38 protein-coding genes, 1 tRNA gene and 2 pseudogenes are annotated in these 43049 nt (G+C 45.8%); 11 read left to right on the plus strand and 30 right to left on the minus strand.

The genetic code is table 11. The annotated features are described in order from the left end of the window. Positions 1-199: 199 nt before the first annotated feature. Together BLP80_RS09100 and BLP80_RS09115 are read right to left on the minus strand one after the other, a co-directional pair. Positions 200-1605, minus strand: a pseudogene (locus BLP80_RS09100) (transposase). Positions 1606-1752: 147 nt separating this feature from the next. Beyond that, a pseudogene (locus BLP80_RS09115) lies at positions 1753-2843 on the minus strand (IS630 family transposase). Positions 2844-3052: 209 nt separating this feature from the next. Here BLP80_RS09115 and BLP80_RS09120 point away from each other — a divergent pair. From BLP80_RS09120 to BLP80_RS09135, 4 genes are read left to right on the plus strand one after another with little or no spacing between them, the layout of a single operon-like run. Beyond that, positions 3053-4189, plus strand: a complete 1137-nt coding sequence (locus tag BLP80_RS09120) for an ABC transporter permease (protein WP_090542504.1) — start codon at positions 3053-3055, stop codon at positions 4187-4189. Between the two features lie 35 nt (positions 4190-4224). Beyond that, a complete protein-coding gene (locus tag BLP80_RS09125) occupies positions 4225-4920 on the plus strand; it encodes an ABC transporter ATP-binding protein (protein ID WP_090542506.1) in 696 nt (231 codons plus the stop codon). Further along, positions 4917-6005: an HlyD family secretion protein gene (locus BLP80_RS09130; protein ID WP_090542509.1), complete on the plus strand. Its 1089-nt coding sequence runs from the start codon at positions 4917-4919 to the stop codon at positions 6003-6005. Before BLP80_RS09125 ends, BLP80_RS09130 begins: the two co-directional genes overlap by 4 nt. After that, positions 5980-7494 carry an efflux transporter outer membrane subunit gene (locus tag BLP80_RS09135; RefSeq protein ID WP_090542511.1) on the plus strand — a complete coding sequence of 505 codons (1515 nt, stop codon included), beginning with the start codon at positions 5980-5982 and terminating at the stop codon, positions 7492-7494. The genes BLP80_RS09130 and BLP80_RS09135 overlap by 26 nt, the downstream gene beginning before the upstream one ends. Positions 7495-7587: 93 nt before the next feature. Here BLP80_RS09135 and pyrC read toward each other — a convergent pair whose 3' ends face one another. Beyond that, positions 7588-8631: a dihydroorotase gene (gene pyrC, locus BLP80_RS09140; protein ID WP_090542513.1), complete on the minus strand. Its 1044-nt coding sequence runs from the start codon at positions 8629-8631 to the stop codon at positions 7588-7590. Positions 8632-8649: 18 nt separating this feature from the next. Continuing rightward, on the minus strand, positions 8650-9510 hold the full coding sequence (gene rsmI / locus BLP80_RS09145; protein ID WP_090542515.1) for a 16S rRNA (cytidine(1402)-2'-O)-methyltransferase: 861 nt from the start codon (positions 9508-9510) through the stop codon (positions 8650-8652). A gap of 84 nt (positions 9511-9594) precedes the next feature. Here rsmI and BLP80_RS09150 point away from each other — a divergent pair, with 84 nt between their 5' ends. Beyond that, entirely contained in the window at positions 9595-9933 is a 339-nt protein-coding gene (locus BLP80_RS09150; RefSeq protein ID WP_090542517.1) for a YraN family protein, read from the plus strand. A 1-nt stretch (position 9934) separates the two neighbouring features. Here BLP80_RS09150 and BLP80_RS09155 read toward each other — a convergent pair whose 3' ends face one another. After that, entirely contained in the window at positions 9935-10675 is a 741-nt protein-coding gene (locus BLP80_RS09155) for a pteridine reductase (RefSeq protein WP_090542577.1), read from the minus strand. Between the two features lie 84 nt (positions 10676-10759). Here BLP80_RS09155 and BLP80_RS09160 point away from each other — a divergent pair, with 84 nt between their 5' ends. Then, complete coding sequence (locus tag BLP80_RS09160; RefSeq protein ID WP_090542519.1) at positions 10760-11944, plus strand: class I SAM-dependent methyltransferase; 1185 nt, start codon at positions 10760-10762, stop codon at positions 11942-11944. Between the two features lie 4 nt (positions 11945-11948). Here BLP80_RS09160 and BLP80_RS09165 read toward each other — a convergent pair whose 3' ends face one another. The 5 genes from BLP80_RS09165 to BLP80_RS09185 all read right to left on the minus strand — a co-directional run bounded on the left by BLP80_RS09165 (position 11949) and on the right by BLP80_RS09185 (position 17457). Then, positions 11949-12668: a phosphorylase family protein gene (locus tag BLP80_RS09165; RefSeq protein WP_090542521.1), complete on the minus strand. Its 720-nt coding sequence runs from the start codon at positions 12666-12668 to the stop codon at positions 11949-11951. Next, positions 12668-14653: a squalene--hopene cyclase gene (gene shc, locus BLP80_RS09170; RefSeq protein ID WP_218120418.1), complete on the minus strand. Its 1986-nt coding sequence runs from the start codon at positions 14651-14653 to the stop codon at positions 12668-12670. Before shc ends, BLP80_RS09165 begins: the two co-directional genes overlap by 1 nt. 163 nt (positions 14654-14816) lie before the next feature. Then, the gene (locus tag BLP80_RS09175) at positions 14817-15494 is read right to left on the minus strand and encodes an MlaA family lipoprotein (RefSeq protein WP_256325029.1); all 678 of its coding nucleotides are present in this window, start codon (positions 15492-15494) and stop codon (positions 14817-14819) included. A gap of 196 nt (positions 15495-15690) precedes the next feature. Further along, a complete protein-coding gene (gene hpnA, locus BLP80_RS09180) occupies positions 15691-16707 on the minus strand; it encodes a hopanoid-associated sugar epimerase (RefSeq protein ID WP_090542527.1) in 1017 nt (338 codons plus the stop codon). Positions 16708-16848: 141 nt separating this feature from the next. Beyond that, positions 16849-17457 (minus strand): MotA/TolQ/ExbB proton channel family protein, encoded by a 609-nt coding sequence (locus BLP80_RS09185; RefSeq protein ID WP_090542529.1) that lies wholly within the window; start codon positions 17455-17457, stop codon positions 16849-16851. A gap of 416 nt (positions 17458-17873) precedes the next feature. Here BLP80_RS09185 and xseA point away from each other — a divergent pair, with 416 nt between their 5' ends. The 4 genes from xseA (at position 17874) to BLP80_RS09205 (ending at position 21478) form a co-directional block, all read left to right on the plus strand. Beyond that, complete coding sequence (gene xseA / locus BLP80_RS09190) at positions 17874-19217, plus strand: exodeoxyribonuclease VII large subunit (RefSeq protein WP_090542531.1); 1344 nt, start codon at positions 17874-17876, stop codon at positions 19215-19217. A 109-nt stretch (positions 19218-19326) separates the two neighbouring features. Continuing rightward, positions 19327-19701, plus strand: coding sequence for a DUF423 domain-containing protein (locus BLP80_RS09195; protein ID WP_090542533.1), 375 nt, complete (start codon positions 19327-19329; stop codon positions 19699-19701). A 32-nt stretch (positions 19702-19733) separates the two neighbouring features. Beyond that, entirely contained in the window at positions 19734-20927 is a 1194-nt protein-coding gene (locus BLP80_RS09200; RefSeq protein WP_090542535.1) for a THUMP domain-containing class I SAM-dependent RNA methyltransferase, read from the plus strand. A gap of 74 nt (positions 20928-21001) precedes the next feature. Beyond that, positions 21002-21478, plus strand: coding sequence for a disulfide bond formation protein B (locus BLP80_RS09205; protein ID WP_090542537.1), 477 nt, complete (start codon positions 21002-21004; stop codon positions 21476-21478). Positions 21479-21583: 105 nt separating this feature from the next. Here the strand turns inward: BLP80_RS09205 and xerD are convergent, their stop codons facing one another. The 3 genes from xerD to htpG all read right to left on the minus strand — a co-directional run bounded on the left by xerD (position 21584) and on the right by htpG (position 25021). Beyond that, positions 21584-22495, minus strand: a complete 912-nt coding sequence (gene xerD / locus BLP80_RS09210) for a site-specific tyrosine recombinase XerD (RefSeq protein ID WP_090542539.1) — start codon at positions 22493-22495, stop codon at positions 21584-21586. Beyond that, positions 22492-22998: a methylated-DNA--[protein]-cysteine S-methyltransferase gene (locus BLP80_RS09215; protein ID WP_090542541.1), complete on the minus strand. Its 507-nt coding sequence runs from the start codon at positions 22996-22998 to the stop codon at positions 22492-22494. Before BLP80_RS09215 ends, xerD begins: the two co-directional genes overlap by 4 nt. 100 nt (positions 22999-23098) lie before the next feature. Further along, positions 23099-25021 (minus strand): molecular chaperone HtpG, encoded by a 1923-nt coding sequence (gene htpG, locus BLP80_RS09220; protein ID WP_090542543.1) that lies wholly within the window; start codon positions 25019-25021, stop codon positions 23099-23101. Positions 25022-25178: 157 nt separating this feature from the next. On the opposite strand from htpG, the gene BLP80_RS09225 reads away from it, so the two are divergent. After that, on the plus strand, positions 25179-26282 hold the full coding sequence (locus BLP80_RS09225; protein WP_090542545.1) for a PQQ-dependent sugar dehydrogenase: 1104 nt from the start codon (positions 25179-25181) through the stop codon (positions 26280-26282). 205 nt (positions 26283-26487) lie between these two features. Here BLP80_RS09225 and nuoN read toward each other — a convergent pair whose 3' ends face one another. The 17 genes from nuoN to tpiA all read right to left on the minus strand — a co-directional run bounded on the left by nuoN (position 26488) and on the right by tpiA (position 42581). Continuing rightward, a complete protein-coding gene (gene nuoN / locus BLP80_RS09230) occupies positions 26488-27933 on the minus strand; it encodes an NADH-quinone oxidoreductase subunit NuoN (RefSeq protein ID WP_090542547.1) in 1446 nt (481 codons plus the stop codon). A gap of 52 nt (positions 27934-27985) precedes the next feature. Further along, positions 27986-29470, minus strand: coding sequence for an NADH-quinone oxidoreductase subunit M (locus BLP80_RS09235; RefSeq protein WP_090542549.1), 1485 nt, complete (start codon positions 29468-29470; stop codon positions 27986-27988). A 102-nt stretch (positions 29471-29572) separates the two neighbouring features. After that, positions 29573-31519, minus strand: coding sequence for an NADH-quinone oxidoreductase subunit L (nuoL, locus tag BLP80_RS09240; RefSeq protein ID WP_090542551.1), 1947 nt, complete (start codon positions 31517-31519; stop codon positions 29573-29575). A 72-nt stretch (positions 31520-31591) separates the two neighbouring features. Next, positions 31592-31897: an NADH-quinone oxidoreductase subunit NuoK gene (gene nuoK, locus BLP80_RS09245; protein ID WP_090542553.1), complete on the minus strand. Its 306-nt coding sequence runs from the start codon at positions 31895-31897 to the stop codon at positions 31592-31594. A gap of 66 nt (positions 31898-31963) precedes the next feature. Then, positions 31964-32569, minus strand: a complete 606-nt coding sequence (locus BLP80_RS09250; RefSeq protein ID WP_090542555.1) for an NADH-quinone oxidoreductase subunit J — start codon at positions 32567-32569, stop codon at positions 31964-31966. Between the two features lie 19 nt (positions 32570-32588). Beyond that, on the minus strand, positions 32589-33077 hold the full coding sequence (gene nuoI / locus BLP80_RS09255) for an NADH-quinone oxidoreductase subunit NuoI (RefSeq protein ID WP_090542557.1): 489 nt from the start codon (positions 33075-33077) through the stop codon (positions 32589-32591). Between the two features lie 13 nt (positions 33078-33090). Continuing rightward, on the minus strand, positions 33091-34191 hold the full coding sequence (gene nuoH / locus BLP80_RS09260; RefSeq protein WP_090542559.1) for an NADH-quinone oxidoreductase subunit NuoH: 1101 nt from the start codon (positions 34189-34191) through the stop codon (positions 33091-33093). Between the two features lie 21 nt (positions 34192-34212). Then, positions 34213-36621, minus strand: a complete 2409-nt coding sequence (gene nuoG / locus BLP80_RS09265; protein WP_090542561.1) for an NADH-quinone oxidoreductase subunit NuoG — start codon at positions 36619-36621, stop codon at positions 34213-34215. 59 nt (positions 36622-36680) lie between these two features. Then, the gene (nuoF, locus tag BLP80_RS09270; RefSeq protein ID WP_090542563.1) at positions 36681-37958 is read right to left on the minus strand and encodes an NADH-quinone oxidoreductase subunit NuoF; all 1278 of its coding nucleotides are present in this window, start codon (positions 37956-37958) and stop codon (positions 36681-36683) included. Further along, on the minus strand, positions 37955-38431 hold the full coding sequence (nuoE, locus tag BLP80_RS09275) for an NADH-quinone oxidoreductase subunit NuoE (protein WP_090542565.1): 477 nt from the start codon (positions 38429-38431) through the stop codon (positions 37955-37957). Before nuoE ends, nuoF begins: the two co-directional genes overlap by 4 nt. 9 nt (positions 38432-38440) lie before the next feature. Next, a complete protein-coding gene (locus BLP80_RS09280) occupies positions 38441-39694 on the minus strand; it encodes an NADH-quinone oxidoreductase subunit D (protein WP_090542567.1) in 1254 nt (417 codons plus the stop codon). Positions 39695-39741: 47 nt separating this feature from the next. After that, positions 39742-40368 (minus strand): NADH-quinone oxidoreductase subunit C, encoded by a 627-nt coding sequence (locus tag BLP80_RS09285; RefSeq protein ID WP_090542569.1) that lies wholly within the window; start codon positions 40366-40368, stop codon positions 39742-39744. 8 nt (positions 40369-40376) lie between these two features. After that, on the minus strand, positions 40377-40847 hold the full coding sequence (locus BLP80_RS09290; protein WP_090542571.1) for a NuoB/complex I 20 kDa subunit family protein: 471 nt from the start codon (positions 40845-40847) through the stop codon (positions 40377-40379). 4 nt (positions 40848-40851) lie between these two features. Next, positions 40852-41208 (minus strand): NADH-quinone oxidoreductase subunit A, encoded by a 357-nt coding sequence (locus BLP80_RS09295; RefSeq protein WP_090542579.1) that lies wholly within the window; start codon positions 41206-41208, stop codon positions 40852-40854. Between the two features lie 68 nt (positions 41209-41276). Continuing rightward, a tRNA-Leu gene (locus BLP80_RS09300) sits at positions 41277-41361 on the minus strand. Between the two features lie 71 nt (positions 41362-41432). Then, the gene (secG, locus tag BLP80_RS09305; protein WP_090542573.1) at positions 41433-41807 is read right to left on the minus strand and encodes a preprotein translocase subunit SecG; all 375 of its coding nucleotides are present in this window, start codon (positions 41805-41807) and stop codon (positions 41433-41435) included. 18 nt (positions 41808-41825) lie between these two features. Beyond that, positions 41826-42581: a triose-phosphate isomerase gene (tpiA, locus tag BLP80_RS09310; protein WP_090542575.1), complete on the minus strand. Its 756-nt coding sequence runs from the start codon at positions 42579-42581 to the stop codon at positions 41826-41828. Positions 42582-43049 lie beyond the last annotated feature (468 nt).

Here is a 43049-nt window from a genome sequence, read left to right on the forward strand (position 1 = left end):
ACAGCCATGACGCCTTGCTCATCCAAATATCCCAAAATAATTCGTGCCCGAAACACCGCTTTGTAGGGCTCCGTTTGGCTATTCGCCCGCCGCTCTAATGTTTTCCGCGTCTGTTCATCGCAATTTAATAGCTGCATATCCTTCCTCCCTGGAAGATAGCATGCACCTTATCGCTTAATAATGCAATTAAGCACTAGTTTCAGTTCTGGCTGCAAACCCGCGCCAACGTTGAGTTTTCGTCCCGGACCGTTTTCGCCTTCGCCAGTGCAAACCGCAAACCTTGTTTCCGGATCAGAGGCTGTGAAAAGCACCACCTGGGCACTGGTTGCAACTGGTCGGTAGCGGATAAAATAAGCAGAACGAACGATTCATCTTTTTTATTCCTGCTATGACGACTCCATCCATCCCTGATTTGTTTCCTGAAGACCTCGACATGACTCGTAACCCGGGTTTTATCAGAATGTCCCATTTGGGCAAAAGCGGGTTGCGCTCCAAATCTGGCTTCGATCTCCCGCATGGCTTTCTTGGATAGAGAAACGCCTTTCTGGTAGAGCCTACGGCTCAATTTTACCATCGGGTGGATACCTTTCCAGGTCATGCTTTTCGCCCATTCCAGCATGGTTGCGGTATCCACCAGTTGGGCACCATTCCAATGCTGTTCCAAAATTCCCCAGCACCGTTCGATGGGATTATACTTGCTGTGGTATGGCGGGTAGTACAGCAGTTGGATGATTTTGCCGGTAGCATCGGCGAACTCCACCATGCGCTTGAGAAACTGGGTACGCACACCGCTGCTTTCCGGGCCATTGTCTACTTTGAGTTGGATGTGTGTTATCACGGCCTGCTTTTCCTTGGGGATGGCCTGTCACCAGTCCTCCAAGCCATCCACGATGAAGTCACTGGTCTTGAAGGAGCTTCCAAACGTCAGATGCAACTGCCCACTATCCTCTTCCACGATCCCAAACGGAACCTGCTTTTCCTCGCAGCCCATATCGTGATCGGCGGCTTGGGTGTCACCGCAGGTTTTCCCGCCCCGTGAGTATTCCCCGATCTTCACAGTGGCCTTGCAGTCGATGCTCAGGCGCATGACCTGCCCAACTTCCAAACACGCAGGGTCTGCTAGGGGGTTTCCGTCCTTGTCTGCGATATTGGCAAAGATGGCATCCGTTTTCGGGAGTTTCTTTGGAGTTTGGCCTTGACCACCTTGCGTAGGCGGTAACCATTCCGGTTCAGCACCTCCGCCATCGTGCTGGGCGATGGTAGGTCATCCTCCGGAAAACCTTGGGCGCGTAACCGATCCAACACCGCCGCCACGGTCAGCCGGGTATACGATAGCGCCGTACGGAAGGTCGGGTCTTGCTGACAGTGCGATTCCGCCAATGCCCATAGGGCCTGCGCCACGTCTGGGTGCTTCTCCTCCCAGAGGCGGTTTCCGCAGTATGCTGCTTGCGCCCCCAGGCAAATCACGCCCGTGCGCTGTTCATTCAGCCCGAGTTCGATCGTGTCGCGGTTCCAGCCAAACACCCGCTCCGCCTGGCGGGGATTGCCCCGGCAATATTTCAACGTCATCGCCGCCTGAAAGGACCGGCGTTCCGGTCCGAGCATTTTCGAACTTGCTAGTACTCAGTCATTCGATTTGGGAGGTGCTCAGGGGCGCAACAGTCGGGGTAGAGGCAGACAGCATGATCAGGCTCAGTGGTTAAACAAGTGGAAGCCCAATTCTACCTCAATGGGAATAACCTTTCTCGGAAATCACCTAATCTCGTCAATGCCCTTCAGAATTCGTGCCTTTAGTTCATCAATGGAGCTTACGCGGATGTGGCGCAGAAAGGTTCTGGCCACCTTCGAGAAGGCGCACTCGATCAGGTTGAGCCAAGAGCCATGCTTGGGGGTATGGACATACTTGAAGCGCCCTGGCCGAGTTGCAAGATAGGCCATGGTCTCTTTCGAGATGCGTGCCGAATGATTGTCCAGTACCACGCGGATGATCGCCGTGGGCGGGTAGTGTTCATCGAGTTGCTTGAGCAACGCGATGAACTCCGCGCTACGATGACGGTTTTCCACATTGGCAAAGATATGCCCCGAATGCAGATCAATTCCGGCCAGTATCGACACAGTGCCATGTCGAATATATTCATAGTCGCGCCCAACGGCTGAATGTTTTCCGGGAATGGGTGGCAGGTCGAATGTGGTTAGTCCGATGGCTTGAACACCAGGTTTTTCATCGACGCGGACGGTATAGATGGGTTCAGGCTGTCCGTCATGAACCGCGCCTTCGCGATAGATCGAAACGTCCTGGTAAACCAGCAGGACTTCCTGCATCTTGTGGTCAAAATCCGGATCCCGTTTTTCCAGGTAGTAGCGAATCTTGTGGGGCTTGATTTCGTTCTCATCGAGAATGCGCCAGACGGTGCTCTTGCCTGCGCGCTAGATGGGGAAAGACCGCCGCCTCAGTGCACTCAGATACAAAGCGCGCTAAGCCGGAGATTGTCCACAGTTCCGCCGCCAAGCCATAATCTTTTGGCTTAGTGGCAGGTGATGCTCGCTACCCAGGCGCGGGCTTCATCGCTAATCTCAGGTTTGTGCGGGCGGTGATAGGTATCCTTCAATCCCCTCTGCACACCTGCCGCCAGCGCCTTGTCGATACATCGGTAGATCGCCGGGCGACCGACCCCAATTTGCCGTTGCAGGCCAGTAATAGAGATACCATCAGCATAGTCGATCAGTATCTTGGCGCGTTCAATCTCGCGCGCCGGTGCTGTTCTTGATCTGGATAGCTCCTTCAGCATCTTCTTTTGATCCTCCATCAACACCAGCGCTGCACGTTTCGTTTTCCCCGCCATGGTCACCTCCGTCAAGAGTTGCATGATGTATAAGAACCATGGTTATTATAAGTCAATCCGTAATGCTAATGCTGAAACGAACTGCTAGTGAAAAAAGTGCGATAATCGCCTTAAGATAACCAAGGCTCATTGCACATGATGGATTCACTTCTCAGCGCATCCTTATCCATCGATAATTCTCAAAATGAGTGTGTTAAAGGGAGTGACAAATGAAAGGGATTTTGAAACTTGCCTTTAAGCTTCTCGTAAACGACAAAGGTAAATATGCCGCTTTATTGGTGGGAATTACCTTTGCTGTATTTCTCATGGTCCAGATGACATCCATTTTCTCGGGCATTCTTACCAAAGCTTCATCGACGGTCATTAACCTGGGGGCTCAAGTCTGGGTGATGGATCCGTCGGTGACTAACGTCGCTAGCAGCATTCCTTTGCCAAGCTACGTGCTGGATGCTGTTCGCAGCATCGATGGTGTCAAATACGCTGTCCCATTGTATTCCGGAGGTGCGTTAGTCAAGCTTGAAAGTGGAGTATTTCAATTCGTCACTGTGTTAGGACTGGATGATAACAGTCTGCTCGGCCGCCCCGAACTTATCGAGGGCAAGATCGAGGATATCTATGCTGAGAATGCCTTTATCGCCGTTCAGGATACAGAAATTTCTAAATTGGGAAATCCCCGTCTCGGCACAGAATTTGAGATTAACGATCATCGCGGCGTTATCGTGGGACTAGCCAGGGTGTCAGTGAGCGGATTGTTCGGAGTTCCCACTCTTTATACCACTTACAGTAAAGCGATTCAGTACATCCCATCAACACGATTCACGGTTGCTTATATTCTCGTTGAGCCGAAAAGTCATGACGCCATTGCCTATATTCAGGATCAAGTCAGACTGCTGGGTTATGAGGCGCTCACCAAACAGGAATTCATGCAAAAAATTGCCGATTACTATAAATATCAAACCGGACTGGGAACCAATATTCTGATCATGACAGCCGTAAGTTTCCTGGTTGGCCTATCCATCTCAGGACAAACGTTCTATACCTTCATACTGGAGAATCTGGAAAAATTTGGTGCCTTGAAAGCAATTGGCGCCAAGGGAAATGAACTCGTTTATATGATTCTTTTTCAGGCGACCTTTTCGGCGCTAATTGGCTATGGATTAGGAGTGGGTCTTTGCGCTTTTGTCATCACGCTCGCAAAGCTCAGAATTCCAGAATACTCTGCTAATATCACTTTTACTACCCTGACTTTTGCTTTAGTTATGGTGCTGATTATCGCGGGAATCTCGAGTTATATTGGCATACGAAAGGTGCTGAAGATTGAACCCTTCGACATCTTCCGTAGCTAATTCAAACTGACTGCGACCTCTTTTATATTTATGCTGTGAAACCTGCAATTTCAGTCAATGAACTAACCAAGTGGTTTGGTGAAGGCAATCTCAAAACCTTTGCGGTAAGAGAGGTTAGTTTTGAAGCTTATTTTGGTGAAATATTATTTATTGTTGGTCCATCAGGAAGTGGAAAAACGACATTATTGAGCATGATTTCGGGTGTTCTGCGTCCAAGCTCTGGAACTGTGGCAATAGATAATGTCAATATCTGGCAATTGGGATCTGATCAGATTGCTGAATTTCGGTTAAACAAAGTGGGTTTTGTTTTTCAGGATTATCATCTTTTCCCACGCCTGACGACGGTCGAGAATGTCGCTATCCCTCTGATTCTGAGGAAGCAAAGCTGGGATGAAGCTATCAGCGAAGCAGCACACTATCTGGAAATTGTTGGGCTCAAGAATAAGGCAGAGCTCCCACCGATGAAGTTAAGTGGTGGCGAGCAGCAGCGCGTTGCCCTGGCCAGAGCCTTGGTAAGCCAACCGGATTTAATGATCTTTGATGAACCCACCGCGTCGCTGGATGGCGAGACCGGACGGCGTATCATGGATTTTGTAAAAAATAACATCCTCAGCGACCAGCGCTGTATTTTGATTGTCACTCATGATAGCCGGATTCTCGATTATGCCGACAGAATCATGAAAATGGAGGATGGCAGGATTATTGGTTTTGAGAACGGGAGGAATAATTGAGAAACCAGATCATTATCGCCATTGCCATAGGCGGCATGATTGTTGGTTTAGTAAGCGCCTATTTGTTCAGTCAGCGAAAGGTGCCGCCGCCACCTGTTTTCAATCCTGCATCCAATCCCTATGCCAAAGGGATCTACTCGACGGGTATTATCGAAAGCTACCAGCCCACTGGAGAGAATATCAATCTTTATCCTGAAGTCGCTGGCGTCATCACTCAAATTCTGGTGACCGAAGGACAAACGGTCAAGCAGGGAGAACCTTTGCTTCAGATGGATGATTCCATTCAGCACGCAACGGTAGACCAGCAACGTGCGCAGTCCGAAGCAGCGCATGCGCTGCTGGAACAACTGAAGGCCCAACCGAGGAAAGAAGTTTTGGATATTTCTAAAGCACAACTGGATTTTGCGAGAGCAAATCTGAAAACTGCCGAAACCCAATTGGAAAAGCTGCAACACGCCTATGACATGGATACCAAATCGGTCAGCAAGGATAGTCTGGATAATGCAATCAATGCTGCCAAGGTCGCCCGGGCCAGCCTTGAGATTGCTCAGAGGAACTACAATCTGACCAAGGCAGGAGCCTGGAGTTACGATATCCAAAGCCAGGAACGACAATACATCGCTTTATCCAAAGCTTATCAAGCAGGCAACGCCTTGCTGGCAAAATATACTATCCGCACACCGGTCGATGGCGTCATACTGTCAATAAGAGCTGCAGTGGGTAGTTATATCTCGCCTCAGGGTATCTATAGCACGTACACAGAAAATTTCAAACCCGTCATGGTGATGGGAAATTCAGAAAACAACCTGGCTGTGAGGTGCTATGTCGATGAGATTCTAATTCACCGGCTGCCTGATGTTTCTAAAATGAATGCGCAAATGTCGATTCGCGGTACCAACATTCGCATCCCTCTGGAATTCATTCGTTTGCAGCCCTATGTTTCGCCCAAGATCCAATTATCGAATCAACGAACAGAGCGAGTGGATGTCAGGGTATTGCCGGTACTTTTTCAGTTTGAAAAACCAAAGAATATTCAGCTATACCCAGGCCAGCTAGTAGATGTTTATATCGAAGAGAACGAATAGCGAAGATCTGCAGCAGTTTTCTCATATTAAGGAAAGAATTCTGCTGGCCGGACTCTGGTTAGTCTGGTTACTGACATCAACCGGCTGTGCGGTTGGACCTGACTTTGTTCGCCCCTCCCCCCCCGAAACTGATCGCTACCTGCCTGGCAAGCAACTGCAGAAGACCGCTCCAGTTGATGGTCAGACACAATATTTTGAGCAAGGCGCTGAGATCGCAGCCGATTGGTGGCAGTTATTCCAATCCCCCCAGCTAGATGCGCTTGTGAAGGAAGCCATCGCCAACAACTCAACCCTGCAGGCGGCACAGGCCGGTCTGGAGCAAAGCCAGGAGAACTTGCGGGCAGGCTACGGCGTTTTCTATCCTCAGATTGACCTTGCAGGAGGGGCAAGTCGCCAGAAGTTCTCAGCTGCTCGCTTCGGGAGTCCTACCAGCAGCATTTTCAACCTTTTCACATTATCCGCCACAGTCAGTTATGCGCTGGACGTGTTTGGAATCCAGCGGCGTACGGTGGAGAGTCTCAGCGCCAGAAGAGATATTCAACGCTATACGGTGCTGGCCACCTATTTGACTTTGATTGGCAATATAGTGAATACCGTGATTGCCCGGGCAGCATACGAAGCTCAGATTCAAGCGACTCAACAAATGATTGATTCGCAGCAAGAGCAAATTAAGCTTAGCGAATTGCAGACGCAAGCAGGCATTGTTGCATACACCAGTCTAGTCAATCTGAGAGCTCAACTTGAAGCACTGGAAGCTTCGCTCCCATTGCTTGAGCAAAAGCGCAGCCAAGCCGAACACCTGCTTGTCACATTGATTGGTCACGCTCCTGGGGAGCATGCATTACCCAAGATTGATTTAGCTGATCTCTCGTTACCAACCAGTCTGCCCGTAACGCTGCCTTCCAGCCTGGTGCGCCAGCGCCCTGATATTTTGCTGGCAGAAGCACAGCTGCATGAAAACAGCGCTTATATCGGCGTTGCTACCGCCGCAATGTTTCCCAGTTTTACCCTGAGTGGCGTCTATGGTCAAAATAACCGCAATTTCCTGGATCTTTTTCTGAGTAACGGTAATTTCTGGAGTATCGGTACCAACTTCGTTGCGCCGTTATTTCATGGCGGGACATTGTGGTTACAGCGCAAGGCAGCAATCGATGCCTATCAACAATCCCTGGCATATTATCGTCAAACCACCCTCGACGCCTTGACACAGGTGGCTGATGTCTTGCTTGCACTGCAGCATGGCGCTGAGGCATTACAACATCAATCGCAAGAGCTCGATTTGGCGCAAGAAAGGATGCAGTTGGTGCAGACAAATTATCAGGCGGGTCTGGTTAATTACCAGCAAGTTTTGATTGCCGAGAATCAGTATTATCAGAGCAGGATAAATTATCTGCAAACATTGGCTCAGCGCTTTCAGGATACCGCCGCCTTATTTGTGGCACTGGGTGGCGGCTGGTGGAATAGGGAAGGAAAAGAACTGTCATCATGAGGCAGCGAAGGGTTATTCAATGTCGAGTTACCACCAGAAACCGATAAAGTAAAAACAGGGCACTGATTCATTTTTTCTCTGCGTCGAATCAATTCAGTTGGATATCTTCCAGGAAACGCGCTCACCTGCCCGTAGCGGAATCAGGGATTCTTCCCCAAACTTCAGTTGCTCTGGCATTGTCCAGCTTTCCTTTTTCAATGTAATACGATCGGTGTTACGCGGTAGTCGATAAAAATCCGCGCCATGGAAACTGGCGAATGCTTCCAGCTTATCCAGGGTGCCTGCTTGTTCAAAAACCTCTGCATACAATTCAATCGCCGCATGAGCAGTGTAAATTCCGGCACAGCCACAAGCGCTTTCTTTACCCGACACTGGGTGCGGCGCGCTATCGGTTCCGAGAAAAAATTTGGGATGGCCGCTGGTCGCGGCCCCAATCAGGGACAGGCGATGGGTTTCCCGCTTGAGAACGGGTAAACAGTAATGGTGGGGCCGGATACCGCCTGAAAACAGGGCATTGCGATTGAGCAGTAAATGATGAACGGTGATAGTGGCTGCGACGTTTTCTGAGGCTGCACGCACAAATTCGACGGCTTCGCACGTCGTGATATGCTCGAATACGATGCGTAACCCGGGGAAGCGCTGCGTCAGCGGCAGCAGCACGCGGCTGATAAAGATCTTTTCCCGATCGAATACATCGATATCAGGATCAGTTACCTCGCCATGCACCAGCAATGGCATGCCAATCTGTTCCATCATGCCTAACGTAGCAAAGCATCTGGCAATGTCCGTCACCCCGGCATCGGAGTTAGTCGTGGCACCAGCAGGATAGAGTTTAACTGCATGCACAACGCCACTCTCTTTGGCCCGCTTGATTTCAGCAGGCGACGTATTGTCAGTCAGGTAGAGCGTCATGAGCGGTTCGAAATATCCCTGTAGAGGAGCCGGCGCAGCCGCGAGAATACGGGCACGATAGGCTACTGCCATATCAACGGTGACAATCGGCGGCCTGAGATTAGGCATGATAATCGCTCGGGCAAACCGTCTAGCGGTATCAGGCAACACATCCTGCATCTGTTTGCCATCACGCAGATGCAGGTGCCAATCATCGGGGCGAGTAAGTGTTAGGGTTGTTTGCATGTTAATTGTCTTAAATCTTCAATGGTTGGACATCATTTCTTTTTTTGATAATGCGAACGTATAGAGCTTTTTCCTGTTTTCACCGGTAATCTCGGCTGTCAGTTGCACCGCCTGCTTCAAGGGCAGGTTTTCCATCAGGATATGCAGCGTATGCTCCGCTTGATCGGTGATTGCTTTGCTATTTTCTGTTACTGCCGGAGACAGTAACAATACGAATTCACCTTTTTGCTGATTTTCGTCAGATTGCAGCCATGTCAGGGTATTGCTCAGATCGGCTGTATGAATCGTTTCGAATAGCTTGGTGAGTTCCCTGGCGATCGTTATCTGACGCTGCTCCCCAAATACTGCAATCATGTCGGTAACACATTCCAGCAAGCGATGCGGCGCTTCATGAAAAATCAGGATACAGGATGATAAGGATTTCAATGATTCCAGTTTGCGTGTGCGCTCGCCAGATTTGGCCGGCAGGAAGCCATAAAATAAAAAATGAGGCGCAACCATGCCTGATGCTGAGAGTGCGCACATCGCTGCATTTGCGCCAGGGATGGGCACGACCTGATAGCCCTGTTCCCTGACTTGATGAATCAACAGGGCACCTGGATCGGAAACGCCAGGGGTGCCTGCATCCGTTACCAGGGCGACCGATTTTTGCGCTGCCAGCATCGCGATAATTTTTTCGGTAGCAGCGCGTTCGTTGTGCTGATGCAGCGTGATCATACGGGTGTAAATGGCGTGATGCACCAACAAGCGTTGCGTGATATGAACATGTTCAGCCGCAATCACGTCCACTGCGGCCAATACATCCAGCGCGCGCAAACTGATATCACGCAAATTTCCAATTGGAGTAGCCACTACATATAATGTACTTTTGGTCAGCATTTCTTATGGCTGGTTTCTTATAATTTTCAATATGAATTGTCGCACAACTTAAACATTATTCAGACTCAGGAAGAATAAGTCATCATGAAAGGAAGTAGCGCAGAACACCTGGCCGCTCTGTTCCTGCAACGCCAGCACCTGATTTTGCTTGAAAAAAACTATCGTTGCCGTTTCGGTGAAATCGATCTGATCATGCGTGATGGCGCAACGTTGGTTTTTGTCGAAGTCAGAATGCGATCAAGCAATTGGTTTGGCGGCGCTGCAGCCAGTATTACAACGGCCAAGCAAGCCAAACTTATCCGCGCTGCCCGGCACTACCTGTCTGGACTTAATACCCTCCCTCCCTGCCGGTTCGATGCTGTGCTGCTGACGGGCCATCATAGTCAGGAGATAGAATGGATTAAGGATGCATTTGGCGAATGAGTTACAAATTAATACTGCGCCCGCCATCCACTGCGATAATCTGACCGGTAATAAACGGCGCATCCGCAATCAAGAAATGCACGGCCCTGGCAATATCCTCAGGTTCTCCCATACGCTTGAGCAACGTCCTGTCTATGATCTCCTTGCGCAACGATTTATCGATCCATTCCTCATGCTCTGGCCACAAAATAGGGCCTGGTGATACGCCATTGACGCGAATGAGCGGCGCAAGCTCCAATGCGAGCGATCGGGTAAGCGCAGCCAACCCGCCTTTGGCTGCATTATAAATCACATAATTTTTCAAAGGCTGTTCCACGTGAATATCCACGATATTGACAATACAACCATGCCGCTTTTCCAGATAAGGCACCGCTGCCTGCGATAAAAACAAGGGTGCTTTAAGATTGCTGCCCATCAAATCCACCCAAGCTTGTTCAGTAAGTTGGCCGATCGGTGTAGGGAAAAAGCTCGAAGCATTGTTCACCAAGGCATCCAGTTTACCGAATCGCCGTACGGTCTCCTCAATCAAATCCGGTAATCGATCAATATCCAGCAGATCAGCCTGAATCAGCGCAACCGAATCAGAGCGGGTTTGTTCGAGGGTTTGTTGTAACATTTGCGCGTCATTCTGTGAAGAACGGTAATGCACCATCAGATTTGCACCCTGGGCATGCAGCTTACAACAAATAGCCGCTCCGACGCGCTTGGCTCCGCCTGTGACCAGAATAACTTTATTTTTCACAGTCATCCGCTTTTCCCCTTTTACATACGCTACACTTAGCTATTACCTTTTTTCACAATCTACCATAAAACTGCTTCACTCTAGATGCCTACCGTTACTTTACCTACCCCCAGTGAAACCGCACTCCAATACAGCCACGCATTACAAAATGCGATTCGCACAAGAATCAATGCTGCAGGTGGTTGGATTTCTTTTGCCGATTTTATGGAAGCGGCGCTCTACACGCCTGGCATGGGTTACTACAGTGCTGGCGCGGCCAAACTCGGTCAAGCCGGGGATTTTGTCACGGCGCCAGAAATATCTTCATTATTTGGCAAAACCATTGCGCGACAGGCTGCTCAGGTATTCGAGCTGATCGGTCACAACGATATTCTGGAATTTGGTGCAGGCTCCGGCAAGCTGGCGCTCGATTTGCTGCTTGAACTGGAACAGCGAGGTTGTTTACCCAAACGATACTTCATCCTCGAAGTCAGCGCTGATTTACAGCAGCGACAACGCGAATTATTCGAAAAATACGCGTCACATCTTGTTTCATCCATTCATTGGCTAACCTGTCTCCCGAATGAATTTAACGGCCTCATCCTGGCCAATGAAGTGCTCGATGCTATGCCAGTCCATCTGGTGGTGTGGCAAAATCATCATGTCTATGAGAGGGGGGTTAGCTGCAATCAGCAAGCTTTTGAATGGCAGGAGCGCCCTTTGATTGGCGGAGAGTTGTTTGAAATTGCCCAGGAATTAATACCATTTAGAGATGCGATGGATCACGATTCATTCCGCTACGCCAGCGAGATCAGCCTGGCCACCCGGCATTTCATGCGCAGTCTGGCGCAGATACTCCGCCAGGGGGTGATTCTGCTGATTGACTATGGGTTCGGACAAAGCGAGTATTATCACCCCCAACGCAGTCAGGGAACGCTGATGTGTCATTACCGACACCATGCGCACGATGATCCCTTTTATTTACCAGGATTGCAAGATATCACCAGTCACGTTGACTTTAGCGCAATCAGCCGAGTTGCGCTGGATAGTGATCTCCAATTACTTGGCTACACCAACCAAGCGCACTTCCTGATCAACTGCGGCATCACTGAGATTTTAGCTTGTATACCCGCGGACAATACCCATCAATATTTGCCATTGGCCAATCAATTACAAAGATTGGTCAGTCCCGCTGAAATGGGTGAATTATTCAAGGTAATCGCCTTTGGCAGGCAGATTGATCAATCGCTCATGGGATTTAGCCGCGGTGACAAAAGCCGGTTATTATAAAAAATCAATATTGGGGCGAGAATGCGCCACCCAGCTCGGTATCAGCATACTTTACCACTGACAGAAGCGTGGCACAGGCCGCACGCATGCTCGGGGCAAGACGCAGCAAAGTAGTTACATTAACAGACCGGCGAAGGAGCAAAGTCAGCAAATGCAGCGTATTGACACTACCATCAGGATAGACCGCACCCAATAAGGTCGGTGGCGGTGAAAATTCGACGGGATCAGTAATGGCACGCACCGCTACAAATGGAATACCCGCATTGGCCGCGATCTCGGCAATAGCCCCACTTTCCATATCGACCGCGCACGCGCCATTTTTTACAGAAAACTCCCGTTTCTCGGCTTCCGAAGTCAAGACCTGATGACTGGTAGCCAATGTGCCTCCAGCAACCTTCACATGCTTAGGCAGATGATGCATGATGCGTGCACGCCATTCCAAGGCGACAGGATGCAAATATTCCGCATGAATGCGTTCAGGGAGGACAAGGTCGCCAGGACGCAAAGTTTCATCCAGCGCGCCAGCTACACCAAAGCTCATGAGCGCTGATACGCCTCTATCGCGCAGCCCAGCTGCTGCTTGCCGGGCGGCATCGTTTCCCATACCACATACCCAGATTGCGGTACCTTCTCTAAGGTGCACCATTTCGTTGAAAGGTAACCTGCGCGGCGTGATACATTTCGCTTCCAAGCGCATTGCGGTGACAATACCTACCAGACTCACTAAGTCTGCCCCCCAATCAGCGCACGATATCGTATCAACGCCCACAGCGGGAAATATTTTGAATAACCATGATATTTCAGATAAAACACCCGTGGAAAGCCTGGTGCCGTAAACCATGGTTCATACCATAATCCATCAGCACTCTGTGTCTCCATCAAATATTTAATCCCTTTCTGTACTGCATCACTGCATACTTCTCCGGCAGCCATCAGTCCGAGTAATGCCCACGCAGTCTGGAATGAAGTGCTCTGTTCGAACTGTCCGGCTCGCTCGGGATCTAAATACGTGTCATTGGTTTCACCCCAGCCACCATCATCACGTTGAACGGATTTCAACCACTGAACCGCGCGGCGTATAGCCAGATGCTCCATATCGACGCTGGCGAGTCGCATGGCTTCCAGCACAGACCAGGTGCCATAAATATAATTGCTTCCCCATCGCCCAAACCAGGCGCCATTGGATTCCTGTTCTCTAAATAAATAGGCCAGTCCGCGCTCTACTACTTGCTTATGCCGCTGATCGCCATGCATGGCCAGAAAACCGCTACAGCGAGCGGTCACATCACTGGAAGGAGGATCAAGCAAAGCACCGTGATCAGCAAAAGGCACTTCGTTCAGATAATAATAAGTATTATCAATGTCGAAAGCGGCAAATCCACCATTACTTGATTGCATGCCCGCCAACCACTCTGCCGCACGCGTCTTACTTACCTGATAGTCAACGTGATCAGCCTGATGTAACGCCCAGGCTACTGCCGCAGTATCATCCAGATCCGGGTAATGCGGGTTAGCATACTGAAATGCCCAGCCACCACCTGGCAAATCCGGACGGCTCTCGCGCCAGTCTCCGGGTGCATCGAGTATTTGATTAGGAATGAGCCAATCAAGAGCGCGTCGAATGGGCTGCTGGTCTGCGTCCCGATCTTCCTGTAAGGCAAGACAGGTCAAAACGGTGTCCCAAACTGGCGAAGTGCAAGGTTGGCACCATGCGCGCTCACCTTCATCCACCAGCAAGCCCTGAAGCGCCAAGCGGCATTGCTGGCGATAGGGATGATCATAATCGTAGCCAAGCAGCGCCAGCGCCTCATAGGCGTTGACTATGGCTGGGAAAATTGCACCCAAACCACATACTCCATTGAGCCGCTCGATCATCCACTGTTCTGCAAGATATAAAGCCCTTTTCCGTATAAAGGATGGAATCAGGGGTTCAAGTTTCGAGCCAAAACGCTCTAAATACAAAAGCAACCGATTAAGCGGAGTACGGACTGGAAAATAGTTCTGTTCCTCTTCAGGCGGCACCGTAAATAATTCCTGGGCATGAATATTCCTTGGATTAGCCGCCTTGGCTTTCAAAGAACACAGAATAGAAAGCGGGATCATGACGGTACGCGACCAGTACGCCACTTTACTGAGATGAAAAGGAAACCAACGCGGAAACAAAATGATCTCTGCGGGAACGAATGGAACACCACGCCAGGGTATCTGGCCATACATGGCAAGCATTAATCGGGTAAATACATTGGCACGCGCTGCTCCGCCGTGCGCCAGAATAGCAGACCGGGCACGCACCATATGCGGTGCATCGGGAGAATCTCCGACAAGCTTCAATGCATAATAGGCCTTGACGCTGCAGCTTTGATCAAATGCGCCACCATAATAAAGCGGCCATCCTCCATGTGTCATATCTTGTTGTTCACGAATGAAGCGAGCCAGTTTGTTTTCCAAAGTGACATCCACTTCATCCATGAAATGCATCATCAGGATATATTCGGCGGGAATCGTACAATCTGCTTCTAAGGGAAAACACCAGTGACCCTCTTTTTTTTGTAAAGCAAGCAGTGTATTGCGTGCTGAAGAGATTGTATTACTCAGCCTGGATGCATTAATTCCGTCTACAGTTGTATTGCTTGATTTCAACCATTGACCCATCAAAGCTGTCTTTTTTATGCTGATAAAGTCAAAGATTTGTTGTGACATTCTAGACATGGATATTAGAACCTATATTCAACATGTTGTAATATATTCATTTTATAAGAAATTCTTTTTTGCTATTCGGTTTAAATACAAAACTCAGATATCCGGTTGAGAATAACGAAATAGTATTGAGCGCGACAATAAGTCACTCATGAAACTGATTTATTTAGCATTATTAATCTCCTATCTCTTCATCCTCCTCTTCAAGGAGAAGATCATTATAGCGACCAGAAGGAGGGTTACCATCATGAATCAAAAATTCACGTTGCTGCAAATAACCCTCGCGGACAAACAAATAGGGATCCAAAGCCGATTGATCACGAATTTTCATGGGCCCTGAAAGTCTTGCCCGTTTGTCCACCACTCTCAAAAAAAGAAGAGGAACCAGTGCAGGTCCACTGATCACATAACTTGCAAAGAACAATGCGTCAGTGAAGAAACTAACCGGCAAATCCGCTATATCGCGACGATTACTTGGCCCATAAACAGGGATAAAAATATAAGAACCACTGCTTAGACCCCAAACAGCCAATGTCTGCCCGAAATCCTCATTATTTTCCTTAAAGCCCATATGGCCTGCCATATCAGCAAGTCCAAATAAGCCAATGGTTGAATTGATCACGAAGCGTAGACTGTCTTCAAACCCCTGACGTACTTTTCCCTGTAGAAAAGCATTCAATGCCACATTGGGATAAGCAAGGTTTCGATAAAAATTCCCAATAGGACGTTGTATGGCATGAGGAACATGCTCAAGATAAACATCTGCCACAGGCTCTAAAATATTCCGGTCAATCACATCTGTAAACCAATAGGATTTACGATTAGTGGATTCATAAGGATCACCCGCATCCATACCGTACTCGTTCTTTGGCGTAGAAGCGCAACCTGTACAGAGAATAACCAGGAAATATAACAATATAACTGCAAAATGACTTTGTCTCATATCCAGAAATAGATTTTTATCTTACTAAAGTATATGACCTGGATAGCAGCCATTTAAATACCTTGCAGAAAAAACGAAACAGAATTCGATAAGCATGGATTATCAACTATTTTAGTTGTTGCGGTAAGGAACGCGTCACGTACCCTTCTTTAACCAGCCATTCAATTTGGTCGACCAGCGCCTGGCGTATTGGGGTTTGCTTGAAACCCAATTCTTGCACGGCTTTATCGCTCTCAAAAACCATGGAACGTGCTGCGAGTCTGATACCTGTCAATGGCGCCTGGGGAGGTTTACGAGTGATATAGTCAGCGGTCAATTCAGAAAGCACTCCCACAATTAAGGCTAGCCAGTGAGGAATGCGGAATTTTGGCATGGCTAAGCCAGTGATCTCCTCAATCATTAGCAGCAAATTGCCCAAAGTCAGATTCTCATTGCCCAGAATATAACGCTCTCCTGGACGTCCATGCTGAGCTGCCAGAATATGCCCTCTGGCGACATCCCGTACATCCACCATATTAAATTTACAATCGAGATAGGCTGGTATTTTACAATTTAGAAAATCTAGAATCATGCGTGTGGGGGGAGTAATCCTACGATCTCCAGGGCCTATCGGTAATGTCGGAGAAACGATTACTACCGGCAATCCACCCTTTGCAGCCTTGAAAGCTGCTTGCTCCGCAAGAAATTTTGAACGGCAATAAGGGCCAGGCATTTCATTCAGTTCTCGCATGACCGATGAATCAATAGGGCGATCTCCTTGGCGCCTGCCAGTCAGAATCGACTCGGTAGAAGTATATACCACCACTTCCAGATCTGCTCGCGCCGCTTCTGACAATACAGTACACGTCCCTTCGTAATTCACCTGCTTGAACAAACGCTTGTCTTGCGCCCATAAATTCGGATTTGCTGCCAGGTGATAGAGGCGCTGCACACCTTTTAGGGCACGGCGTACCCTATCGGCATCGTTCACAGAGCCTTGTATCACTTCCACATCACTTGGTAGAGATACATCTGCAAGCTCTAATACTTTCACTGCTTCGCCTTGTTCCAGCAATTGCCTCACTAGATGCGTCCCAATAAAGCCTCCTCCCCCAGTAACAAGGGAACAACCACGATTTAACAAAACAACTCCTTTAAATCAGATACTAGACAAAATAGTGCAACTTTCATGACAAAACAGAAGCAGTAAAGAAAGCTTGACCAAATTTCCGCTTTGGCTGTAATCACAACGACTGAATTTAGCCTATATCATGTCTTGCCTTGTTTAAATTTGTCGCTCACCGTGGACGATCTCAACCAATTTTAAAGCTTGCAATTCCATTTCCATAACTAGAGCATCTACTTTGGCACGAAAATGCCGGTAAAAGATTATGCTCGGTATCGCCACAAGTATGCCAAACGCAGCATTATACAACGCTATAGATATACCATGGGCAAGTTGTGCCGGATTACTCCCTGTGGGCGCATTGGAACCAAAAATTTCGATCATACCAATGAGCGTTCCGAATAACCCCATTAATGGACTCAAAGAAGCAATCGTTCCCAATGTCGTAAGATAACGATCAAGCTCATGTGCCACTCCACGGCCCACTTCTTCAATGGACTCTTTCATAATTTCACGTGAGCTGCCAACATTCCTGAGCCCTGCTACCAAAATACGCCCCAACGGTGAGTTGTTCTGCAGGCGCGACAGCATTTCAGCGCTTATTCCCGTTCTACGATATTCCTGTAACACTCTTGGCAGCAAATCCCGTGGAGCAACCTTACTCTGTCGAAGACTCCATAAGCGCTCACCGATAATGGCAACGGCGACGATGGAAGCAAAAATGATTGGCCATATCGGCCAACCGGCGGCTTGAATGATTGAAAACACGCGTTATTCTCCCAGATAGATAGTGGCATTTAATCTATTCTGCAATTGCAGAATACTTTGTTCAATAGATCCGATAGCTTGCGAAAAATACGAGGATATTAAACCATCAGTTTGATTGCTCAATATCATCAAAATACAGATGCAAATCAGGCTGTAATGTAGCGTGTCAATGTATTTTCGGCAAGAAAGTGCAGTTGCTTTTCTTGTCCACAATTTCTGTGGATAAGTTTGTGAATAAACTATGGATATAATGAATAAGTAGCCTTATTAAAACATTATTTTCTAACCTGCCTAATTCTTGATCTTAATAAAAAATATTTAATAACAATATGTTATATTATGACACTGTTTTCATGGAGGTTTTTAGTGTGCTAAAAAATGATCAGAAAAAATGTGGATTATTGTAGAATCGTTGCATGAATTTTTCCTTTCAACCTATTAGCTTTCAGTCAGTATTAAGCGTCACCGAATTAAACCGCTGTGCGAGGGAGATACTGGAACATACCTTGCCGCTACTATGGATATGTGGTGAAATTTCCAATCTTAAGCAATACCCTTCTGGTCACTGGTACTTTTCTCTTAAGGATACAAACGCCCAAGTACGCTGTGTCATGTTCCATCACAAAAATCAGTATCTGAGCTGGCAACCCAAAGATGGCATGCAAGTAGAGGTTCACGCTTTGGCAACACTTTATGAAGCGCGCGGTGAATTCCAGCTGACCGTTGAGAACATTCGTCGTGCCGGACTAGGACTACTCTATGAAGCATTTGAGCGTCTTAAGGCCAAACTGGAGCAAGCTGGATTATTTGATCCAGCTCGCAAAAAGGCACTTCCTAGCTTCCCCAGGCAAGTCGGTATCATTACCTCTCTCAATACTGCTGCACTACGTGATGTGTTAATCACCTTGCACCGCCGCATGCCTTCATTACCGGTGATTATTTATCCTGCGCCCGTGCAAGGAGAGGGTGCCGCAGCCAAAATAGCTACTGCGATCCAGTTAGCCGTGAAACGAGCGGAATGTGATGTGTTGATACTTTGCCGTGGTGGCGGATCAATCGAAGACCTATGGGCATTCAACGAGGAAATGGTCGCGCAAGCCATCTATGCTTGCTCAATTCCTATCGTAACAGGTATTGGGCATGAAACCGACTTCACTATTGCCGATTTTGTCGCTGATATTCGCGCACCGACCCCTACAGGCGCCGCACAAATTGTCTCTCCCAATGCTCAAGAAATCTCCAATCACCTGCGCCATTTAAGCCTTCGCATGCAGCATGGAATGCAACGTGGCATTGAACGGCGCATGCAAATGATCGATTTACATGCGCACCGCCTGCTACATCCTGGCGAACGTGTCCTTAATCAACTGAAACACCTCCAACACTTGCGAGAAAGGCTTTCCAATGCCGGGCTAAGACGTACAGAAGCATGCCGCTGGCAGTTAAGTGAATTTAATCGACGTCTACACGCCAGCACGCCCCATATTCCTTTCCTGCTCAAACAGCAATATGACATGGCGCTCCGATTACGTCGCACTGCCGCGCAGCGTCTCGAAATTCTGAAAAATAATCTTCAGCATCAACAGGCACATCTTACGCATCTCAATCCGCAATCGGTGCTAGCGCGGGGCTATAGCATCACTTATACAGCTGATGGGCAAATCCTGCGCGACTCGGAACGGATTCACCCAGGCGATGATATTCGGGTTACTTTTGCTCAAGGCTGGGCCCAAGCCAAAGTGACTGACACAGGAAAATAGGTCTTTATAGACATTTTTGCAACAGTGATGCAGACTGTGGCAGTCTTGCTTTACCACAAAAATCACCTTACTCTCACTTATTCGCAATTTAAAAGGAATTTAATCGATAATGCCCAGAATCTTTTTCACGCTCGGTGCAATCAATGCATTTTTATGCGTCCTCCTCGGGGCTGTGGGTGCCCATGGTTTGAAACACCAACTAGCCACTGACATGCTCGCCACCTTCCAAACGGGCGTACAATATCACTTTTATCATGCACTGGGGCTGATCCTGATCGGATTGGTATTGCTCAATTTCCCGCACTCGCGGCTATTGAAGCTGTCAGGTTGGGTCATGTTTGCAGGAATAGTGTTATTTTCAGGCACACTCTACATTGTAAGCCTGACTGGAATACGTGGGCTCGGTATGATCGCGCCGCTGGGTGGTCTATCCTACATGAGCGCCTGGCTACTGTTCGCCTATGCGGCATGGACAGGGAAATAAGAAAGCACGATACAATCTAATCGGTTTATTACATGAAGTCTCAGCATTTCTTTGCGCCTTGCCCACGAGGACTTGAATCTGTTCTCGCCACTGAGCTAGCACAACTCAACGCAACAGCCATTCAAACATCGCAAGGCGGGGTTGCGTTCCAAGGGGATTGGCGCATCTGTTATCGCGCCAATCTGGAAAGCCGTATCGCAAGCCGTATCCTATGGCAAGTTGCCAGTCAACACTACCATAATGAAACTGATATTTATAACATCACCCATGGGCTCCCGTGGCATAAATGGTTTGGACCGGAATTGTCTATTCGGGTCAATTTGGCTGCGATAAAATGCCCGCTGCGTAGCCTGGATTTCGCCACGCTCAGAATCAAGGATGCCATTTGTGACAAATTCCGTCACGCTTGCGGTCAACGCCCGAATGTTGATACCGTCAACCCCGCAATCCGTATTCATGGTTTTCTTGATGCGCAAACATTTACCCTCTATCTGGATACCTCGGGTGATGCGCTGTTTAAACGCGGTTTAAGAAAGAACGCCGGGGAAGCACCCTTACGTGAAAATCTGGCGGCAGGCATTTTACATCTTGCTGGCTGGCAACCCGGCATTCCACTGCTTGACCCGATGTGTGGCAGTGGTACATTTTTAATGGAAGCAGCCCAAATGGCCTGTCGTATCGCACCAGGATCGGGCCGGCATTTTGCATTTGAAAATTTCAAACTATTGGACGCTGCATTATGGGAGCACCTCAAGCAAGCAGCTCAGGCTCAACAATCACCGCTCATGCCCCAACCCATTTTCGGTAGCGATTTATACGGCTATGCCCTCGCCCACGCCCGCAACAATCTGGCTGCTGCAGGATTGATCGATGTCGTTAGTCTGAAGCAAGCCAATGTATTGGAAATCACTGCCCCAACTGCAAGCGGCATCATCGTGACTAACCCGCCTTATGGCGTACGTATTGGTGAGCAAAAAACGCTTGCACAACTTTATCCTAAACTAGGCGATGTGCTAAAAAAGAAATTTAGTGACTGGAATGCTTATATTTTTACAGCCGACCCAATGCTGCCCAAATCCATACGACTCACTGTATCACGTCGTATTCCCTTATTTAATGGTGCATTGGAATGCCGCTTGCTCGAATATAAAATGGTTGCAGGCAGCATGCGGAAGGACCTGAAAAAAGCAGATGATGCCATACAATCAGGTACGGTTATATCTTAGAAAAGTAATTTCCTACCCCTGCTTGTTAACTGTACTTACCTAATTTGTTGAGAACATAAGTAAAAGAGAGAAATATGCGAGCGATCTTTTTGTTGATTTTTCTTGGCTGCGCCGGTTTGATTGGCTATGCATTATATCTGCAGGGGGTAGAAGGACTATTGCCATGCCCACTGTGCGTAGCGCAGCGAATCGCTTATTGGTTTCTGGGATTGACTGCACTATTTGCTTTCCTGCACAATCCCCAAAAAACCGGGCGTAGCGTATACAGCAGCCTGATGCTCATTTTTGCATTGCTTGGTGCCACTGTCGCTGGACGGCATGCTTGGCTGATACGTTATCCCGAATCCTTTGAATGTGGTATCAGCCCTGAAGAGGCTTTTCTGAATGCATTACCTATCGCCGAGTGGTGGCCCGGTATGTTCGAAGCCAATGGCGACTGTGCAGATGTCAGCTGGCAGTTTCTATCGCTCACCATTCCAGATTGGTCGCTGATTTCTTTTTTACTGCTGGCTGGAACCGCCGTTTTTCTGTTGATAGCCAAAAGAAGTTAATTCGAGAGCCGCGGGGTGTAATCGCTACAAAACAGTGACTTTGCATGATATTACACAAGTTGCTGATACAATACGTTATCGCTGGTTGCGCGCCCTCTAAACTGACTAGCCTCGAGGATGATGTTTAGCGTGCAGTTGCTTTAGCCTTTCCCGTGCGACGTGGGTATAAATCTGCGTAGTAGAAATATCCGCATGCCCCAGCAAGAGCTGCACGACTCGCAGATCGGCACCGTGATTGAGAAGATGGGTTGCAAAGGCATGGCGCAAGGTATGGGGTGATAACGATCTGATGATACCGGCCTGTTGTGCATGGCGTTTGATGAGATACCAGAACGTCTGGCGTGTCATGGAATCGCTGCGGGCGGTCACGAATAATTTATCTGTCGCTTTGTTACCCAGTAGAGCAGGACGAGCCTTCTTGACATAATCATTGATCCAATAAAGCGCTTCTTCTCCGAGAGGGACCAGGCGTTCTTTACTTCCTTTACCCATCACACGCACTACGCCCATATCCGAGCTGATTTGAGTTACCTTGAGGCTGACGAGCTCTGATACTCGCAGTCCCGTTGCATAAAGCATCTCCAGCATTGCGCGGTCTCGCAAGCCCAATGGTTGGACAATATCTGGCGCACTGAGCAATGCCTCGACTTCTGTTTCAGTTAAGCTCTCGGGCAGATAACGTGGCAGTTTGGGGCTATCGATATTGAGGCTGGGATCAAGCCGGATCTTCCCCTGGCGCAACAAGAAACGATAAAATCGTTTCATACTTGATAATTCGCGACTCGTCGTACTGGCCTTGGCCAAGGAAGAAACCCTGTTGGCAAGGAATGCCAACAAATCAGCATGGGTTGCTTCTATTAGCGATCTTGCACCTTGGCTTTGCTTAGCTAACCATTCACCCAGTTGCCACAAGTCATTGCGATAACTTGCCAGCGTGTTACGAGATAATCCGTCTTCGAGCCACAGCGTATCGGTGAACTCATCCAATAATTTCGCATTGATGTCGGATGGATTCATGTACATTCATGCTTGAGCAGCCAGCGTTTGATATTGAGCGGCATGCCATCACTCGCATGCATGAACCCCCCTAGGCCACCGTTCTTGGCGATGACACGATGACAAGGAACGATAATGGGAAGTCGGTTGGCACCGCACGCCTGACCCACTGCGCGTGGTGCTGAATGGAGTTGGTGAGCAATATCCGCATAGCTGCGCGTCGATCCGCTAGGAATTTGCTGAATAGCTTGCCATACCCGCTGTTGATGCGATGTACCACCGATATGAAGCGATAGATCAAAAACAAACGCAGGGTCATCCAGATAGGCTAGCAATTGCCGGCAAACCTCTTCTGCGAGTAGGTTGGTCGGCGCAAGTGGAGGAATATCCAACGGCAGATAATCGATATCGGTTAGCCAATCTTCTTCCGTACGTATACCCAATACAGCAAAAGGAGTGACCAATCTTGCCTGGTAATCCTTGGTTAACCTAGATTCCGAGCTTACCTTTGACTTACTACTCATTCGTTCCTCCACTTCAACTCACACGCCCAAACCTCTGATAGCCAGTGGAGGACTAACAACAGAATCATGTCCTCCGACCATCCGCTCTGTATCTCTTTCGTTATTTTCCATTCAGTATGTTCTGCAAGAGCAAATCATTCAGTCTTTTGACAAAAGCTGCTGGATCCTCGAGTTGCCCACCCTCAGCAAGCAATGCCTGATCAAAGAGAATATTGCTCCAATCTGAAAATTTTGCTTCTTCGTATTTTAGGCGCTGTACCATCGGATGGTATGGATTGATTTCTAAAATGGGTTTGGTATTGGGCACCTTCTGCCCCGCAGATTTAAGCAACCGTTCCAGATTACCGCTCATGTCATAAGTATCCACCACTAAACATGCAGGAGATTCGGTCAAACGGAAGGTAATCCGTACATCCTTGATGCGTTCACCCAACACCTCTTTCATTTTCGTGATGAGCTCCTTGTACTCATCTACTTCTTTATCTTGTTCTTTTTTTTCTGCTTCGTCTTCTAGTTTGCCGAGATCGAGGCTACCTTTTGCAACCGATTGAAGTGCCTTACCTGCAAATTCTGACAAATTGGTTACTAGCCATTCATCCACACGTTCAGACAGCAGCAGGACCTCAATCCCTTTTTTGCGGAATATCTCCAGATGGGGACTGCTTCTCGCTGCTTTCAGGCTATCGGCAGTTACGTAATAAATTTTTTCCTGCCCTTCTTTCATACGAGCGATATAATCATCAAAGGATACTGTTTGCTCGTCAGTTTCACTATGCGTCGAAACGAAATGAAGCAGCTTGGCGATACGCTCACGATTGGTATAATCTTCGCCAACCCCCTCCTTCAATACCTGTCCGAATTCCTTCCAGAATGTCTTGAATTTCTCACGATCTTCTTCTTTATCGCTGCTGGCCAGATCTTCGATCAACCCTAGGATTTTTTTCACTGATCCCGCCCGGATATTGTCAATATCCTTTGATTCCTGCAGGATTTCACGCGAAACATTCAGCGGCAAATCATTCGAATCGATGACCCCACGAACAAAACGCAGATAATTGGGGAGTAATTTTTCCGCATCATCCATGATGAAAACGCGCTTAACATACAATTTGATGCCATGACGGCGTTCGCGATCATATAAATCAAATGGCGCACGCGAGGGAATGTAAAGTAACTGCGTGTATTCCTGCTTTCCTTCTACCTTTGAATGAACATAGGCCAGCGGTGGCTCAAAATCGTGGGCTACATGTTTGTAAAATTCTTCATACTGTTCTTGCGTAATTTCACTTTTAGAACGCGCCCATAGCGCACTTGCCTGATTGATGGTTTCATCTTCATCGGTAATCTTATATTCATTGCTTTCTTGCGACCATTCCTCCTTTTTCATCACAATCGGTAAAGTGATATGGTCAGAATATCGGCGAATGATCGATTTCAATCGAGAACCGCTCGACAACTCATCTTCATTTTCTCGTAAATGCAGAATAATTTGAGTACCACGATCTTTCTTCTCTACTGTTTCCAGCGTGTAATCTCCCTCACCAGTCGATTCCCAGCAAACTCCATGCTCAGATGTCAAGCCAGCACGCCGTGTAATCAGTGTCACTTTATCTGCTACGATGAACGCAGAATAGAAACCCACTCCAAACTGCCCGATCAAATGTGCATCTTTGGCTTGATCGCCAGTTAATGCATTAAAAAATTCACGGGTTCCTGATTTGGCAATCGTACCAATGTTATCGATGACTTCCTGCCTAGACATGCCAATACCATTATCAGAAATAGTAATCGTGCGCGCCTCCTTGTCATAGCTAATACGAATTTTCAATTCTGTATCGTTTTCATACAAAGCAGCATCTGTTAGCCCTTCGAAGCGTAGCTTGTCAGCGGCATCTGAGGCATTAGAAATCAACTCACGTAAAAATATTTCCTTATTGCTGTATAAGGAATGGATCATTAGTTTTAGAAGCTGTTTAGCTTCAGCCTGAAAACTCATATGTTCTTTGTTTATTGCAGCCTGCATAGTTTTCTCCTTAAAAAATGCGGTAACATTGTGGGGATGAATTAATAAATTTCAAGTCACTCAGATAAAAGTGCATAGTCATTAATAATTCCTTAAATTTTTTTCCATGATCTATATAAACCACTTATAGATAAAAACTATCGTAATAACTTAAGTTATGAAATTATTGCTATTCTTCACTCTATTTCTTCTTGTTTTTTGTAATGGAACACAAGCCGCTGTACAAGACGAGGATTTACCCCTTGAAAAAATCAAATTGCCGCCTGGTTTTTCCATCAGCTTATGGGCGAGAGTACCTGACGTACGCACTTTAACATTGGGTGATAAAGGAACCGTATTCGCTGGTTCCAATTCTGCTGGCAATGTTTATGCTATCACGGATCATAATGGAAAACGACACGTTAGAGTCATCGCCAGCAAGCTTAAACTACCTTCGGGTGTAGCATTCCATCACGGCTCTTTGTATGTTTCAGCAGTAAACCGTATTCTTCATTATGGCCATATCGAAGAAAATCTTGATCAACCACCTCAACCTCAAGTTGTGATCGATAGTTACCCGAGGGAAACCTTTCATGGATGGCGGTTTATTGCCTTTGGTCCTGACGATTTACTCTACGTTTCCGTAGGCGCTCCTTGTGATGCTTGTGAAGCGGACCAATCACATTATGCACTCATTTCCCGTATCAAGCCTGATGGAACGAATTATGAAATCTATGCCCAGGGCGTACGCAATTCCGTTGGATTCGACTGGCATCCTGAAACAAAAGAGTTGTGGTTTACGGATATAGGCCGGGATTGGATGAGCGATAATATGCCACCCGATGAGCTTAATCATGCGCCCCATAAGGGCATGCATTTTGGTTTTCCCTATTGTCATGCCAGCAGTATCCTTGATCCTAAATTTGGAGCAAAGCGCGGTTGTGATCGATCAGTCCCACCCGTCATTGAATTAGATGCACACGCCACTCCGTTGGGAATGCGATTTTATACGGGTAACATGTTTCCACTGGAATACAAAAACCAAATAATCATTGCTGAACATGGTTCATCGAATCAGCGAACACATAGTGGTTATCAGCTGAAACGTGTACACATTGAAAATAATAAGGTAATTAAAAAAGAAGTATTTGCGGATGGCTGGTTAGAAAATGGTAACGCCTGGGGTAGACCTGTGGATGTGCTCGTGATGCCCGATGGTGCACTATTAGTTTCTGACGATCAAGCTGGAGCCATTTATCGAATCAGCTATTCCATACCGTAAAAAGAAAGAAATCTCTAGCAAATAGAATTTTAGCAATTAAAGTACTTTGCCGCATTTGTGGCGAAGTACTTTCCTTTCTCATCTTCTCACTCAATCTACTAGTTTTAGTTAACCTTTCATCTCAGGAAACGAGAAATTGAAATTGAAGAGGTTAACCTTGGAGTACCGTTGCTACTTCAAATCATGCCAGAGTTTCAGCAACAATCTACATCGACTGCCGTATGGCGTAAAGGCTGAGCCCCATGAGCGTTTGAGGAAAAATACCCAACATGATCACTGCCAAGCCATTAATGCTGATCAGGACTTTGATATCCATTCCAGGCAAAATGGGCATATCGCTTTCAGGAGCATCGAAATACATAAACTTAATGATACGTAAATAATAAAATGCGCCAATTAACGAAAGCATTACAGCCACGACAGTCAACCATATATAGCCGGCACTTAATACAGCTTGCAGTACGGATAATTTCGCATAAAAGCCAATCATCGGCGGAATACCTGCCATGGAAAGCATCAAGAACATCATGATCAGCGCAAGCCAAGGATTACGTTGATTCAGTCCTTTGAAATCACTAATATTCTCAGACTCAAAGCCTTCTCGTGCAAGTATCATGATGATGCCAAAAGCGCCTAGTGTCATTAACACATAAGCGGCAATATAAAATAGCGATGAGCTATAACCATCTTCTCCAGCCGCAATAAAGCCGAGCAACACAAAGCCCATATGCGATATGGTCGAATAGGCCAACATACGTTTAATATTGGATTGCACGATAGCCACTACATTACCAATAGCCATAGACGCTACTGATAGGATGACTAGCATGCCTTGCCAATCAGCAACCATCTCACCCAGTCCATCTACCAACAATCGCATAACGAATCCAAATGCTGCCAATTTTGGAGCAGAACCCACAAAAAGTGTCACCGCGGTAGGCGCACCCTGATAAACATCTGGCGCCCACATATGAAAAGGAGCTGCACTTAGTTTAAAGCTGATTCCTGCGACGATAAATACTAAGCCTACTACCAATACTGCATGATCAATCATGCCTGATTGAATAATCTCGGATAGCTGCGCAGTATGCAAGGTTCCTGTAGCGCCATAAACCATGGACATGCCATAAAGCAGAAAACCAGAAGCCAGCGCACCCAACACAAAGAATTTCATAGCAGCTTCGGTAGCGACCGTTGATTCCCGCTGCAAAGCCACCATTGCGTAAAGAGAAAGTGATAGCAGCTCTAATCCCAAATAGAGAGTCATAAAATGACTGGCTGAAATCATGACCATCATGCCGAGTGTTGCAAATAAGGCAAGGCTAAAAAATTCACCTTTGAACATGCCTCGTACACCGATATAAGTACGTGAATAGATCAGCACGGCAGCTACAGTTGCATAAACCATCAATTTGAGTATATCCGACATCGCATCATCAACAAACATACCCGAGAAGGTATGTCTAATATCTGGCGAGAAAGTAGTAAATGTGAGTACCGCACAACCGATCAACGCGGATTGTGCCAGAAAAAAGGCAAAATAACGTCTCTTCTCCCCCACAATCAAATCAACAAGCATAACTACACAGACCATTACCAGTAAAAATATCTCTGGGTAAGCAGGAGTAAAATCAGGCTGCAGAAAATCCATTAATTGTCCTCAGTTTCTGGGGAGTTAATCTAATATATTATTAAAAAGTTTGTTATAGCTTGCTATGTGTCATATGTAGCAGCAAATTATCAACGGTAGCATGCATTATCTCAGTCAAGGAAAACGGATAAACCCCCAGCCATAACACCGCAAATGCGAGAATTGCCAGCAACATAAATTCACGTTTGGAAATATCTTCTAATCCTTCTACATTGGAATTTGCTACAGCACCAAATATGACACGCTTATACATCCATAGTGTATAAGATGCTCCCAAAATAAGTGTCATTGCAGCAAAGAATGCATACCAGAAGCTAACTTCAATAGTGCCCATAATGACCATGAACTCTCCTACGAAGCCACTAGTGCCTGGCAAACCAGCATTAGCCATGGCAAACAGCATGAACAAGGCAGCAAAAACAGGCATTTTATTAACTACACCACCATAATCAGCAATCTGGCGCGAATGCAATCTATCGTACAGTACGCCCACGCATAAAAACATCGCGCCGGAAATAAATCCATGTGAAATCATCTGTACCATGGCACCTTCTATTCCGAGAGAATTGAACAGAAAAAAACCAAGTGTTACAAATCCCATATGAGATACCGATGAATAAGCTATAAGCTTTTTCATATCTTGTTGCATCAAAGCCACCAAACCAATATATACAACTGCAACCAAAGACAGCAGAATCATCAAATCGGCAAGATACAGGCTTGCATCAGGCGCAATCGGTAAAGAAAATCTCAAGAAACCATAACCACCTAGTTTCAACAATATCGCAGCCAAGACGACTGAACCACCCGTAGGCGCTTCAACGTGCGCGTCCGGCAACCAAGTATGTACTGGCCACATCGGCACCTTAACCGCAAATGCTAGCAAGAAGGCAACAAATATAAGTATTTGTGGCGTCATCGGAAGTGGCAGTTGATGATACTCTAGTATTGAGAAACTGCCATCGGAGACGTGATATAGGTAAATCAGGGCAATCAACATCAAAAGTGAGCCAAGTAGTGTGTATAAAAAGAATTTGATTGCAGCATACACTCTATTTGGACCACCCCAGACACCGATGATGATGAACATGGGAATCAGTGAAGCTTCCCAGAAAGTATAGAAAAGTACAGCATCCAATGAAGCGAATACACCATTAACAATACCTGACATGATCAGGAATGCGCCTAAGTACTGGGAGACGCGTTCACGTATGACTTCCCATCCGGCTATTACGATTAATGGCGTAACAAAGCAATTCAGTAGAATCAATGGCATGGATATACCATCAATACCTACATGATAGTGAACATTCAATCGTTCAAACCAAATATATTGCTCGACAAATTGCATCGTACTTAAAGTAGGATCAAAGCGTGCATAAAGTGGAAGAGCCACCATCAATCCGATTATTGATCCAATCAGTGAGAGCCAGCGTGGCAATAATGAATTACGATCATTGCCAATTGCCAGAACGATTAAACCAAAGAAAATAGGCAACCAGATAACTAAACTTAATAGCGGGAATCCAAACAACATGATTATTCCAATTCGTTTACATGTAAATGCGTTTTTGTTTTTTTAGAGCACCATGAAGGCCTACCATCTGGTACTTTATATTCTTTTCTCAATCAATTCTTCTCAGAAATAGAAAAGCCACAAGCTCATTAAAATAAAAATACCTACAATCATGGTAAAGGCATAATGATAAATGTAACCAGATTGAAATTTTCGCGCTACTGCCGCTATCCAGGCAACAGCACTAGCAGTGCCATTGACAAAAATACCATCAATGATTTTGACATCACCAATTTTCCACAAGGCAGTACCTAACATCCTAGTACCCCCTGCAAATGCCCATGAATAAAACTCATCAATATAATATTTGCGGTCAAGCAGGATGTAGATAGGGCCTGATAATTTCTTGATTTTCCCAGGTAATTCAGTTTTATATAAATATAAATACCAAGCAGTGAAGATTCCACCTAACGAAAGCCAGAAAGGCACTGTTGAGAACGCATGCAACATCATGCCTACGACACCTGTAAATTCCGCTTCTAAGTTTGCAATTGCTCCATGTTCCGGATGTATCTGAATAGCTCCACCAAAATAATCACCAAACACCATCGTTCCGATCATCCAGCCAGCAGCAATTGTAGGGACTGCAAGTATGATGAGTGGCACCGTCACAACCCATGGCGATTCATGTAAGTGGTCTCGCGTATGATCATCCATCCGTGCCTCACCATGAAACGTCATGAACATTAATCGGAATGTATACAGCGCGGTAACAAACACTGTGGCTAATACACAAAAATAAGCGAATCCACTGCCTGGAATATCAGTAAATTTGGCTGCTTCAATAATCGCATCTTTAGAGAAAAAACCTGAAAAACCAGGTACGCCCGCGCTTGCCAACGCAGCAATAAACATCGTCCAATATGTAATCGGCATGTATTTTTTTAATCCACCCATTTTACGCATATCTTGCTCATGATGCATGGCTATGATCACTGAGCCAGCTCCAAGAAATAATACTGCCTTAAAAAAAGCATGCGTCATGAGGTGGAAAATAGCGATAGAATAAGCCGATGCACCTAATGCTACAGTCATATAGCCAAGCTGTGATAATGTGGAAAAAGCAACAACTCGTTTAATGTCATTTTGCACCACGGCAACCAACGCCATAAATAAGGTAGTAATACCCCCTATTACCAAGATCGTTGAAAGTACCGTTTCAGATAATTCAAACAAAGGCGACATACGAGCAACCATAAAGATACCGGCAGTTACCATTGTGGCGGCATGGATTAAAGCAGATATCGGTGTAGGGCCTTCCATTGAATCAGGCAACCACACATGTAAAGGAAACTGAGCAGATTTTCCCATAGCGCCAACGAATAATAAAAGACATATGACTGTCAACAACATCCAGGATTGTCCCGGTATGATCTCAATAGTGTGCGAAGCCATATAATCCGCATGGGCAAAAACGATTTCATAATCTAGTGTCCCAAAATACGCAAGAACTAGTCCAATGCCCAATAAAAACCCGAAATCACCCACTCGGTTGACTAAAAAAGCTTTCATGTTGGCATAAATTGCTGTTGGTCGGGTATACCAAAAACCAATAAGTAAGTAAGAAACAAGCCCTACTGCTTCCCAGCCGAAGAATAGCTGTAAGAAATTATTGGACATGACCAGCATCAACATGGAAAAAGTAAACAGCGAAATATAGCTAAAAAATCGCTGATAACCAGGATCACCATGCATATAGCCGATAGTATAAATATGAACCATTAACGATACTAAATTCACCACCACCATCATGGTCGCTGAAAGTGGATCGATCAAGAAACCAACCTCGAAGTGGGTTTCGCCCAGAGCCATCCAGGTATATACAGTACCGTTATAGATATTTCCCTGGAAAACATCGACAAAAATAACCAAAGAAGTGATTAGAGATATGAAAACCAATAAGATCGTTGTTCGATGACTCCAGGTTGTCCCTATAAAACGACCGAATAGTCCCGCAATTATCGCACCCAGCAGTGGTGCCAGCGGAACCAATAAATAAAGTTTTTCCATCTATGTTATAAAATATTAATTGTCAGTTATTAAACAGTTTTGTATTCCGTCAACAGGCAAGTATTAGTTTTCTTACCCTTTTAACTCATCCAGATCGTCCACATTAATGGTACGCAAATTACGAAAGAGCACGACCAATATTGCAAGCCCAATAGCTGCTTCTGCCGCCGCCACGGTAAGGATAAAGAAAACAAAAATCTGTCCCGCCACATCTTGGAGAAAATGAGAAAAAGCAACAAAGTTTATATTGACTGCTAACAGCATTAATTCGATAGACATCAATAAAATAATCACATTTTTCCGATTGAGAAAAATGCCGACTACGCCTATCGCAAATAAAATTGCACCGAGCACGAGATAATGGGATAACGATATCAATTAATCACCTTTTAAACTGAACGTATATGAAAAATAACTATATCTTCTATATCTGTGTAATAGCTTTCATTCTTCATTTTCAGAAGACATAGAAATCATTCGTATTCGATCATCTCGTTTAACTGCAATCTGCTTTGAAGGGTTAGGAGATTTTTTGTCGGTACGATAACGTAAAGTAAGCGCAATGGCAGCTACCATCGCCACCAATAAAATAACTGCTGCCAATTCAAATGCGTATACATACTCAGTATATATCAAGCGCCCCAGTTCTTTGGTATTACTATAACCAGCCTCATGCGGTTGAGGAATAGGCATATTATCTAAATTGAATTGCCTTCCCATCAAAACCATACCGATTTCTATTGCCAAGACTAGCGCAAGTAACGCACCAAATGGAAACCATTTCCAGAAACCTTCACGTAATCGCTCAAGATTAATATCCAGCATCATAACCACAAAAAGGAATAAAACCATTACTGCACCTACGTAAACCAGAACCAATGTAATCGCAAGAAATTCAGCTTCCAAAAGCAACCATATTCCGGCAGAAGTAAAAAAGGCGAGTACTAGCAGCAATGCAGCATAAACTGGATTACGAAGCGTTATAACTCCCAGTGCAGACAGCACCAATACTCCAGAAAAAAAATAAAAAATAAAATCCTGAAAATTCATGAGTGTCTAATGAATATATTTATCGGTAAGGCGCGTCAGCTTCTCTGTCTTTAGCAATCTGCTCCTCATAGCGATCTCCAACAGCAAGGAGCATTTCTTTCGTATAAGTGAGATCACCACGTACCTCGCCATGGTATTCGAGTACGCGTGTTTCAACAATTGCATCCACTGGACACGCTTCCTCACAAAAACCACAAAATATACACTTAATCATGTCAATATCATAACGAGTAGTGCGCCGAGTCCCATCTTCACGCTGTTCCGATTCGATGGTAATCGCTAATGCAGGGCAAACTGCTTCACATAATTTACAAGCAATGCAACGTTCTTCACCATTAGGATAACGCCGTAAGGCGTGCAATCCACGAAATCGCGGCGATTGGGGCGTTTTTTCTTCTGGATAATGTACTGTGATCTTAGGCGCAAACAGATAGCGTCCAGTGACCTTCATTCCTTTTAGTAATTCAAACAGCAGAAAGGATTTAAAAAAATGCTTAATACGTTCCATTTCACTTCTTCCTTTAGTTAAACCATAGATTAAGTGGGAACAGTGCCTTGATTGATTCTGGCAGTTGCATCAAAGCACCCAATAAAACAATCCACACCAGCGTGATGGGAATAAATATCTTCCAGCCAAGACGCATAATTTGATCATAACGGTAGCGCGGGAAAGTAGCACGGAACCATAAGAAGAAAAATAGCATAAATGCTATTTTTAATAATAACCATACTACTCCGGGTATTAAGGTAAATGGCGCAATATTCACTGGAGGAAGCCAACCACCTAGAAACATGATACTGGTAAGCGTAGCAACCAGTATCATATTGGCATATTCTGCCAAGAAAAAGACAGTAAATGCCATTCCCGAATAATCAACATGAAACCCAGCCACAATTTCCGACTCACCCTCAGCAACATCGAATGGAGCACGGTTCGTTTCAGCCACGCCCGAGATGAAATAGACTAGAAACATTGGAAATAATGGAATCAGGTACCAATTCAGTAGACTATCGCCTTGCTGCCCCTTAACAATATCGCCTAAATTCAGACTTTCTGACATCATTAATACACAAACCAGCGCGAAACCCATTGCTAGTTCGTATGAAACAACCTGCGCCGCTGATCGCATTGATCCTAAAAACGCATATTTAGAATTAGAAGCCCATCCAGCTATAATCACACCATAAACGCCTAAAGAGGTCATGGCTAAAATATAGAGCAAACCGGCATTGATATCCGCAAGTACTAACTCTGGTGAAAAAGGTACCACCGCCCATGCTGCCAAAGCAGGCGCGATCGTGAGAATAGGCGCAAGTAAAAACAAAAACTTGTTCGCACCGGTGGGAATGATGATCTCTTTCATGATCGCTTTTACCGCATCTGCGATGGGTTGTCCCCAACCACGCAACCATGGAATTCCGAAAAAAGTTACTCGGTTAGGCCCTACTCTAATCTGCATATAAGCGATGATCTTGCGCTCGGCAAATGTAAGATAGGCAACTGCTAAGAGTAATGGCACAACGATCGCAAAGATATAGAATAAATTCTTTGCCACTATATAAACCGTCGTGCCCCACTCCGCACCAAACATCTGCTCAAACAGTTGTTGTGTATGATCCATCAACAAATCCCATTCGTATTTTTATAATTTTTCTACTGAAACTTCCCCAAACATTGCGCCCAAGGTAGAAGTATGTGGATGCGCGCAAGCTACTCGTACACAGTTAAAGGGAAGCCCATCGTCACCAGCCACTTCAAGCTGTACTTCGCCACCGCCCTGTTTTAATCTAATTACCTCACCCTCCCTCACGCTAAGCTGTTCGAGCAGAGCAGTAGGCAACCATACTTTTGGCGATGCCGCATCGTGAGTCAATTGCAATGATTCAGCACGTCGCACAATGGGATCTGCCTGATATATGGGAACTTCGCCAATACGTTGCAGACCACTTACTTCTTGTGTGAATATATTGGCTTCATATTCTTTTAAATTATTATTGAGATATCTTGTGATGGCTTCTTCAGCAGGAATGATTTGCGCACGAATTTGCTCTGATGTCTCATAATCAAAACCATCCAACTGCAACAAATTACCCAGTACACGTAAAACTTTCCACGCAGGACGCGTGTCTCCCAAGGGTGAAACTACACCGTTGAAACTTTGCACGCGCCCCTCTGCACTCACAAAAGTTCCTGAAGTCTCAGTAAATGGAGCAATCGGTAAAACCACATCAGCATAATTTGCAGCATTGCCTTTAAAAGTACTTAAAGAAACAACAAATTCTGCATTATTAATTGCTTTCATCGCCTGTTGCGGATTATGTGTATCCAGCTCCGGTTCCAGATTCATAAGCACGTAAGCGCGACAAGAGGATACAGCGCTATTTGAATCATCGCTAAACATTTGCGCAGCATTGTATTGAGATCTTCGTTCGTCGCGCTTAATCTCAGTTCCTAATACACCTCGACCTGGAACTGCTCCTGCGAGATAAGCACCTACACTGTTGGCTGCTTCACCCAGAAACCCAAAGTTTGCTCCGGTTGCCTTTGCAATCGCCTGCGCGAATGCGTGAATATCTGCGTAGAGCGGGTGATGTTGAGCTACATTCCCCATAAAAATCGCAGCAGGATTATTAGCGAGCATGCTTTCTGCAATTGCTCGTGCCACATTGGCGGTACTCACTGATGCTATTGCTTGCCTGATATGCGCAGAAATCCCTTCAATAGGTTTAGTCTCAGCAATCACTTTAAGAACTTGCGCTAGCATATTTACCATTTCAGAAGGTGCTACGATTGCACGATGAGCAGTTCTCATCAGCAGATCATCGTCTATTGGATTAATAATGCTAAGCTGTGCTCCTTTTTTCACCGCTTGACGGAAGCGATGAGCCAAAAGAGGATGATCCTTACGCAATGTACTGCCGATAATCAGGATTGATTTTAACTGCAGAATATCGGCGATACTCATTCCTAACCAGGGCGCTCCCTGCAAGTTGCCGTCAGCCCGGAAATCTGATTGACGCAAACGATGATCGATATTTCCACTTCCCAGTGCTCGCATCAATTTCTGCAACAGAAAGAGCTCCTCCAAGGTGCTATGAGCCGATCCTAAAGCGCCGATGCTGTTTACACCGTGTCTTTCCATCACCGATTTTAGGCCATCGACAGTAAATATCAGCGCTTCCTGCCAATCACACGAATGCCACTGGCCATTGCGCTTGATCATGGGAGCCGTCAAGCGATCTTCCGAATTTAATCCTTCGTAGGAAAAACGATCTTTATCCGATAACCAGCATTCATTAATTTCTTCATTTTCACGAGGTAAAACTCGCATCACTCGATTTTGTTTTACCTGGACGATTAAATTACTACCCAAACCACAATGGGGACTGATCGATTTTCTACGTGATAGCTCCCAAGTGCGTGCCGAATAACGAAATGGCTTACTGACCAGAGCGCCTACCGGACAAAGATCGATTACATTGCCTGATAATTCAGAATCAACTGTTTTACCTATAAACGATAAAATTTCAGAATGCTCGCCACGGCCGGCCATGCCTAATTCCATAATTCCGGCAATTTCCTGGCCAAAACGTACACAGCGTGTACAGTGAATACAGCGAGTCATATCAGTTGAAATAAGCGGTCCAAGATTTTTGTTAACGACTACCCGCTTTGCTTCCTGATAACGCGATTCACTGGCTCCGTAGCCGACGGCGAGATCTTGTAATTGACATTCCCCCCCTTGATCGCAAATAGGACAGTCCAATGGATGATTGATCAGCAAGAACTCCATGACGCCTTTTTGCGCCGTTGCCGCCTGCTGAGAATGGGTAAACACTTTCATTCCTTCTGTTGCGGGTGTTGCGCAAGCGGGTAAAGGCTTGGGTGCTTTCTCTACTTGCACCAGGCACATACGGCAATTCGCAGCAATCGACAATTTTTTGTGATAACAAAAATGAGGGATATAGATCCCAAGCTGCCTTGCACCGTCCATCACAGTGCCACCTTTGGGCACAGTTACTTGCTTACCATTGATTTCGATATTGACCATCGATTACAAACTCTCGGATTAATCATATATAAAAAAGAACTACATCGACTTGGCACACATCACACCATACATTTCTTATGCTCAATGTGATATACAAACTCATCTCGAAAATGCTGCAGCATTGCGCGTACAGGCATTGCCGCAGCATCACCTAGTGCACAAATAGTGCGTCCTTGAATATTGTCAGCTAGGTTATCGAGCAGATCCAGATCTTCTGACCGGCCTTTCCCGTGCTCTATACGATTGATGATACGATACAGCCAGCCCGTACCTTCTCGACACGGTGTGCATTGACCACATGATTCCTCATAATAAAAATAAGAGAGGCGCTCTAGTGCTCTTACCATACATGTTGTGTCGTCCATGATAATTACCGCCCCAGAACCAAGCATCGATCCAGCCTTAGCGATTGAGTCATAATCCATATCTGTTTTCATCATGATATCACCAGGCAGAACTGGCATTGATGATCCGCCTGGAATACACCCCTTTAGCTTCCTGCCGCCACGCATACCACCAGCCATTTCCAGTAACTCCGCAAATGGAATTCCTAATGGCACTTCATAATTTCCTGGCTTATTCACATGACCTGATATTGAAAAAATCTTGGTGCCACCGTTATTGGGCTTTCCGAGCTGTAAATACTTCTCTCCACCATTGCGAATGATCCAGGGTACTGACGCAAATGTCTCAGTATTGTTAATCGTTGTTGGTTTACCATAAAGACCATAGTTTGCAGGAAAGGGAGGCTTGAAGCGAGGTTGTCCCTTTTTTCCTTCTATCGACTCGAGTAATGCCGTTTCTTCGCCGCAAATATATGCGCCATAACCATGATGATTATAAAGTTGGAAGCTAAAATCCGAACCTAGAATATTGTTTCCAAGAAAACCTGCCGAGCGTGCTTCTTCGACAGCTTCTTCCATGCGCTCATAGGTTTCCCAGATTTCACCATGAATATAGTTGTATCCAGCTTTGACACCCATGGCGTAGGCTGCAATCAACATACCCTCTATTAAGATATGCGGATTGTACCGCATGATATCGCGATCCTTAAACGTACCCGGCTCGCCTTCATCTGAATTACATACCAGATACTTATCCCCCTCGTATTGACGCGGCATGAAACTCCATTTCAAACCAGTTGGAAACCCCGCACCCCCACGACCACGCAAAGCGGATTTTTTAACCTCCTCAATGACCTCTTCAGGAGATATCTTGTTAGCAATAATTTTCTTGAGAGCAGTATAGCCATCTCGCTTGAGATAACTTTTCAACCTCCAGTTATCAGGATCAGCAGGATCCACGCCAGCCAGGATCACCTGAACAGACTGAGTCATTTGCGCAATTCCTCCAACAATTGATCTATTTGATCATTGGACATAAAGCTACACATTCGCTTGTTATTAACCAGCAAAACAGGCGCGTCTCCACATGCCCCCATGCATTCACCTTCCTTTAGGGTGAATAGCCCATCAGCAGTAGTCTCATTAAACCCAATTCCAAGCTTTTGCTTTAAATAATCTGCCGCATTATTTCCGCCCGATAAAGCACAGGGGAGATTGGTACAAACTGTGATTTTATACTTACCCACCTGCCTCAGATTGTACATATTATAAAATGTCGCAACCTCATAAACCGCGATAGCTGGCATGCCCAAATATTTGGCAATGAAATCCATGGTTTCAGTAGCGAGCCAGCCTTTCTCGTCCTGTGCGATAGCAAGTGCGGACATGACTGCCGATTGCTTCTGATCGGCAGGGTACTTTGCAATCTCTCGATTTATTTTTTCCAAGGATTCAGTACTTAACATTTCTTTTATTTATCTATCTATTTCACCAAAAACGATATCCTGTGTACCAATAATTGCAACCAAGTCGGCAATCATGTGACCACGTGACATTTCATCCAAGGCTGCTAAATGAGCAAACCCTGGTGCACGAATTTTTAAACGGTAGGGTTTGTTGGCGCCATCGGAGATAATATAGATACCAAACTCCCCTTTGGGATGCTCAACCGCTGCATAGGCTTCACCCGGTGGAACGTGGATACCTTCAGTAAAAAGCTTGAAGTGATGAATCATCTCTTCCATGCTTTGCTTCATGGCTACACGCGAAGGCGGAGCTACTTTATGATTATCGACAATGACTGGCCCAGGATTGTTGCGCAGCCATTCAACACACTGCTTGATGATACGATTGGATTGCCGAAATTCTTCAATACGCACTAAATAGCGGTCATAACAATCGCCATTGACCCCTACAGGTATATCAAAATCAATTCGATCATAAACTTCATACGGCTGTTTCTTACGCAAATCCCATTCCACTCCAGAACCACGCAGCATCGGCCCTGTAAAACCCAAAGCCTTAGCTCGCTCTGGTGGAACCACACCAATATCGACCAATCTTTGTTTCCAGATACGATTATCTGTCAGAAGTGTTTCATACTCATCGACGAATTGTGGAAAACGGTTGGTGAAATCCTCAATAAAATCAAGCAATGATCCCTGGCGATTCTCATTTCTTTTCTTCGTTTCTTTTTCGTCATGAATATGTGATGGCTGGTATTGAGGCATAGTATCAGGCAGGTCTCGATATACCCCACCCGGACGGTAATATGCTGCATGCATTCTGGCGCCCGAGACAGCTTCATAGCAATCCATCAAATCTTCTCTATCACGGAATGCATAGAGAAATACAGTCATTGCCCCCACATCTAGCGCATGCGCTCCTAGCCAAAGCAGGTGATTCAGTATTCTCGTTATTTCATCAAACATGACACGTATATACTGAGCTCGCAAAGGAACCTCGATTTGTAATAGCCGCTCTATTGCCATTACATATGCATGCTCATTCACCATCATGGAAACATAATCCAGTCGATCCATATAAGGTACTGACTGAATATAGGTTTTGTTTTCAGCTAATTTCTCCGTGGCACGATGCAGCAACCCAATATGCGGATCGGCTCGCCTTATCACTTCACCATCTAATTCCATCACCAACCGCAAAACACCGTGTGCAGCAGGGTGTTGCGGCCCAAAATTCATGGTATAATTGCGTATCTCAGCCATACCCTAAGCAATCCTGACATTAAAAAAGATATGTTTTGATTTCATGTTTAATCGACCTTATCTTCCTCACCGTAATATTTCTCACGAATTACATAAGGCGTTATCTCACGGGGCTCTATTGTGACGGGTTGATAAATGACTCGCTTCTGATCAACATCATAGCGCATCTCCACATGCCCGGATAATGGAAAATCCTTGCGAAAGGGATTACCAATAAAACCATAATCAGTAAGAATTCTCCGCAAATCCTGATGATTCGAGAAAATGATACCGTAAAGATCAAATGCCTCACGCTCAAACCAATTAGCCGATGGCCAAATGCCCATCACTGAATCCACGATTGGAAATTCATCATCATCGACAAATATCCTTACCCTTAATCGATGATTGAGATTTATCGAGAGTAAGTGATAAACAACGGCAAAACGCCTGTTCTGACGCCCCTCCCCTGCAAAAGAGTTATTGGTATAGGCAGAATAATCCACGCCACACAAATCAATGAGCATATCAAAATTTAAGCTGGAGTGATCGCGCAGCACCTCCATTACATCTAATAAGTCGCGTGACTGCGCCACGATAGTTATTTCTTTCAAGTGCTGGTTTAAACTAACCAACTTATCACCAAGCGCATCCCGCAAAGATGAGGAGAGTTTTTCAAAACGACTGATCGACATGTTAGAGCCTAGCGCGCAATAGTATTCGTTTTTTTGATCTTATTTTGGAGCTGGATGATTCCATAAAGCAAGGCTTCAGCAGTAGGAGGACACCCCGGAACATAAATATCAACCGGCACGATTCGATCACATCCACGCACTACGGAATATGAATAATGATAGTAGCCCCCACCATTCGCACAGGATCCCATAGAAATTACCCAGCGTGGTTCAGCCATTTGATCATAAACCTTACGCAATGCAGGTGCCATCTTGTTGCACAATGTTCCTGCCACAATCATCACATCTGACTGCCGCGGGCTAGGACGAAAAACGATACCGAATCGATCTAAATCATAACGTGAGGCCCCAGTTTGCATCATTTCCACCGCACAACAAGCAAGCCCAAAAGTCATTGGCCACATTGACCCAGTACGCCCCCAGTTAATCACAGAATCCAGACTAGTGGTTATAAAACCTTTATCTACTGTACCATCCATAATATCAATCCCACTCCAAGGCGCCTTTCTTCCATTCGTAAACAAAACCCACAATAAGTATGCCGAGAAATATCAGCATCGCAACAAAGCCAAACATACCGATCTCATTTAATACAACCGCCCAAGGAAAAAGGAATGCAATTTCCAGATCAAATAGAATGAACAATATCGCAATCAAATAGTAGCGCACATCAAATTTCATACGTGCATCTTCAAATGCCTCAAAACCACACTCGTAGGGAGACAATTTTTCGCTATCGGGTCGATTAGGTGCAAACAACCAACCGGCCAACATGGATAACACACCTACTGACAATCCAACCAAAATAAAAAGTAAAACTGGGAAATAATTACCAAGCATTGTATCTAGCATAATCATTATTCTCGTTATTGATTTATTTGCGTAGCCACCAATCTCTTAGTAAGAAATGGTGCCGATGGCGAGACTCGAACTCGCACAGCTTTCGCCACCGCCCCCTCAAGACGGCGTGTCTACCAATTCCACCACATCGGCCACTTATTTCCAAGCAGATCACAAAATCCGCTCAATACTGGCATTCAACACAATCATAAACAACGGCTTAACTACTCGGGTATTTCTCGGGCCTTAGAGGTAGCATCATTTTTTTCTGGCATTTCAGAAGAAGGCGCCGCATCTGATGATTTTTTTGCATCTTGAACTTCAACAGACTCCATCTCAAAACGTCTCATCACACTAGCACTTTCATCTCCACCACCAGAAAAATAAGCCAGTGATAAGCTAGTGATGAAAAATACTGCAGCTGCCAAAGCTGTTGTTCGACTTAAAAAATTAGCTGAACCACTCGCACCAAATAGGCTTCCCGCCGAGCCACTGCCAAACGCAGCCCCCATATCCGCGCCTTTTCCGTGCTGTAACAGAACTAAAATAATAACTACCAATGCCGCCACCAGATGAATCGACCAAACTATTGTTTCCATTTTCTCTCTATATACAAATCAATGCTGTGCAGCCGAACAGATTGAAATAAATTCGTTAGCAATCAATGAGGCGCCTCCTATCAACCCCCCATCGATATCGGACATTGCAAACAAATCACTTGCATTACTGGATTTGACACTTCCTCCATAAAGGATCTGTACGCTAGCTGCCACACCTGCATTTTGCTGAGCAATCTTGTTGCGTATGAATGCATGCACACTCTGCGCTTGCACGGGAGTAGCCGTTCTACCTGTACCAATAGCCCATACTGGTTCATACGCAATAACTGATTGCGCTAACGAATCAATGCTCATTAATTTAATCACTGCATCGAGCTGCTCTTCTATTATCCGTTCTGTTTCACCAATTTCGCGTTGCGCCAGCGTCTCACCGACACATAAAATGGGTATCAATCCAGCACCCTGAGCTTTCTTAAATTTTTCGGCCACTGTATGGTTATCCTCACCAAATAAAGACCGTCTCTCGGAATGCCCAACAATTACATAACGACATGCAAAATCCAATAACATTTCTGCCGCTACTTCTCCCGTATAGGCACCCAAATCAAATTGGCTCACGTTCTGCGCTCCCCAAACAACATGAGTATCTTTCAGAATGAGCTGCACTGCTGGCAGATAAGGGTATGGCGCACAAACCGCACAAACGATATCCGGTAACTCAGTGGTTCCCGTAATAATTGCATTCAGTAACTCCCTGCTCTGAGCCAAATTGCCATTCATTTTCCAGTTACCGACAACCAACTTTGCGCGCATCCTCTTTCCCCAAATATCAGAACACGGCATGCTACCCTTGAATAAGCACTGCGTCAATCTCTTGACAAACCATGATTTTAGCGGTTCAAACAACCAGAATGAAAGATTCCCTCGTAAAACTTATAAATTGACAAAGTCAACTCTATAAAAAACACGACTTTTCAGTGATGAAATCTGTTAATTCTGAACTGATTGCTGAAACATTGCAATAACAGAGCCCTACCCAAATTCCGCGATTGAATTTTTAATCTCACCTGCGGATGCTCACGAAGCATGATCGCGGAGTGGATTTGATGGCGAGTATGAGTATGACGCCACTAATTTCGGTGTTATTGTTACATTTTAGCTTTTTGAAGACGAGTTTGTCTTTTCCGCAGTGAGGCGGCACCGAGTAGATAAAGGGACGGGTCAGTTACGGAACGAGGGATTGGGCCAATTGGTAGCTTTTAGTACGGATGTTTTGGAATA

The organism is Nitrosomonas sp. Nm132 (genome assembly GCF_900100485.1).
GTDB lineage: Bacteria > Pseudomonadota > Gammaproteobacteria > Burkholderiales > Nitrosomonadaceae > Nitrosomonas.

What these genes read in the sequence shown, in the direction of transcription:
- BLP80_RS09120 (WP_090542504.1), top strand. Translation starts at nt 3,053, where the DNA reads ATGAAAGGGATTTTGAAACTTGCCTTTAAGCTTCTCGTAAACGACAAA.
- BLP80_RS09135 (WP_090542511.1), top strand. Translation starts at nt 5,980, where the DNA reads ATGTTTATATCGAAGAGAACGAATAGCGAAGATCTGCAGCAGTTTTCT.
- pyrC (WP_090542513.1), bottom strand. Translation starts at nt 8,631, where the DNA reads ATGCAAACAACCCTAACACTTACTCGCCCCGATGATTGGCACCTGCAT.
- rsmI (WP_090542515.1), bottom strand. Translation starts at nt 9,510, where the DNA reads ATGCTGACCAAAAGTACATTATATGTAGTGGCTACTCCAATTGGAAAT.
- BLP80_RS09150 (WP_090542517.1), top strand. Translation starts at nt 9,595, where the DNA reads ATGAAAGGAAGTAGCGCAGAACACCTGGCCGCTCTGTTCCTGCAACGC.
- BLP80_RS09160 (WP_090542519.1), top strand. Translation starts at nt 10,760, where the DNA reads ATGCCTACCGTTACTTTACCTACCCCCAGTGAAACCGCACTCCAATAC.
- shc (WP_218120418.1), bottom strand. Translation starts at nt 14,653, where the DNA reads ATGTCTAGAATGTCACAACAAATCTTTGACTTTATCAGCATAAAAAAG.
- BLP80_RS09175 (WP_256325029.1), bottom strand. Translation starts at nt 15,494, where the DNA reads ATGGATGCGGGTGATCCTTATGAATCCACTAATCGTAAATCCTATTGG.
- xseA (WP_090542531.1), top strand. Translation starts at nt 17,874, where the DNA reads ATGAATTTTTCCTTTCAACCTATTAGCTTTCAGTCAGTATTAAGCGTC.
- BLP80_RS09195 (WP_090542533.1), top strand. Translation starts at nt 19,327, where the DNA reads ATGCCCAGAATCTTTTTCACGCTCGGTGCAATCAATGCATTTTTATGC.
- BLP80_RS09200 (WP_090542535.1), top strand. Translation starts at nt 19,734, where the DNA reads ATGAAGTCTCAGCATTTCTTTGCGCCTTGCCCACGAGGACTTGAATCT.
- BLP80_RS09205 (WP_090542537.1), top strand. Translation starts at nt 21,002, where the DNA reads ATGCGAGCGATCTTTTTGTTGATTTTTCTTGGCTGCGCCGGTTTGATT.
- xerD (WP_090542539.1), bottom strand. Translation starts at nt 22,495, where the DNA reads ATGAATCCATCCGACATCAATGCGAAATTATTGGATGAGTTCACCGAT.
- BLP80_RS09215 (WP_090542541.1), bottom strand. Translation starts at nt 22,998, where the DNA reads ATGAGTAGTAAGTCAAAGGTAAGCTCGGAATCTAGGTTAACCAAGGAT.
- htpG (WP_090542543.1), bottom strand. Translation starts at nt 25,021, where the DNA reads ATGCAGGCTGCAATAAACAAAGAACATATGAGTTTTCAGGCTGAAGCT.
- BLP80_RS09225 (WP_090542545.1), top strand. Translation starts at nt 25,179, where the DNA reads ATGAAATTATTGCTATTCTTCACTCTATTTCTTCTTGTTTTTTGTAAT.
- nuoN (WP_090542547.1), bottom strand. Translation starts at nt 27,933, where the DNA reads ATGGATTTTCTGCAGCCTGATTTTACTCCTGCTTACCCAGAGATATTT.
- BLP80_RS09235 (WP_090542549.1), bottom strand. Translation starts at nt 29,470, where the DNA reads ATGTTGTTTGGATTCCCGCTATTAAGTTTAGTTATCTGGTTGCCTATT.
- nuoL (WP_090542551.1), bottom strand. Translation starts at nt 31,519, where the DNA reads ATGGAAAAACTTTATTTATTGGTTCCGCTGGCACCACTGCTGGGTGCG.
- BLP80_RS09250 (WP_090542555.1), bottom strand. Translation starts at nt 32,569, where the DNA reads ATGAATTTTCAGGATTTTATTTTTTATTTTTTTTCTGGAGTATTGGTG.
- nuoI (WP_090542557.1), bottom strand. Translation starts at nt 33,077, where the DNA reads ATGGAACGTATTAAGCATTTTTTTAAATCCTTTCTGCTGTTTGAATTA.
- nuoH (WP_090542559.1), bottom strand. Translation starts at nt 34,191, where the DNA reads ATGGATCATACACAACAACTGTTTGAGCAGATGTTTGGTGCGGAGTGG.
- nuoG (WP_090542561.1), bottom strand. Translation starts at nt 36,621, where the DNA reads ATGGTCAATATCGAAATCAATGGTAAGCAAGTAACTGTGCCCAAAGGT.
- nuoF (WP_090542563.1), bottom strand. Translation starts at nt 37,958, where the DNA reads ATGACTCAGTCTGTTCAGGTGATCCTGGCTGGCGTGGATCCTGCTGAT.
- nuoE (WP_090542565.1), bottom strand. Translation starts at nt 38,431, where the DNA reads ATGTTAAGTACTGAATCCTTGGAAAAAATAAATCGAGAGATTGCAAAG.
- BLP80_RS09280 (WP_090542567.1), bottom strand. Translation starts at nt 39,694, where the DNA reads ATGGCTGAGATACGCAATTATACCATGAATTTTGGGCCGCAACACCCT.
- BLP80_RS09285 (WP_090542569.1), bottom strand. Translation starts at nt 40,368, where the DNA reads ATGTCGATCAGTCGTTTTGAAAAACTCTCCTCATCTTTGCGGGATGCG.
- BLP80_RS09290 (WP_090542571.1), bottom strand. Translation starts at nt 40,847, where the DNA reads ATGGATGGTACAGTAGATAAAGGTTTTATAACCACTAGTCTGGATTCT.
- BLP80_RS09295 (WP_090542579.1), bottom strand. Translation starts at nt 41,208, where the DNA reads ATGCTTGGTAATTATTTCCCAGTTTTACTTTTTATTTTGGTTGGATTG.
- secG (WP_090542573.1), bottom strand. Translation starts at nt 41,807, where the DNA reads ATGGAAACAATAGTTTGGTCGATTCATCTGGTGGCGGCATTGGTAGTT.
- tpiA (WP_090542575.1), bottom strand. Translation starts at nt 42,581, where the DNA reads ATGCGCGCAAAGTTGGTTGTCGGTAACTGGAAAATGAATGGCAATTTG.